A 57671-nucleotide genomic window follows, 5' to 3' on the forward strand; every position below is an offset into this window, starting at 1 on the left:
GCGGGTTCAAGCGCTAAAACAGGACTGCGGGTATAGCCCACGCCACCCAGTTTCTGAAACCACGCCATGCGCTGGAAATTGAAACCGCCCGGCTCAACCGGACCTGAGGGCGGTGAAAGATGGCCCGTTGTCAAAACACGCAGACCAGGTTCCGGCTCTATGAACCCCTGCTCGCCATGCATGCTGATCCGAACGCGTTCAGGGGTGCGCGCCGGACCGGTGCGTGCCAAAACAACCTGATCAAGCGTGAGCCGTGTGGCGTCCGAAGCAGAGCGATCCACAAAAACGATCCGCCCTTCGATGGGTCCGTAATAGCGATACGTCAGCACGGGCGCCGCCACCGAATGCGCGCGAATACCTGCAACAACCACCCCCGCAATAATCAGAAACAGCGCGGTCCAGATCGGCCGAAAGTTCTCTCCTGCACGCAAACCAACAGCGCCGATTGCCAGCAGGATCAACACCATAACGCCGTAGTGCAGCACATTCGGCTCGAATCGCAGAGCAAAGTAGCCGCCAATTCCCACCGCGAGAAACACAGCAGACCACGGAAACAGATGGCCGCGTTGCTGAGCTATGACATCAAGCTGAAGAAAACGGTGCATGAAAATCGCGGCCTCATCGCGTGGTGGCTTGTGATCGGCGCGGCTGCACCTTACAACACGGGCCTCAAGCCTACCCTCACCGTTAAACCTATCCTGATAATGGTTTCCAGAAAGTTAACGCCCATGCCACAAAACGCCAGCCAAGCCCCAGTTGTGACCCGAATTGCCCCATCGCCAACGGGCTATATGCATATCGGTACAGCCCGCACAGCGCTGTTCAACTGGCTCTATGCGCGTGGCCGTGGCGGCAAATTCCTGATGCGGATCGAAGATACCGACCGCGCGCGCTCGACACCCGAAGCGACCGAAGCAATCCTGCGCGGAATGGCGTGGCTGGGGCTTGATTTTGATGGCGAGGCCGTGAGCCAGTTCGCCCGTGTTGACCGCCACCGCGAAGTTGCGCTTGAGATGCTGGCCAAAGGCGCGGCCTATAAATGTTTCTCGACCCAAGAGGAAATAGCCGAGTTCCGCGAAAAGGCCCGTGCAGAAAAGCGATCGACTCTGTTTCAAAGCCCGTGGCGAGACGCCGATGAGGCAAGCCACCCCGACGCGCCCTATGTTATCCGTCTGAGGGCGCCGCGCGAAGGTGTAACCACGATCCATGATGAGGTTCAGGGCGACGTCACGTGGCAGAACAGCGAACTCGATGACATGATCTGTTTACGTTCCGATGGTACGCCCACCTATATGCTTGCCGTTGTTGTAGATGATTACGATATGGGCGTGACCCATGTTATTCGCGGGGATGACCACCTCGCCAATGCTGCGCGGCAATCGCATATCTATCACGCTATGGGCTGGCCGCTTCCGGCCTATGCACATATCCCGCTGATCCACGGCCCTGACGGCAAAAAGCTCTCGAAACGCCACGGCGCTACGGGTGTGGAAGAGTACCAACAGATGGGCTACCTCGCCGCTGGCATGCGCAACTATCTCGCCCGTCTTGGCTGGAGCCACGGAGACGACGAATTCTTTACAGACGAACAAGCCATGGCGTGGTTTGACACCGACGGTATCGGCAAATCGCCCTCACGGCTCGACTTCAAGAAGCTCGACAAGATTTGCTCCCAACATTTTGCAATCGCAGACGATGCTGCGCTGCTGCAAGAACTTACGGATTACCTCGCGGCAACCGGTGCGGACCCCCTGACATCCGAACAAAATGATGCAATTTTTTCTGCAATGTATTGCCTCAAGGAGCGCGCCAAGAAATTCGGCGATATCCTTGATAAAGCGCACTTTATTCTTGCCGACACACCTATCCAGCCTGACGAGAAAGCTGCAAAAAATCTCGATGATGTATCCCGTGGTATACTGAACGAATTGACGCCGCAGTTGCAAAATGCTAGCTGGGAGCGCGAAGCCCTTGAAGCCCTCGTGGCACAGGTGGCTGAAGCACATGATACAAAGCTTGGCAAGCTGGCCGCGCCTCTGCGTGCGGCGCTGGCGGGACGCACTGCAACCCCTAGTGTATTCGACATGATGTTGATCTTGGGCCGTGATGAGACCATCGCCCGCCTAAAGGTCGCAGCAGGCTGAGGAGAGCCCCTCTCCTTAGGCAAGAACAACAACAGCCGACGCCCGTTTTCCGCACGCGGCGCCTTTAGGAGAGGAACAGACCATGGTTGAGAGCACCAAGAACGCAACGCTGACGGTTGACGGTCAATCATTTGAATTGCCGATTTACAGCCCAACAGCGGGGCCGGATGTCATCGACATTCGCAAGCTATACGCAAGCACAGGCATGTTTACATTCGACCCGGGGTTCACTTCGACCGCGGCGTGTGAGTCCAACATCACCTTCATCGACGGTGGCAAAGGCGAGCTCCTGCACCGCGGTTACCCGATTGACCAGCTTGCAGCCGAGTCCCACTATCTCGAAGTGTGCTACCTGCTGCTTTACGGTGAGCTTCCATCTGCAACAGAGCTCGAAGATTTCGAAAGCCGCGTGACCAAGCACACCATGGTTCACGAACAGATGCACAACTTCTTCCGTGGCTTCCGCCGCGATGCGCACCCAATGGCCACTATGGTTGGCGTTGTGGGCGCGATGTCTGCGTTCTATCACGACTCCACAGACATCACCGACCCATGGCAACGCGAAGTGGCCGCGATCCGCATGATCGCCAAGCTGCCGACGATCGCTGCGATGGCCTATAAATACTCGATCGGTCAGCCGTTCGTGTACCCGCGCAACGATCTCGACTATGCAGCAAACTTCCTGCACATGTGTTTCGCTGTTCCGGCCGAAAACTACGAAGTGAACCCGATCCTTGCCCGCGCAATGGACCGTATCTTCACCCTGCACGCCGACCACGAGCAAAACGCCTCGACATCGACAGTGCGCCTTGCTGGTTCTTCGGGCGCGAACCCGTTTGCCTGTATCGCGGCTGGTATCGCTTGTCTCTGGGGCCCTGCTCACGGTGGTGCAAACCAAGCCTGCCTCGAGATGCTGCAGGAAATCGGCACTGTAGACCGCATTCCAGAGTTCATCGCCCGCGCCAAAGACAAGAACGATCCGTTCCGCCTGATGGGTTTTGGCCACCGCGTTTACAAGAACTTCGACCCGCGCGCGACAGTTATGAAACAGTCCGCCGACGAGGTGCTTGAACTTCTCGGTGTTGATGACAACCCGATCCTTCAGGTTGCCAAAGAGCTTGAGAAAGCCGCGCTCGACGATCCGTATTTCGCAGAGAAAAAACTCTTCCCGAACGTGGATTTCTATTCCGGCATCATCCTCGAAGCGATGGGCTTCCCAACTTCGATGTTCACACCGATCTTCGCGCTGTCGCGTACCGTCGGCTGGATTGCCCAGTGGAAAGAAATGATTGGCGACCCAGCTCTGAAAATCGGTCGCCCACGCCAGCTCTACACAGGCGAAACTTTCCGCGACTACGTAGACGTAGAAGACCGCTAAACACGGGTTACAAGAAAAACAAAAAGCGCCTCCATTCGGGGGCGCTTTTTTGTTGAGCGGTCAATAACCGCGCCGCACTTCCATAGTTTGGACATAAATAAAAAGGAAACTGTCCGCGAATGAACAACGGGATGGAACCTATGCCAAAACGGTCCAGTTTGAGAGGGCCCCTTCTCGCCGCGCTCCTCGCTGTTTGCAGCACTTCAACGACCGCCAACACTACGAGGTCCGAGCAACCAACCCCTCTTCCCAGTGAGCGCTTCCCTTGCGCCGCGTTCACGGATGATGCGACGTATATAGATTTTTCAATCCGTATGGAGCTTGAGGACAAGACCGTACCGCTCAGCGTTCCTATTCAGTTTTTTGAAGACTTCTGGGACCGCCGAAGCGGATACGAAACGCAAGCCCAGTTATTCCGCGTTGAGATTGGGAGTTTTGAGCCAGTTAGTAGGAATGAAACCTCCGAACGCACGCGCTCGGGAGTGAGGGACTGGATTCAATTTCTAATAGCTGATCACATCCCCCTTGAGGATATCGCTCACGTGCATATGAAGTTAAGCGGCCCGTTTGAATTTGGACAGCAATTAACAGGAGAGTATAAACGTCTTTCAGCTAAATACGGCCTTAAAGAACTTGATTTCCCAGGCGAAAAGCCAGAATACCGCCGTCCCGAAAACGTATTTATAGATGAGAATCCAGAAACTGGAATTACCTCTGTTATTAAATGCCGCCACCAAGGCTCCTCGCTTAATCCCGGTTGCCAGTTATATTTCAGAGCTTCCGCTTTGGACGTGAAACTCAGTTTTAGACGAACAGAGCTTCCCAACTGGCAAAAATTCCAAGCAGACATCACACAATTTCTAACCTGCGCTACATCGTCAGGGGCATAGAGGCGGATTCGACGGCCTCTGTAACTGTGATTGGTAGGTAAAGCGGCGCGCAGCCCCAACTACCGCCCCTCAAACTTCGCCGGTTTCTTCTTCAGGAATGACACAACGCCTTCCTTGAAGTCGCGAGTCTGGCCCATTTTGCCTTGATGCTTGGCTTCAAGCGCGAGCTGTTCGTCCAGGGTGTTATTATAGCTGGCACGGAGCGTGTCTTTGAGGCTTGTGTAAGCGCGGGTCGGGCCATTGGCGAGGTGGGTCGCGCGCGCCTTCCAGTGCTCTTCAAACTGCTCATCATCCACCGCTTCCCAGATCATGCCCCAATCCTGCGCCTGCTGCGCCGATACAGGTTCGGCAAAGAGTGCGGCCCCCATTGCACGGGCAAAGCCGATCTGTTTTGGAAGCCAGTAGGTACCACCAGCGTCAGGAATAAGACCGATGCGCGTAAACGCCTGTAGGAAAACAGCCGACTCCGTCGCAATCACCACATCGCACGCCAAGGCAAGGTTGGCCCCTGCTCCCGCAGCAGCGCCATTCACTGCGGCAATCGTCGGTACCGGACATTCGAAAATCGCGCGGAGCATCGGAACATACTCATCGCGCAAGATACGCTCCAGATCGGCGTTGCCAGCGCTAACGCCTTCGCCAAGGTCTTGCCCAGAGCAAAACGCATTGCCGGCCCCCGTCAGCACGATCACACGTGCCTCTTTGGCCAAATCGCGAAACGCATAAGTAATCTCGGCGCGCATTTGCGGATTGAGCGCATTGCGCACGTCAGGACGGTTCAGCGTGATCGTTCCAATACCGTCGCGCAGCGTAACATTGAGCGATTTGTAATCCATTGCGGCTCCTTCAAGGGCTCTGAAAATCGTTGCATCATAGATAGTGAACGAATGGGTTCAGAAAAAGAGGAACCTCACGTTACGATTTCAATATTTCGTCTAAACGGGCCTGTTCTTCGTCAGAGAGCGGTTTTTGCTGTGTTTCTGTGGCTTTACCATCACGGCCAGAGCGTCCGCGCACATAGGTAAAGCCGATCACAAGCGCACAAATCAGCGCCACAGGGCCGGCTAACCACAGCATCAGCGACGAGCCCGTGACCTTAGGGTTTAGCAGCACATACTCGCCATAACGCGAGACGATGGCCTCAATGGCCTCGTCGTCGCTATCTCCCGCGGTGAGCCGCTCCCGCAGGAAAATCCGCAAATCGCGGGCGAGGTCTGCGTTGCTTTCGTCGATATTTTCATTGCGGCAGACCAAACAACGAAGGTCTTTGGACAGTTCGCGCGCCCGCTCCTCGAGGGCTGGGTCAGCAAGGATTTCATCCGGCTCGACCGCCAATGTGGCCGTGGGTGCCGCGAGACCAAGACCAAGAACGAGAGCAAACAATGTAAGAAGATATTTCACGCGCTTACTCCGCCGGTCCAGGGGTGGCATTGGCTGGCGCACGGTGGCGACGGCCCGGAGCGGCCACACGATACCGCCGGTCAGACAGGCTCAAGCCCCCGCCGAGCGACATGATGATTGCCCCCGCCCAAATCCAGTTTGCGAATGGTTTGATATAGGTGCGGACCACCCAGCCATTGTTTTCCTGCGGATCACCAATCACAACGTAAACGTCGCGGGTAAACCCGTTATCAATAGCGGCTTCCGTGGTCGGCATGGCTTGCACAGGATAGATACGCTTCTCGGGATAGAGCGTTGCAACCGGTTTTCCGTTCTTGGCCACATCGATCTCGGCAAGGATGTTGCTATAGTTCGGCCCCTGCCCCTCACGGACCGAGGCAAGCGTGATGTCATAGCCGCCAACCTCAAAGCTCTCGCCAAGATGCGCCACGCGAATATCCTCAAGCTCCCACGCCATCAGGAAGGAAACACCAAGGATCGTGATACCAAAACCAGAGTGCGCAACCGCGCGGCCCCAATCGGCACGCGGCAAACGCAATAGACGCTTGCGTCGCGCCGCTGCGCCCTGTTTGGCGTTGCCTGTCCGTTGCCAGAGGTCAACTCCAGCCCCAAGGATCACCCAAGAGCCAAGGAACGCCCCGATGGGCGCAAGGGCTGTGCGCTCCGTCTGCATCGCCCAGACAAGCGCCATAATCGCCGCTGCCAGCAGGAACCAGCCCCGCAACGGCTTAAGCGCGCGCGCAACTTTCGCCCGTTTCCACGGCAGGAGCGTCCCAATCGGCAGCAAAAGCGCAATCAGGATAACAAATGGCGAGAAGGCAAGGTTGAAGAACGGCGGCCCAACAGAGAGCTTACGATCAAAGAACAGCTCCGCCACCAGCGGCCAGATCGTCCCGACAAACACAACAAAGCACGACACGGCGAGTAGGATATTGTTCAGCACGAGCGCGGATTCGCGGCTCACCATGCCAAACACGCCCTTGCTCACCATTACGTTCGCCCGCGCCGCAAACAACGTCAGTGCGCCGCCCATATAGAGTGCCAAGAGCATCAAGATAAACACGCCGCGCTCTGGGTCATTGGCGAATGCATGCACCGAGGTAATCACGCCTGAACGCACAATAAACGTCCCGATGAGCGAGAAGCCGAATGCCATAATCGCGAGCAATATGGTCCACGCTTTAAGGCTCTCGCGCTTCTCAACAACAATAGCGGAGTGCAACAGAGCGGCCGCAATCAGCCACGGCATAAAGCTCGCGTTTTCAACTGGATCCCAAAACCAGAACCCGCCCCAACCAAGCTCGTAATAGGCCCACCAAGAGCCAAGCGCGATGCCGATGGTCAGGAAAATCCACGCGGCCAACGTCCATGGGCGCACCCAACGGCCCCATGCTGCATCAACACGCCCCTCAATAAGCGCCGCAACCGCAAAGCTGAAGGCCATCGAAAGACCAACATATCCAAGGTAAAGAAACGGTGGATGAAACGCGAGACCGGGGTCTTGGAGCAGCGGATTAAGGTCATTACCGTCAAAAGGAGGTGCAGAAACGCGCTCGAACGGGTTCGAGGTAAACAGGATAAACGCATAGAACCCCGCGCCAATCGCCCCCTGAACCGCCAAAACCCGCGCCCGCAGCCGATCCGGCAAATTGTTGCCAAACCAAACAGCGCATGCGCCGAAACCAGCAAGAATCAAAACCCAAAGCAGCATCGAGCCTTCGTGGTTCCCCCAAACGCCCGAAACCTTATACAGCATCGGCTTGAGCGTATGAGAGTTTGCAACCACCAGCCGCACTGAAAAATCGGACGTGACAAAGGCATAGGTCAGAGCCGCAAAGGAAAAGAACACCAGCAAAAACTGTGTGGTCGCCGCAGCCGAACCAGCCGCCATCCATTGCGCCCAACCGCGATGCGCACCAACGAGCGGCACCACGGTTTGCAGAAGTGAAACCAGAAAAGCGAGGATCAGGGCAGCATGGCCGAGTTCAATAAACATGCGGCGAATATGCCGATTCCACACGCCGTGAGCAATGACGAAGCCAACCTTTGCCCTGCGACACGTTCACATTTTCGCGCTTACCCGGATTTTGCCCGTTGCCATTGAACCAAAGCGCCGTTTGGCTCTGGCATCTTTGCCGCTGGTCTGCGCGCCGCGACCTCGGCATCACGGCCAATTTCGCGCAAGCCGTCAAGGTTACCCATCACATCAGGAACGCGTTGCATTGTTTGGCTCAAAGAGCGTTGAAACTCCTGACTTTTTGCCTGATGGCGCGCCCCGAAATAAAACGAAACGACAATTCCCAGAAGCCACCACAGCGGCTCCGGCACCAGCAAAAGCCCCTGCATCCGGCTTGCAAACCAGACCGGATCAACCATCGCGCTAACAAAAAGCGCCAGAATTCCGAAAACAAGCGCCGGGCGCGGCAAGCGGTTTAGCCCGTCCATAAATCTGTCAAACCGCCCTTTTCGTGGCAAGGCAAACTCCGCTGCCAACTGCCCGAGCGCCTCTCCTCGCAGGGTAACAGCCCGTTTTGCAGCTTCTTCTGTGTTTTCACGAAACACTTCGCTTGTTTCGCGCAATACGTTGCGCCCCTCGCCAAACAACAAATACAACAGCCCGTGGATCAACCCCATGCCGCCACCCGTTCATGATGCTCACGCTCGCTTAGGTGAAACTCGCGTGTAATGAACTCCTCTGCCCGCTTTATCCAGCCGCCCTTGCCCCCGTCGCGGCGACGCGCAAATTTGCGGCTTGCGGGGCGCGCATCGGCCAAGGCGTAATAGTAATTGCGCCGCGCAATCCCATAGGCATCAACGAAAGCGCGCGGCGCGATGTCATGCGCCTCTTGCGTCGCAGCAGCGGTTTCCGGCCCGATCACCCCATCAACCCGCACTGAATAGCCCATGTCGTTCAACAGGCGCTGCAATATCCGCACCGCATTCGCACCCGCGTTGACATACATATCAAACACGCTCGCCTGAACCCCGCGCGGCAATGTGCCTATTCGCGGCGCATCATAGTAATGGCGCAAATAAATATCGACGGCCTGCTCGCGGGTGAGAGACGTAACATCCTGAATATCAACAGAATTGTCACCCGTGACATCAAACCCCAACCGCTTGAGCGTCTTAAGCGTCACGCCGTATTTGGTCGCGCCGCCTGGATCATCCGGATCATTCACAAAGCCGCCTTCGCGGGAAATGATGTCGGATGCGATCTCTCTTACCGTTTGCATATGGCCCCCATTTCTGTGGGGCGCATGCATCGGTCTGGCCCCATTAACGGGGATCATGGTGAGCGGAAAATCCTATCAGAACTCTAACCGCTGCGAACGTTGCATATTGTTTTCTCGCTGAAACACTAACTATCCGACTTACCGTGAGAAACATTTTCTGCACGAATTTTTTCAAGGACTTCGTCGCTTACAGTGTCCATTATTTCTTTCGGCATGTAAGTTTCATCATGTTTGGCAAGCAATTGGGTTGCGTAGAATGTTCCGTCTTTTAGTGACCCAGTTGCGATAGTTACCTGACCTTCTTCAAACAAATCGGGTTTAGGATCCTTACCGACATAGAGAACATCCATAGTATTGTTCCCGTCTGTAATCTCGAAATAGAACTGAACACCACCCTCAGACTTCATACTTCCTTCGACCACAAGCCCACCCGTTTTAAAAACTTCTTCCGGTTCAGGGTTGGCTTCAAAGACCTGTGTTGGAGAACGGTAAAGACTAATACCGCCCTTGAAACCGTAGCCAATCAATGCGCTGGACAAAACCAGCGACACAACGATGAGCACAATGACCTGAATACGGCGACGTTTCTTGAGGTTCTTCATGGTTCCTTACGGGAAGACCGGCGCGAGCATAAGGCCCGCTGTTTCTTCCTCTCCTAGCATGAGGTTCGCGTTTTGCAGCGCCTGACCGGACGAGCCTTTGGTCAGGTTATCAAGCGCTACCATAACAATCGCCCGCCCGTCGATGCGATCTCCCGTCACACCTATATGACAGAAGTTGCTGCCACGAATATGCCGTGTGCTTGGCGTTTCGCCAAAGGGCAGCATAACGATAAAGGGTTCGTTTTCATAAGCTTGCGCGAGGGAGTTATAAACCTCTTCAGGCGATCCCTTCACATAAACGGTGCCCAGTATTCCACGGTTGGCGGGGATGAGGTGTGGCGTAAACTGTACCCGTACTGGCTCTCCGGCGATGGCGGAAAACTCTTGATCAAACTCGCCAAGGTGCCGATGGGTTCCGCCCACGGCATAGCCATGTGCGCCTTCGGACAGTTCTGCGTGCAGCAAGTTTTCCTTTAGCGACCGCCCTGCGCCGGACACACCGGTGATCAGATTGATAATGATGTCATCAAGTGCAATGACCTTGTCCGCAATCAACGGCCGCAGCGCATACTGCCCCGTTGCCGCATTACAGCCTGTTCCGGCCACAAGCCGCGCTTGTTTGATCTCTTCGCGATAAAATTCGGTCAGCCCATAAACGGCTTCGTCCTGCTGTTCCAATGCGGCGTGGTCATTTCCGTACCACTTTTTGTACTCCGCAGGGTCACGCAGCCGGAAATCCGCCGACAAATCAACAACTTTCAGATCTTTTGGCAACTCGCGAATAACCGCTTGGCTTGTGGCATGTGGCAGCGCACAGAAGCACAGATCGACTTTGGAGAAATCGACTTCTTCGACCGTCACAAGATCAGGCAAATCCAGATGGCGCAGATGCGGGAACACCTCGGCCATGCTCTGCCCTGCTTTACGCGAGGCCGTCAGAGCGGTGATCTTCATCGAAGGATGGCTGGCAATCAGCCGGACAAGTTCTGCGCCCGTATAGCCGGACGCACCAAGAATGGCGATATTATGGGTCATTTTGACGGACCTTTTCGTGTTCAGGGCCTATGTAGGAAGTTTTGGCGGGTGCTGCAATCACGCAGCTTCAAACGTGATCTTTCGTCGCAAGAATTGCGTTGCTTTGCTTGAGACCCGCGCAGGATCGCCTGTTGTCAGGAACAGAGACTCCTCGCCTTCTCCGCGCATATCTGGATGACGCACAAGATAATCAGCAAGGCTCTCCGCAACCAAATCGGCTTGGGAATAAACTTTCACATTCGCGCCAAGGGCGTCCTGAAACTGCTGCTTCATAAGGGGATAATGCGTACAGCCAAGGATTGCGGCCTCAGGGCCAGGCATCCGCCGCAGCAGCGCATCAACGTGGCTGCGGACCAAGGCTTCGGCCAAAATCTCGTCACCATCTTCGATCGCATCCACAACACCGCCACAGGGCTGCGCTTCGACATCCACACCAATCGCGCGGAACGCAAGCTCGCGCTGAAACGCACGGCTCGACACAGTCGCGGGGGTCGCAAAAAGCGCCACATGCTTCACCGCAACTTCGCGTGGCGGAGAATTATCGCCCCAGTCCCGCTCGGTCAGTGCCTCAATGAGCGGAACGAAAACCCCAAGAACCCGCTTGTTCGACGGGATCCAGCTTTCCTGCATCCGGCGCAACGCCGCCGCAGAAGCCGTGTTACAGGCAAGGATCACAAGGTCACACCCCGCATCCCAGAGGCGCTCAACGCCTTGAGTTGTCAGATTATAAATGTCATCCGCGTCGCGCACGCCATAAGGCGCATGGGCGTTATCACCATAGTAAACCAACGCTTCGTCCGGCAGACGCTTGGACACGGCATCCAGTACGGTCAAACCGCCCAAACCAGAGTCAAAAATCCCTACTGCCATCGTTTCTGTCCTTATGTCTTGCCGACTCGCCGCCGTTAATTTTCAGCTTACTTAAATTATCCGCACATTACGCGCGATATTTTTCTTCAAACTCATACCCATACTCTAACGGCGAAACTGGGTTGGGAGAAAGCGCATATGTCGCTGCGCGCAAATAATCCATCATCGCGCTGGACTCGCCGCCGAAGCGGGCCAGCGTCTTTGGCGCTATCGGCGCACCAATAGAAAGCGCCACTTCGCTGTTGACCCGCGCGCCGAACTCCTTGATCAACAGGCCAAGCCTCAAGGTTTCATGCAGGTGGCTGGCCAATTGAAACAGCCGTGAATTTGCCCCGTGAAAATAGATCGGAACCACCTGCGCACCGGACTTCTGGATCATTTTTGCGGTGAAATTCCGCCAGCTTGGGTCAAGAGGCATTGAGAAGGCCTTTGCCGAGGTCGAGACCGTCCCGCCCGGAAACACGCCAATGGCGCCACCTTCTGCAAGATAGCGCAGCGCCGATTTGCGCGTGGTTATGTTTTGCTGAACAGCTTCGCGGGAGTCGTCAAAACTGATCGGAAGGATGATACGGTTAATATCGGGCGCTTTGTTAAAAACGCTATTGGCCAGAATTCGGAAATCACCGCGTGTTTCTGACAAAAACGCCCCCATCACCAGCCCATCAAGGATGCCATAGGGATGGTTTGACACAACAACCAACGGCCCCTCTTTCGGAAGGTCATATGCGGGGCCACAATGCTTAACCGAAATTCCATAGCGCCGCTTCATCACCGCCCAAAAATCCTGCCCGTTCGCCACCTCTTGCTCATAACCAGCAGCCTTACGAATAAGGCGGTTGCGCCCTGTAGCCCCCTCCAGAATACGGATCATCGCGCGCCCTGATCGGCTCTTGGCAGAACTCGCATAGGAGATATCGCGGGCGATATGGCGCGCCAACTTAGTAGGTATTTGGTCTGGCATAGAGTTTGGTATCGACGTTTTAAGTGCAGAGGATCACGAAAGGCGATTGAATGCCCCTTAAAGCGCGAAACTGTAACGAACCAGTAAAATCGCGGACACGGCTGGTGTTTCGACTTGGTTCATCGCGATCTGCGACAAAAAAAGCGCGCAGCGGAGAACCGTTGCGCGCTTGTGGTTTCATCGGAACCCTGTGCTCTGACCCTATTCCGCCGCCATCGGGGTAACGCCTCCTGCTCGGATGTCTGCAAGCAAGGCTTCACGCCGTTTCGCTGCCTTCTCTTCGTTCGCTTCTTTTACGGGGCCATAGCCGCGGATTGTCATAGGAAGTTCCATAAGCTCCTGAATCAAAGCCTTATTCCCCGCATCAACCAACGGCAAAACGGCGTCCAAATCAGCTTCAAACTGCGCAATCAAAGCGCGTTCCATTTTGCGCTCCTTCGTGCGGCCGAATGGATCAAACGCAGTTCCACGCAGGCCTTTCATCTTGGCCAACACTCGGAACACATTCAGCATCCAAGGGCCGTACTCCCGCTTTTTTGGGCGCCCATTGGCATCCTTACCGCCAAAGATCGGAGGCGCGAGATGGAATTTCATACGGAACGCGCCGTCAAACTCTTCTCGTGCCTTGGCCTCTGTCTCAAGGTGCATGCGTGCAACTTCGTATTCATCCTTATAGGCCAAGAGCTTAAAGTATGACTTCGCCACAGCTTCCTTGAGTGCAGGATCTGCGATTGTCTCCACCTTGGCTTTATACTTCGCGGCCAGTTTCTCGTCCTGAAACAGGGTCAACTGCTCGACCCGATAGGCGATTTTCTCCTCAAGTGTCTTTTCAGGAGCTTCCGGCGTATGCGCAGCCTTATTGGCCTCCTCTGGGTTAAGCTGCGCCCAACGTCCAATCTCAAACGCCCGTTTGTTGCCCTCAACCGCTGCTTTATTGAGTTCAATCGCTTCTTGGATCGCGTCATAAGATAGTGGCACAAGCCCAGCCTGCCACGCCGCACCCAGCATCATCATGTTGGAGAAAATACTGTCTCCCAAGAGATGCGCCGCCAGATCACTTGCGTTGAACATCTGGAGCCGATCCTGAAGCCGAGCTTCAAGCGCGAGCGAGAGCCGATCCATCGGCAGCTTGAAATGGGTGTCACGGGTAAAGTCGCCCGTGATAATCTCGTGGCTGTTAACCACCGCGCCGGTCTTTCCGGTTTTCATCAAGCCAAGTGTCTTCGCGCCTGCGGTCGTCACAAGATCACCGCCGATAACCGTATCCGCTTCACCTGTGGCAACACGTATCGCGCTGATATCGCTTGGCTTATTCGCAAGGCGGCAATGGATGTGCACGGCACCACCCTTTTGTGCGAGTCCAGCCATTTCCATCAGCCCTGCGCCCTTGCCATCAATATGCGCCGCCATCGCAAGGATCGCGCCAATCGTCACAACCCCAGTACCACCGACGCCAGTAATCACCACGTTATGGGTGCCGTTAATCTCGGGGAGAACGGGCGCTGGCATATCGGGTAAATCAAGGCTTCCGGTTGCTTCCTTGCGCACTTTGGCGCCCTCAAGCGTCACGAACGAGGGGCAGAACCCTTCAACACAGGAAAAATCCTTGTTGCAGCTTGATTGATCAATCGCACGCTTGCGGCCCAGTTCGGTTTCCGCAGGCACAATCGACACACAGTTGGATTGCACACCGCAATCGCCGCAGCCTTCGCAGACATCGGTGTTAATGAACACGCGTTTGTCGATATCGGGGAACGTTCCGCGCTTGCGACGACGGCGTTTTTCGGCCGCGCAGGTCTGTACATAAAGGATCACCGAGACGCCCTTTGTCCCTGCAAAGTCGCGCTGAACCGCCATCATCTTGTCGCGGGTGTAGATCTCTAACCCTTTCGGGAACTGCGCGAGGTCCACATCCTCTTTCGGGTCATACACCAGTGCAACCCGCTTCACCCCCATCGCCAACACTTCGCGCGCAATGCGTGGCGCATCAAGATCGCCTTCGTTGCTTTGCCCGCCTGTCATAGCAACCGCATCGTTATAGAGGATTTTGTAGGTGATGTTGGTATTCGTGGCCAAAGCAGCACGAATGGCGAGCGAGCCGGAATGGTTATAGGTTCCGTCGCCAAGGTTCTGGAACACATGCTCAGTATTGGAGAACGGCGCCTCGCCAACCCAGTTCGCACCCTCGCCACCCATCTGGGTAAAGCCCGTGGTTTCGCGGTCCATCCACTGCACCATGTAATGGCACCCAATCCCCGCATACGCGCGATGTCCATCAGGGACGCGGGTTGAGGTGTTGTGTGGGCAACCCGAGCAGTAATACGGAAGCCGAGCAGCTATTTCCTGTGCGTTATCAGCCTTTTGCGCCTCGTTCAGCATCTCAAGGCCTGCCTTGACGCTTTCTGTGCCACGGCCTTCCTCGATGAGGATATTGCCGATCTTCTCGGCGATCATGATGGGATCAATCGCAAAGCGGGTCGGGAATAGCTCTTCGCCGTCGCCGCCCTTGTGCCAGCCATAAACGCGGCGACCACGACGATCATCAAAGATGGCTTCCTTAACCTGCACTTCGATCAGTTTGCGCTTTTCTTCGACCACCACGATCAAGTCCAGCCCCTCGGCCCATTCGTGGAAGCTTTGCATATCCAGCGGCCAAACCTGCGCGACCTTATAGGTGGTGATGCCAAGGCGTTTGGCCTCGTCCTCATCCAGCCCCAAAAGCTGCAACGCATGGGTCAGATCAAGCCAGTTTTTACCTGCAGCGACAAAGCCGATCTTTGCGCCCTCTTCGCCCCAAACACGCTTGTCGATGCGGTTGGCGCGGGCAAAAGCCTCGGCGGCGTGGCGTTTATAATCAATCATCCGCGCTTCTTGCGCGACCGGCGTATCGCCAAGGCGGATGTTCAATCCACCCTGCGGCATATCAAAATCAGTCGGCTCGACAAATGTGGCGCGGTGCGGATCACCGTCAACAACGGCTGTGGCCTCGACGGTATCTTTCATCGTCTTCAGGCCAACCCAAACACCCGCATAACGGCTCAGCGCCCAGCCATAGAGCCCCAAATCAAGGATCTCCTGCACACCCGCTGGAGATACAATCGGCATATAAGCATCGACCATTGCCCAATCGCTTTGATGCAAAGTCGTGGAGCTTTCTCCCGTATGGTCATCGCCCATCGCCATCAACACGCCGCCAAGCGGGCTGGTGCCGGCCATATTGGCATGGCGCATCACGTCACCAGAGCGGTCAACACCCGGACCTTTACCGTACCAAAGGCCGAAAACGCCCTCATACTTCCCCTCGCCGCGCAGCTCTGCTTGCTGGCTGCCCCAAATGGCAGTGGCGGCGAGGTCTTCGTTCAGGCCAGGCTGGAACGTGATCTGGTTTTCGTTCAAAAGCTTTTCCGCACGCTGCATCTGCAAATCAACGGCGCCAAGCGGCGAACCACGATAACCCGTGCACATCCCCGCAGTATTCAACCCCGCTTTTGCGTCTCTCGCGCGCTGCATCAACATCAGCCGCACAAGCGCCTGTGTACCATTCAGCAGAACCGGCGATTTCTCCAAATCAAGCCGATCATTCAAACTAATTTTCTGCTTAGACATTGCGCATCTCCTCCACGAAAGCAGCATATCACGACAATAGGTCAAAAAAGCTGACCTACAAATGCTTTTTTTGATGAAAAGGCGAATTGAATTGAACTACACTTTCGCTGTAATTCTATGTACTTTCAAACGTAGCAAATGAAATGAATTGAACGCGATGGACTGGGACAAGCTAAGAATATTTCACGCAGTGGCCGATGCGGGCAGCCTAACAGCAGCCGGAGAGACACTGCATTTGTCGCAATCCGCCGTGAGTCGACAGATTCGGGCCCTTGAAGAGAGCCTCGATACCACCCTTTTCCACCGTCACGCCCGCGGACTGATTCTCACCGAACAGGGAGAATTGCTGTTTGACGCGACCGTCGCCATGAACAAGCGACTTGAAGCGGCGAGTGCGCGCATCCGCGACAGTGAAGACGAAGTCTTCGGCGAACTGCGCGTGACTACAACGATTGGTTTTGGCTCGCTCTGGCTCGCGCCACGACTTCCGCACCTCTATGACAAGTATCCAGACCTGAGAATCGACCTCATGCTCGAAGAAGGTGTTCTTGATCTTCCCATGCGCGAGGCCGACGTTGCCATCCGCATGAAAGAGCCAAGTCAGGCCGATTTGATCCGCAAGCGGCTGATGTCCGTTCGGATGCGCCTCTATGCAACACAGGAATACCTCGACAAGTTCGGCACCCCCCGCACGATGGAAGAGCTGGAGGGCCACAGGCTCATTTGCCAAAACACGTCCTCGGCGCAGGTTGCGGCAAGTTCTGGCTTCGTGCAGCACCTGCTGACCTACGGCATTAGCAACTCTTTGACGGTCAATAACTACTTCGGCGTGCTGCAAGCGGCGATCGCAGGATTGGGGATTGGCGTATTGCCGGATTACGTGACTGTGGACTTCCCAAACCTGATCCGTGTGCTCGATGATGTTGAGTCAAACGAGGTACCTGTCTACCTCGCCTACCCCGAAGAATTGCGTCAATCCAAGCGCATCAAGGCCTTCCGCGACTTCGTGACCGAAGAAATCTTTGAGCATCGTCAACGGATTAAGGACGAGAACGCTCAAAAAACAGGCAGCTAAGCCCATCCACTTTTGCAATTCTCTCAAATAGCTATGCACCAGATGCATAGCGGCTTTGCGCCCATCTGAAACATTTACTATTGAAATGTACTCACACCGCCCATAAATCACTCCTCGAAGGCGATGACGAGACTTCTCGCCGCCTTCAACCTCCCTGTTGGACTTAGGGCCGAGCTTTGTCTCGGCCTTTTTTTTCGCCAAAATTCCGGAATTGCTCTAAATTCGATCAGTTTTCAAACTGCGCGAAATTTCTACGCTTTCAGACTCCGTTGCGCAGGAATGGTGCAAACGGCCCCTTTTGCCTATTTATTTGCCCCTCCTGCATCGCCGCCAAAAGAGGTAAATCGGACCACCGTGGCCACCAGTGGCGCACCACACCCGCGAAATTCTTCGCGCGAAACCGCCAAAGCCGCGCGCGCCCTCTTCCCCTTTTCGCTTTATTTGCTTATGGAATGCCCAACTTCAAAATGGGGCCACGCCGATTTGGGCCACGCTGCACCGCAAACCTACTGGGGACTTACATGCAAGAGCCAACCATCACCGAAGAACTCATCGCCAGTCACGGGCTAAGCCCCGACGAGTACGAGCGTATCCTAGAGATCATCGGACGCACCCCGACCTTCACAGAGCTTGGCATCTTTTCGGCAATGTGGAACGAGCACTGCTCTTATAAATCCTCCAAGAAATGGCTCCGCACCCTGCCAACCGAAGGCCCGCAGGTCATCTGCGGCCCAGGCGAGAACGCTGGCGTGGTTGATATCGGCGATGGTCAGGCTGTTATTTTCAAAATGGAAAGCCACAACCACCCGTCGTATATCGAGCCTTACCAAGGTGCGGCCACAGGCGTCGGCGGCATTCTTCGCGATGTCTTTACAATGGGCGCACGCCCGATTGCGGCAATGAACGCGCTTTCCTTCGGCGAACCCGATCACCCGAAAACCAAGCAGCTTGTGAACGGTGTGGTTGAGGGCGTCGGCGGTTACGGCAACTGTTTCGGTGTTCCGACTGTGGGCGGCGAAGTGCGCTTCCACGCGGCTTACAACGGCAACTGTCTGGTCAACGCCTTTGCGGCTGGTCTGGCTGACAGCGACAAGATCTTCTACTCCGCAGCCTCCGGCGTTGGCATGCCGGTTGTGTACCTCGGCGCGAAAACAGGCCGCGACGGTGTTGGCGGCGCAACAATGGCTTCCGCCGAGTTTGACGACACCATCGAAGAGAAGCGCCCAACTGTTCAGGTTGGCGACCCCTTCACTGAAAAGCGCCTGATGGAAGCGACGCTTGAGTTGATGGCAACCGGTGCCGTGATCTCTATTCAGGACATGGGAGCCGCAGGCCTCACCTGCTCTGCCGTTGAAATGGGTGACAAGGGCGGCCTTGGCGTAAAACTCAACCTCGAAGACGTACCACAACGCGAAGAAAACATGACCGCCTACGAGATGATGCTCTCGGAAAGCCAAGAGCGCATGTTGATGGTGCTGAAACCCGAGCTTGAAGCCGAAGCCCGCGCCGTTTTCGAAAAGTGGGACCTTGATTTTGCCATCGTCGGCGAAACCATCGCAGAAGACCGCTTCCTTGTTCTGCACAACGGCGAGGTTAAAGCCGACCTGCCGCTCGCAACGCTCTCCGGCTCCGCGCCTGAATACGACCGCCCATGGGTTGAAACGCCCCCTGCCGAAGAGATGGAGCCCGTAACAGGTGTTGACCCAATCGACGGCCTGAAGGCCTTGATCTCCAGCCCGAACTACGCGGGCAAACAATGGGTATACGAGCAATACGACACAATGGTCATGGCCGACACCACCCGCAATCCGGGCAACGGCAGCGGCATCGTGCGTGTACATGGCACCGACAAACAGCTTGCTTTCACCTCTGATGTAACACCGCGTTACGTTAAGGCGAACCCTGTTGAGGGCGGCAAACAAGCCGTTGCCGAAGCCTATCGCAACCTGTCTGCCGTAGGCGCGTTGCCGCTGGCCACAACCGACAATATGAACTTCGGCAACCCCGAAAAACCCGAGATCATGGGCCAGTTTGTTGGTGCGATCAAAGGGATTGGCGAAGCTGTTGCCGCCCTTGATATGCCGATCGTGTCGGGCAACGTGAGCCTTTACAACGAAACCGACGGCAAAGGCATCCTTCCTACGCCAACCATTGGTGCTGTTGGCCTCATCCACGCAGGCGAAAACGCAATCACTGGCGCCGCCCAAGACGGCCATGTCGCACTGCTTATTGGCGAAACCACCGGCCACCTCGGCCAATCCGCGCTTCTGGCAGAAGTCTTTGGTCGCGAAGATGGCGACGCCCCTGCCGTTGACCTTGCCGCCGAAAAAGCAAATGGCGCGTTCATCCGTGACAACCGCGAGATGATCGAAGCCTGCACCGATTTGGCTGATGGCGGCCTCGCCCTCGCCGCCTTCGAGATGGCCGAAGCGGCTGGCGTTGGTGTTGCGATCGATAGTGACGACACTGCAACCCTCTTTGGCGAAGATCAGGCCCGCTACCTCGTGGCTTGCGGCTTCGATCAGGCAGAGGCGCTCTTTATCGCGGCGAACCAAGCTGGTGTACCAATCGCCACTGTCGGTAAATTTGGCGGCGATACAGTAAGCTTCGGCTCAACCTCCGCCCCGCTGACAGAGCTTGCCGACATCTTCCGCGGCAGCTTTGAAGCCAAGGTTGCCTGATCCGCACCCAGATCTGCGCCCAGATTGCGGGCGCTGCGCGGCCCTGTGCTGCGTGGCGCTCGACCTTATCAAATCCAATCGATTTGCCATAGATAAACCGGCCGGCACGCCTTGCCCGAACCTCGCGCGAAACGGGTTGTGCGCCATCCACGAAAGCCTTGATGACAAGGGATTTTCCGGCTGTTCTGCCTATGATTGCCTCGGCGCAGGGCAGCGCGTTGTGCAAGATATTTTCGACGGAAAATCATGGCGAGACCGGCCCGAACTGCTTCCGGATATGATGGAAGCCTTCGCGCTCATGCGCCCCATCCACCAAGCACTTGAACTCCTCGTCGCCGCCACAGCACTTCCAATGACACCCGAGCAGGCCTCCACCCGCCACGCGCTTCTCACGGCACTTGCCCCAGAGGATGAATGGAACATGGAAACCTTGCGCGCTGCTGCGCCTGATTTGCGTGCGGTGAAGCCCTTCTTGCGGTCCCTGCAAAACGTGGCGAAATCGCCGCAGGGTTAACGCGCCCTTTCCTGCTTTGCCCGCCTTGAACTTCGCAAACGTGCGGATTAGGTTTGGCCCAACAGGAGAACCAACAATGGCAATGCAAGCCCAAGAAATCGAAGACCTGATCCGCGCTGGCTTTCCCAACGCAAAGATCACAATCACCGACCTCGCCGGCGACGGCAACCACTGGGCGGCGGAAGTTACGGACGAAAGCTTCCGCGGCATGAACCGAGTGCAACAGCAACGCGCTGTCTATGCGAGCCTCAAAGGCGCAATGGACGGCAACAACGGCGCACTACACGCCTTGGCACTGACCACCAAGGTTCCGGAATAACGCGCCTCCCCGAAATACCCCTTCTTTGCAGAAGGTTTGACACAAAAAGGAAGCTCCGATGAGCGCAGAGACACAAATCAAAGAGACCGTAACCAACAATGATGTGGTCCTCTTTATGAAAGGCACCAAAGAGATGCCACAATGCGGATTTTCAAGCCGCGTGGCCGGTGTTTTGAACTTCATGGGCGTCGATTTCGCCGACGTGAATGTTCTGGCCGACGATGAACTTCGCCAAGGCATCAAAGACTACAGTGATTGGCCAACAATCCCGCAGCTCTATGTAAAAGGCGAGTTTGTGGGCGGATGTGACATCGTAACAGAGATGACGCTTTCCGGTGAGCTTGATACGCTGTTTGCTGAAAACGAAGTAGCGTTCAACAAAGAAGCTGCCGACAAAATCCGCGAAGCAAACGCCTAGTTCAGAATTCTAAATTCTGTAATAAACCAACAAAAAGGCCCGCCATTTTGGCGGGCTTTTCTATTTTATTCCAAAGACTTGGCCACGCATCTTAACGTTCAAGCATTTGCCTTTTCTTCGATCGTATCGGCCACGGATTCGGCACGTGCGGCGATTTCTGCAAGCGTATCTTTGATCTCTTGCGGGATCACTGCAACCTGATCCGGTACTGTGGGTCGCGCGCGCAATTCTTCGAGCAATTGCTCTTGCGTCGCGAGTTTGTCATTGGCCTGCGCCAGTCGCTCCTCAAGCCCTGCGGTTTTATCCGCAAGCATCAAGCCCGCCATCAAAAGCATCCGCGCTTCGGGCATGCGCCCGATCTGTTCCGCCAAAACCGAGGCTTCGCCATCCAGCAGTGCGGCAGCAGCCTGAAGGAAATGCTCTTCCCCCTCCTGACACCCAACTTCGAAATCGCGTCCGCCAATTGTGATTTTGATCTCAGGCATTATGCATTCTCCCCAATCAGCGTCTCCAGATCCTTGATGATACCATCAAGCTCGTTTCGGTCGCTGGCCTGCGCGCTTTTCACGCCTTCAAGCTCGGCCTGAAGCGAGGCGTCAACCAGTTCTTTGTCTGCAACCCCATCAGCAATCGCCTGCCTCAAGGCCGCGTTGTTCTTGCGCAATTCGGCATTCACCCCCTTGAGGCGACCAACATCGCCTTCGAGCGTGCCGATGCTGTCCTGAAGCGAAGCAACCTGCCGCTCGAGGCTGGCCAATGTTTGCTCCTGCTTGGTTTTGATAGCGCGGACGCGTTCCTCAAGCTGGGCATTGACCGAGCGCTCTGCTTCAAGCGCTTCCTTTAGGGCTGCACTCTCACCTTTTTCAAACCGCTCCACGCCCGAATTAATCCGCGCAAAAGCTGCCATAATTCTTTGTTCAAACTCTGTGATCTCGCTCATGTGCCTCTCTCCTCGGCCTGCCTGCGGGGCTGCGCCATTCGACGGTGATCCCATTTCCGCGCCTCTTTACGGCGCTTTTCGATGTGGCGCTTGCCAGCGTGCCGACCGTCCGAACCGCATTCTCTCGACTTGGTCCGGTAATGACGTCAACACGCCTGATTGTAGCAAACCCGCGCGGCAGTAAAACCACGAATCGTGCCAAAACACCGCTTGATGGTCAGTTTATCGCAGCGAATTTCGAATTGCGCCCCTTTTTGCCGCCTCTTTTCCCACTCAGGGAGCTTGCATCCTTGCACTTTACGAAACACTTGCTATCAAACCGCTAACAAAAGAGCCCAACCAGAGGAATACTCGTGGATATTGCAACTCTCCGCAAAGAGCACCCCGAACATTGGAATAAAGCCGCCGCAATCCGTGTCCTGACACTGGATGCTGTGGCCGCTGCAAACTCCGGTCACTCCGGTATGCCTATGGGCATGGCCGATGTGGCGACTGTTCTGTTTGAAAAGCATCTGAAGTTTGACCCAAAGAACCCGCTTTGGCCTGATCGGGACCGGTTTATCCTGTCTGCAGGTCACGGCTCCATGCTGGTCTATTCCCTGCTTCACCTCACAGGATACGAGCAAGTCACACTTGAGCAGCTCAAGAACTTCCGCCAGTCCGGCGCGCTCACAGCGGGTCACCCAGAGAATTTCCTTCTCGACGGCGTTGAAACAACCACTGGCCCTCTTGGTCAGGGGATCGCGAACTCGGTTGGCTTTGCAATGGCCGAAGAACTTCAGCGCGCGCAATTCGGCAAGAAGGTTGTCGATCACTATACATATGTGATTGCGGGCGACGGTTGCCTCATGGAGGGCGTAAGCCAAGAAGCCATCGGCATCGCAGGACGCCACGAGCTTTCCAAGCTGATCGTCTTCTGGGACAACAACAACATCACCATCGACGGCACCGTTGATCTGTCCGACCGTACCGATCAGGTCATGCGTTTCAAGGCATCTGGTTGGCACGTGCAAGAAATCGACGGCCACGATCCGATTGCGATTGATGCTGCGATCACCGCTGCGAAGAAGTCCGGCAAGCCTTCGATGATCGCCTGTGAAACCCACATCGCGCTCGGCTCCTCCGCTCAGGACACGTCCAAAGGCCACGGTGCCCTTACAGACGCAACACTGATTGCCAACACCCGTACGGCCTACGGCTGGGAGCATGGTCCTTTTGACATCCCTGCCGACATCAAATCCCAGTGGGAAGCCATGGGCGAAAAAGGCGCTGCGGCCTATGCAGAATGGCAAGAGCGCTTCGCCAGCCTCTCCAGCAACAAACAGAATGAGTTCAACCGCGCTTATGCGCTTGAAGCACCGAAAAAGATCTCGGCTGCGGTCAAAGCTCTCAAGAAAAAGGTTTCCGAGGAGCAGCCAAAGGTTGCCACCCGTAAATCCAGCGAATTGGCGCTTGAGGTCTTGAACCCGCTGATGTGGGAAACTGTTGGCGGCTCTGCCGACCTCACCGGCTCCAACAACACCAAGACTGCTGATCTGGGTGTGTTCTCACCAGAGGACCGCAAAGGGCGTTACGTCTATTGGGGTATCCGCGAGCACGGTATGGCCAGCGCAATGAATGGTATGGCGCTGCATGGTGGTATGCGCCCCTACGGCGGCACATTCATGTGTTTCACAGACTATGCCCGCCCGGCGATGCGCCTTGCTGCGTTGAGCAAGATCCCGACTGTATTCGTGATGACCCACGACAGCATCGGCCTTGGCGAAGACGGCCCGACACACCAGCCTGTCGAGCATCTCGCGATTTCGCGCGCAACGCCAAACACATATGTGTTCCGCCCTGCCGACACGGTTGAAACAGCCGAGGCATGGGAAGTTGCGTTTACGTCTAAATCCACTCCATCGGTTCTGGCGCTTTCCCGTCAGGGGCTACCGACCGTTCGGACAGAGCATAAGAACAAGAACATGACCGCGCTTGGTGGCTATGTTCTCAAGGATGCGGTTGCCAAACGTCAGGTTATCCTGATGGCAACAGGTTCCGAAGTGTCGGTTGCGCTTGAAGCGCAAGAGCTCCTTGAAGCAGAGGGCATCGGCACACGCGTTGTTTCCATGCCATGTATGGAACTCTTCGAAGCGCAGGACGAAGCCTATCGCAAGCGCGTGCTTCCAGGCGGCCCGGTTCGGGTTGCGATCGAAGCCGGCGTTCAAATGGGTTGGGACAAATGGCTCACAGGTGAGCGCGGCAAGGCCAACAAGGCTGGGTTCGTCGGCATGGAAGGCTTCGGCGCTTCTGCTCCTGCTGAAGAGCTCTTTGTGAAATACGGCATCACCGCCGAAAACACAGTTGCCAAGGTTAAGGCGCTGCTCGGGCTCTAGTCCTCGACCAGCCTCACAGAATAGTAAGCCCCGCCGGATGCGTTTCGGCGGGGCTTTTCGTTTCTACAGCGGCTAAGCACAAGCCATTCTGCCAAACTCAAACTCTGTTTACGTTGGTAGCATTGGGGTGATCATGCCCCCAGATTTTACGCGCGTCTTTGGAAACGATGTTCCGCTCGATGCGGTCCAGTTCCGCCAGCGCAGGTCCGACACCGCCAGTTCGCGACAGCGCTGCATCAAACGCGCGCCGCACAGAGCGCGGCCGCCATGGCAGCACCGCCCCAGAAAGCCAAATTCGCAATTCTCTTGGAAGGCGATCGTAATCCCGCATCGGGTCGGATGAACGGCGCTTGCACTTGAGGCTTGTGCGGCCAAGGTTTCCAGCCATCAGAGCGCATTCACCTTGATCTGCAACCCGAGCCCCGCCGCGCGATACTTCACTCTCTTCAACCAACTGCCCAAACCGCAAAGGTTAGGGACTGTTTGTGATTTCGCCTGCATACGCGCGGTGCCCTCTTCGTTGCTCAAATCTTGCGGCCCACTAGTTATGTTATAACGTAATACTTCGCAAGCCGATTTTCCGCTGTCGCTCACAACGCCCACGCCGAAGTGATTCCTTTGCCAGACTCTGGACCACAAATTGTTAACGCCAACATCGTATGCCCAAGATAGAACGCTACGTCCTGTTAGCGCCAACGGGCTATGTTTTGCGCTAACATATTGCGAATAAAGAGGTTTTACCCTCGGAATATGTTAGGTTTTCCCCTATATACCCCCGTAATCGCCAAGTCGTCAGAGGCCCCTGATGACCGCGAAAAAGAGGATACGCTATGACCGTCACAGTCGGGATTAACGGATTTGGCCGCATTGGCCGCTGTACATTGGCCCATATCGCAGAGAGCGGCCGCAACGACGTTCAGGTTGTCAAACTCAACGCAACCGGACCCATCGAAACAAACGCACATTTGCTAAAATATGACTCCGTGCATGGCCGCTTTGCGGGCGATATTCGGGTCAACGGCAACACGCTTGATTTGGGCCGTGGCCCGATGGACGTGATGAGCACCTATAACCCGGAAGAGCTTGACTGGTCCGGCTGTGACGTTGTTTTGGAATGTACCGGCAAATTCAACGATGGCGAAAAATCGGCGGTCCATCTTGAGCGTGGCGCAAAACGCGTTCTGATCTCCGCGCCTGCCACCAATGTGGCACGCACTGTCGTTTATGGCGTGAACCATCGTGATCTTCTGCCCCAAGACAAGATCGTGTCCAACGGCTCTTGCACCACCAACTGCCTCGCACCGCTGGCGAAGGTGCTGAACGATGCTGTCGGGATCGAGAGCGGCATCATGACCACGATCCACAGCTACACCGGCGATCAGCCGACGCTCGACCGCCGCCACAAAGACCTGTACCGCGCCCGCGCCGCCGCTATGGCGATGATCCCAACCTCGACGGGTGCAGCGAAGGCGCTTGGCCTCGTACTGCCAGAGCTAGACGGCAAACTTGACGGCACCTCGATGCGGGTGCCAACACCGAATGTCTCCGCGGTTGATCTGACGTTCCAAGCGGGCAAAGACGTAACCAAAGACGACATCAACGAGATCGTCGCCAATGCCGCCAACGGCCACATGGGCGCGGTCCTCGCCTATGATCCTGAACAAAAAGTCTCGATCGACTTCAATCACACCTCACATTCCTCTATCTTCGCCCCTGACCAAACCAAGGTCGTCGGCAAACGTATGGTGCGAGTGCTGGCATGGTACGATAACGAGTGGGGCTTTTCCTGCCGCATGGCTGATGTAGCTGCGGAAATGGGGCGCCTCACCTCCTAGGAAGTGGCGCGCGCGCATGACGACACGACTGGTTTTGATTATCTGCGGCGTGATCCTTCTGGTTTTCGTCGCAGATCACTTTTTCCTACACCTTGATCTCCCTGTCCGCGCCGCGCGCCGCCTCGGACAAGCGATCGAATACATCGCCTTCTGGCGCTAAGCCTGCGCATCGGCGCACGCGCCCTTCCCCTTCGTCAATTTCAACAGCCAAAATCCGCGCTCCTCCGTTAAGGCCCATTGCATCTTGGGCTTGTTAGCGATAACAAGCCCGTGGCCCCATACAACACTATTTGAAGTCCGAGGAGACTACGCATGTCTGTAAAAGTAGCGATCAACGGGTTTGGACGCATTGGCCGGAATGTTCTGCGCGCCATCGTTGAATCCGGCCGCACCGATATTGAAGTTGTGGCGATCAACGATCTTGGTCCGGTTGAAACCAACGCGCACCTCCTGCGCTATGACACCGTGCATGGCCGTTTCCCGCATGACGTGACCACAACCGACAACACAATCGACGTGGGCCGTGGCCCGATTGCTGTAACCGCAATCCGCAACCCTGCCGAACTTCCATGGGGTCACATCGACATCGTGCTTGAGTGTACCGGTATCTTTACCGCCCGTGACAAAGCCGCCATCCACCTTGAAAACGGCGCGAGCCGCGTTCTTGTCTCTGCGCCATCCGCAGGCGCTGACAAAACCATCGTATACGGTGTGAACGACAACACGCTCACATCCGATGACATCGTTGTATCGAACGCCTCTTGCACAACCAACTGCCTCTCGCCGGTTGCCAAGGTTCTGAACGATGTGATCGGCATCAAGCGCGGCTTCATGACCACGATCCACAGCTACACAGGCGACCAGCCAACGCTCGATACAATGCACAGCGACCTGTATCGCGCCCGCGCTGCGGCCTGCAACATGATCCCAACATCCACAGGCGCGGCCAAGGCCGTTGGCCTCGTGCTGCCAGAGCTTAACGGTAAGCTGGACGGCGTTGCGATCCGTGTTCCAACGCCAAACGTTTCGGTTGTCGACCTGACATTCGAAGCCAGCCGCGACACAACCGCCGAAGAGATCAACGCTGCGATCCACGCCGCCGCGTCCGAAGGCCCGCTCAAGGGTATTCTCGGCGTCACAGATCACAAGCTGGTATCGATGGACTTCAACCACGATCCCCACAGCTCGATCTTTGCCACTGACCAGACCAAAGTAATGGACGGCAACATGTGCCGTATCCTGACTTGGTATGACAACGAGTGGGGCTTCTCCAACCGCATGGCCGACACAGCGGTTGCGATGGCAAAACTTATCTAAGCTTAACGCTTACACACATTAGAAAAGCCGCCTCAATTCGGGGCGGCTTTTTTGTTTATCTAGGCTAATCTAGAAACCCGTAGTCGGATTTAGCGGAACCGAGACACCAGTGCTCCGTTTACCGCGGGTGTCACAAACTTGCTGACATCCCCGCCAAGCCTTGCGATCTCTTTCACCAGCTTACTGGCAATCGCCTGATGCTTGGCCTCGGCCATCAAAAACACCGTTTCAATGCTGTCATCGAGCGCACGGTTCATGCCGACCATCTGATATTCATATTCAAAATCCGCAACCGCCCGAAGGCCACGAAGGATAATCTGCGCCCCGACATCATGTGCACAATCAATTAGCAAATTCTCGAACGGATGCACGATAATCTCGGTTCCGGTCTCTTTAGACAGGCCCGCGATTTCCGCCTCGATCATCGAGACCCGCTCATCCAGATCAAACATCGGCCCTTTGTCACGGTTAATCGCAACGCCGATCACAAGCCGATCCACAAGAGCGGTACTGCGCCGGATGATATCAATATGCCCCAAGGTGATCGGGTCAAATGTACCCGGGTATAGTCCGATGCGCACGTTGGTTCCTCCTGTGGCAATGTTTGGTGCACGCAACATTATTGCGCCACGGATTGCAAGCCTTTCCCGACGCCGCCTGCCGGAATAATTGGCGCGGCGCGCATCAGCAAAGGCTCGCGCTGATTAGTGGCCCATGATCATGCCTTGAAGGGCGTCTTTCTCCATTGCGAGTTCGGCGAGCTTGGCTTTAACCACGTCACCGATAGAGATCAGCCCGACAAGCGTTCCGTCTTCAACAACGGGAACATGGCGGAACCGTCCGTCTGTCATCTTCTGAAGCACATCATCCACCTGATCGGCACGGCCGCAGGTTACAACACCGGTTGTCATCACCTCAGAGATTTGGTCCGTCATACAGGCCACCCCTTTTTGGGCAATCTCGCGTACGATATCGCGCTCCGAAAGGATGCCTTCTGCCTTCTTGCCATCATTTGAAATCACAATCGTACCGATCTTGCGTTCGGCCAGCATTTGCGCTGCCTCACTCACGCTCGCGCTTGCCGCCAAAGTGACAACCCCATCATCCGCCTTGGATTTCAAAATCTGTTGCACAAGCATGGGCACCTCCATGTAAAAATTAAAGAATACCCCAAGCGTCGCCCCAGAATGGGCTTGTGTCAAGAATTTGCCTCCAAACGCGCGATTTCGCCGCGTATTCCCTGCGCCAGAAGCTCCGCAAAACGGTTCAGCCGTTCTACGCGCCGGTCGTCCATATGTCGCACGAGGTAGAAATTGCGGGTGAGCGAGATTTCGTCGGTCAGGATTTTCGTAACATTCGGCGCGGCCGGAATAGCAAAATCATGCACCACACCAAGCCCCCCACCCGTGCGCACCCAGTTGAACTGCACCGATACGGAATTAGAGCCAAGCGTCACGTGATCCGCCCCCGCTTCCGAGAGGTAATCCAGCTCCTTGTCGAAAATCATATCGGGGATATAGCCGACAATCCGATGCCCCTTTACGTCTGCCAGCGTACGGATTGGTGGGTGTTCGGCCAAATATTCACGGCTCGCGGCAAGATGCAGGTGATAGGCGGAGAGCTTCTGCACCGTCAGCCGCCCCGCACTTGGCGGGCTTACGGTTATTGCCATATCCGCCTCCCGTTTAGAGAGGTTAAACACCCGTGGCAGCGCAATAATTTGCACCTCAAGCCCCGGATGCGCGGCGCATATCTCCGCACAGACCTGCGGCAAAAGATAGTTCGCACACCCATCAGGCGCACCAATACGGATCGCTCCGGTAAGCCCCCCTGCATCACCCGCAACATCAGAAAACGCCTCGCCGACCGCTTGCTCTGCGCGGATCGCGTGCTCCAAGAGCCGCTGCCCTGCCGTTGTGATCGCGTATCCCTGCGGTGATTTCGTGAACAGCGCGGCATCCACCTGCTGCTCCAACTGAGCAATTCGGCGCCCCACGGTGGCCGGATCAACGCGCAAGACCTTACCTGCGCCGGAAAGGCTCTCTGCCCGCGCAACAGCCAGAAACACCCTTAGATCATCCCAACGCGCCATGCTGCCTCGTACCTATAAAAATGCAAAACCCTTTTGAGAACTTGCCTCTTTTACATACAATTTTGCAAGCCTATTCTACGCCCGACGCATAGAAACCCTCTATGCACGCAGTTTTCACGGAGGAGAATATTCCATGACCGAACTCACCCATTTCATCAATGGCAAGCACGTCAAAGGCACATCCGGCCGCTTTGCAGACGTGTTCAACCCAGCGACAGGCGAAGTGCAGGCCAAAGTGCCGCTCGCGTCACAAGCCGAGCTTGATGCCGCCGTTGCCGCCGCAGCCGAAGCGCAACCTGCATGGGCCGCAACCAACCCACAGCGCCGCGCCCGCGTGATGATGAAAGCCGTACAGCTTATCAACCGCGATATGGACAAGCTTGCCGAAGCCCTGTCCCGCGAGCACGGCAAAACTTTCGTTGACGCCAAAGGTGACGTGCAGCGTGGCCTCGAAGTCATCGAATTCTGCATCGGCGCGCCGCACCTCCTCAAAGGCGAATTCACCGATTCCGCTGGCCCCGGCATTGATATGTATTCGATGAAACAGCCGCTCGGCGTTGTGGCAGGTATCACACCGTTCAACTTCCCTGCGATGATCCCACTCTGGAAAATGGGCCCTGCGCTTTCTTGCGGGAACGCCTTTATCCTCAAGCCAAGCGAGCGCGATCCTTCCGTGCCGCTGATGCTCGCCGAAATCTTCCAAGAGGCCGGCCTGCCTGATGGCGTTCTTCAGGTGGTCAACGGCGATAAAGAAGCCGTGGATGCGATCCTTGATAACGAAACCATTCAGGCCGTGGGCTTTGTTGGCTCCACCCCAATCGCTGCGTATATCTACGAGCGCGGCTGTGCGAACGGCAAACGCGTACAGTGTTTCGGTGGCGCGAAAAACCACATGATCATCATGCCAGACGCCGATCTTGACCAAGCCGCTGACGCCCTTGTTGGCGCGGGCTATGGCGCTGCGGGCGAACGTTGCATGGCGATCTCTGTTGCGGTTCCCGTGGGCGAAGAAACCGCCGACAAGCTCATCGAGAAGCTTATCCCGCGCGTTGAAGCGCTCAAGGTTGGCCCATACACAGCTGGCGATGACGTGGACTACGGCCCCGTCGTAACAGCGGCGGCCAAAGCCAACATCGAAGCATTGGTTGAATCCGGTGTTCAGCAAGGCGCAACGCTGGCCGTTGATGGCCGAGGCTTTAGCCTGCAAGGCTACGAAGACGGCTTCTTTGTTGGGCCGCACCTCTTTGACCACGTCACACCAGACATGGACATCTATAAGAAAGAGATCTTTGGCCCTGTCCTTTCGACCGTCCGCGCTGGCTCCTACGAAGAAGCCATCGGCCTCGCCCTCAGCCACGAATATGGCAACGGCACCGCGATCTATACCCGCGACGGCGACACCGCCCGCGATTTTGCCAACCGGATCAACATCGGCATGGTCGGCATCAACGTGCCAATCCCTGTGCCGCTGGCCTATCACACATTCGGCGGTTGGAAAAAATCCGGCTTTGGCGATCTGAACCAACACGGCACCGATGCGTTCAAATTCTACACACGCACCAAGACCGTAACCTCCCGCTGGCCTTCGGGCATCAAAGAAGGCGGCGAGTTCAACTTCAAAGCCATGGACTAAACATATCGGGCCGGAGCACACCTCCGGCCCTTTTTCTATCCAAAACTTTTCACCGCAATCTTGCGGCTTGCAATACTCTTGCAACATTGAAAAACTAAACAAGCGTTCAATTCACGAGGATCGGAGGAGCCCCCATGGATTTTGCACTTACAGACGAGCAATCCACAATCTACGACATGGCCTTTGCCTTCGGGCAGGAAGAGATCGCACCCAATGCCCAAGCATGGGAAGCAGCGGGCGAAATCCCGAAAGACCTCTGGCCCAAACTGGCCGAACTCGGCTTCGGCGGCCTTTACGTTAGCGAAGAAAACGGCGGCGCGGGCCTCACTCGGCTTGACGCAACGCTGGTGTTTGAGGCGCTTTCGGCAGCCTGCCCTTCGGTGGCGGCGATGCTCTCGATCCACAATATGTGCGCCGCGATGATCGACAAATTTGGCAGCGAAGACCTACGCGCAAAATATCTCGGTGATGCGATCACCATGGAACGGCTCTTTGCCTACTGCCTGACTGAACCTGGATCCGGCTCCGATGCCGCCGCTCTCAAGACCCGCGCTGAAGAAACAGAGAGTGGCTTTTCCCTCACGGGCACAAAGGCGTTCATCTCCGGCGGCGGCTACGCAGACGCCTATATCGTTATGGCCCGCACCGATGGAGACGGCCCGAAAGGCATTTCCGCTATGGTTGTGGAAGACGGAACCGAAGGATTGAGCTTTGGCGGGCTGGAACAGAAAATGGGCTGGAAAAGCCAGCCCACGCGCCAAGTGCAATTGGACAATTGCCACATTTCTGCCACAAACTTGCTCGGCGAACGCGGCAAAGGTTTCACATATGCAATGGCTGGGCTTGATGGCGGACGTTTGAACATCTCGGCCTGCTCTCTTGGCGCGGCACAGAACGCACTCAACCTAACGCTGCAATACATGGGCGAGCGCAAAGCCTTCGGTAGATCCATCGACCAGTTTCAGGCACTACAATTCCGCCTCGCGGACATGGAAATCGAAATGCAAGCCGCCCGAACGTTCCTGCGCCAAGCGGCATGGAAATTCGATACTGGTGCCCACGACGCAACCAAATTCTGCGCCATGGCGAAACGGTTTGTCACCGAAACCGGCAGCAAAACCGCCAACCAATGCCTGCAACTTCACGGCGGCTATGGTTATCTCGCCGACTATGGGATTGAAAAAATCGTACGTGACCTGCGCGTCCATGAAATCCTTGAAGGCACCAATGAAATCATGCGCATGATCACCGCGCGCACCCTACTGGCGGAGCGAAACCAATGAGCCTCATCCACGCCCGAAAACAAGGAAAAATCGGCCGCATTACCCTCACCCGCCCCAAGGCGATGAACGCGCTGTCGGCCGGTATGCTGGCCGAGTTAAGCCCCGTTCTGCGCGCATGGGCAGAGGACGATAGCGTCACGCTGGTTGTGATTGACGGCGAAGGCGAGAAAGCCTTTTGTGCAGGCGGCGACGTGGCCGAAATCCACGGTTGGGGCACGAGCGGTCAGGTTGAAAAAGCCCAGAAATTCTGGCGCGAAGAATACCGAATGAACGCCGAGCTGTTTGAATATCCAAAAGCTATCGTAAGCCTCATGCACGGCTATGTTATGGGCGGCGGCGTCGGGCTCGGATGCCATGCCTCACATCGCGTTGTCTGTGAAAATTCGCAAATCTCAATGCCAGAAACCGTGATCGGTCTCATCCCTGATGTAGGTGGAAGCTGGCTCCTTGGCCAAGCTCCTGGTCGCCTTGGGGAATACCTCGGGACTACGGCGGGACGCATGGGCCCTGCAGATGCGATTTTCGCCGGTTTCGCCGATACCTTTATCCCGCAATCTGAATGGCCCGCACTGATCGAAAAACTAGCTGAAACTGGTGATTTCAATGTTGTCGATACCTTCGGTCAAACGCCGCCCGCTGGCCGCTACGAGCCGATGATGGACGACATCAACGCGCATTTTGCGGGCGAATCCATGGGCGATATCGTCCGCAGCCTGCGCACACATGACACTGATTTTACGTCCAAATGTCTGGACTCCATCGCATCCAAATCCCCCATCTCCATGTGCGCAACAGTGGAACTCATCCACCGTCAGCGCGCCTCTAACCTGACAATCTGGAAAGTGCTGGAACAAGAGTACCGCTTCACCCATCGCGCCATCGAAGAGACCGACTTTATCGAAGGTGTCCGCGCGCGTCTGATCGACAAAGACAACGCGCCCGTATGGAAACACGAGAGCGTCGAAGATGTTCCGCCGGTACTGATTTCCCGCCTCCTGATGCCGCTTGGCAAGGATGGGTTCAGCAAAGAAGAGAAAGGCCAAACTATGAAAATCGGTTTTATCGGACTCGGCAATATGGGTGGCCCAATGGCAACCAATCTGGCCAATGCGGGCCATGACGTTAACGGTTTTGATCTCGTTGCGCCCTGCCCTGAAAAAGTTAACAAAGCCGCCAGTGCACAGGACGCCGCGCAAGATGCCGATATCGTCATCACCATGCTGCCGAACGGCGCAATCCTGAATTCCGTGGCCGAAGATATCCTCCCCGTTATGAAAGACGGCGCCTGCTTGCTTGATTGCTCCACTGTCGATGTAGAAAGCGCACGCGCAGTGAGCGAAGCCGCCAAAAAACGTGGCCTTCTCGCCGCTGATGCACCGGTTTCTGGTGGCATCACAGGCGCGGCAGCAGGCACCCTCACCTTTATGGTCGGCGGGAGCGAAGAGGCCTACAAGGCTGCACTTCCCCTGCTTGATATCATGGGCCAAAAATCTGTTCACTGCGGCGATGCAGGCGCAGGCCAAGCCGCCAAGATCTGCAACAACATGATCCTTGGCGTCACTATGATCGCCACCTGCGAAGCCTTTGCAATGGCTGACAAATTAGGACTGGACCGTCAAAAAATGTTCGACGTGGTCAGCACCTCCTCTGGCTATAGCTGGACCATGAACGCATACTGCCCCGCTCCCGGCGTCGGCCCGCAGAGTCCCGCGGACAACGATTATAAACCTGGGTTTGCGGCGGAACTCATGCTGAAGGATTTGGGCCTCTCGCAGCAAGCTGCGGAAAGCGTCGATGCCGATACGCCAATGGGAAAAATGGCACTGGCGCTATATGAGAAATTCGTTGAGGACGAAGACGGAAAAGGTATGGATTTCTCTGCCATGCTCCCGCGGTTCGAAAAGCGTGGTCGGGAATAGTTTAGACCCAGTTTTTCGGCGCACAGAAGTGCTGCGGTTTCCGCAACAACTTGGTTAACAGTGCATAAAGACGACCTAAGAACCATAAACGCCGCGGAGAGCACCCGCGGCGTTTATCTTAATTAATCCTAACAAAACCGGATTATTCGGCGGCCAATCGCTTCGCGCCAAGCATTTCCTTCAGATAATGCCCCGTATAACTACCTTCGGTTTTCGCAACCTGCTCTGGCGTGCCTTTGGCGACAATTCTACCGCCGCCATCGCCACCTTCAGGGCCAATATCAATGATGTGATCCGCCGTTTTAATAACGTCCAAATTGTGCTCGATGACGATCACTGTATTGCCCTGATCAACAAGCTCGTGCAGCACCTCCAGCAGCTTTTTCACATCCTCAAAATGAAGCCCAGTTGTCGGTTCATCCAGAATATAAAGTGTGCGCCCTGTCGAACGTTTTGCCAGCTCTTTCGAGAGCTTCACCCGCTGTGCTTCACCGCCGGAAAGTGTCGTCGCTTGCTGTCCGACTTTGATGTATCCAAGCCCGACACGCATAAGCGCATCCATCTTGTCACGAATGCTTGGAACCGCTTGGAAAAACTCCTGCGCGTCCTCAACCGTCATATCAAGAACGTCGGCTATGCTTTTGCCTTTAAAGCGAATTTCCAGCGTCTCACGATTATATCGCGCGCCGTTACAGGTCTCGCAAGTCACATAGACATCAGGCAGGAAATGCATCTCGATCTTGATGACACCGTCCCCCTGACAGGCCTCGCAACGCCCCCCCTTCACGTTGAATGAAAACCGGCCAGGCTTATACCCACGCGCCTTCGCTTCGGGCAGTCCGGCGAACCAGTCACGGATGGGCGTAAAGGCCCCTGTATAGGTCGCTGGGTTGGAGCGTGGTGTGCGGCCGATCGCACGCTGATCAATGTCGATCACCTTGTCCAGATGCTCCAACCCTTTGATGGTTTCACATGGCGCTGGTGTCTGCCGCGCACCGTTAAGGCGCATGCTTGCTGTCTTGAACAATGTCTCGATGGTCAGCGTCGATTTTCCGCCGCCAGACACCCCGGTTACACAAACGAATTTTCCAAGCGGGAAGTCCGCAGTAACGTTTTTGAGATTGTTCCCCGTCGCTTTACAAACCTTAACATGTTTACCATTTCCCTTGCGCCGTTCCGCAGGAACCGGAATCTCGCGCACACCGCTTAGGTATTGCCCCGTAATGGACGAGGCCTCCGAAACGATCTCTTCTGGTGTGCCTTTTGCAACGACCTTTCCGCCATGGACCCCCGCCCCAGGGCCGATGTCGAACACATAGTCCGCCTCACGGATCGCTTCTTCATCGTGCTCGACCACGATGACTGTATTGCCCTGATCTCGCAGGTTTTTCAAAGTCTTAAGCAAACGACCGTTGTCACGTTGATGCAGACCAATCGAAGGCTCATCCAACACATAGAGAACGCCTGTGAGGCCTGAACCAATCTGGCTTGCCAGTCGAATGCGTTGGCTTTCGCCGCCTGAAAGTGTGCCTGAATTTCGGCTTAGCGTTAGATAATCCAAACCGACGTTATTAAGGAATCCTAACCGTTCGCGGATTTCTTTCAGGATGGCACGGGCAATTTCGTTTTTCTGCTTGCTCAGCGCCTCGGGTACACTCTCGCACCATTCAAGCGCTTCACGGATCGACATCTGGACCACCTGCCCCACATGCAATCCGCCAATTTTAACCGCAAGCGCCTCTTCGCGAAGCCGGTAGCCACCACAAGCACCACAGGGGCGGTTGTTCTGGTAGCGCTCGAACTCTTCTCGAATCCAGTTGCTATCCGTCTCTCGATAGCGACGCTCCATGTTGGGAATGACACCTTCGAACGGGCGCGTCACTTCGTATACGCGGCCCCCTTCATCATACCGGAACGGGATTTCTTCTTTGCCGGAACCGTAAAGAAATACTTGCTGCGCAGCCTTGGGAAGGTCTTTCCACGCGATGTTCTTATCAAATTCGTAATGCTTTGCGATGGCTTCGATGGTCTGCAAGAAATACGGAGATTTGCCTTTTCGCCATGGCGCAAGCGCCCCGTCATAAACCTTTAGGGTGACATCCGGCACGACCAGCCGCTCATCGAAAAACAGCTCCATTCCAAGACCATCACACGTTGGGCAAGCGCCGAAAGGTGCGTTGAACGAGAACAACCGCGGTTCGATTTCAGGGATTGTGAAGCCGGACACAGGACACGCGAACTTCTCGCTGAAGGTGAAGCGTTCGGGCTCCTCCTCACCACGTGGCGCAGTCTCTAGAATCGCGATGCCATCGGCCAGATCAAGCGCGGTTCGGAAACTGTCTGCGAGACGGGTTTCCATACCTTCACGCACCACTATACGGTCGACCACAACGTCGATATCATGGCGGAATTTCTTGTCCAATGTGGGGGGCGCATCAAGCTCATAGAACTCGCCATCAACCTTGACACGCTGGAAGCCCTGCTTGCGTAAGTCTATGAATTCTTTACGGTACTCCCCTTTGCGGTCACGCACCATCGGCGCGAGAAGATAGCCGCGCGTGCCCTCTTCCATAGCCATGACGCGATCCACCATATCCTGCACCTGTTGTGCCTCGATTGGCTTGCCAGTTGCGGGGCTATAGGGCGTACCGGCGCGCGCAAAGAGCAAACGCAAATAGTCGTAGATTTCAGTGACCGTCCCGACCGTCGAGCGCGGGTTTTTACTGGTGGTTTTCTGCTCAATACTGATAGCTGGTGACAGGCCGGAGATATGATCAACGTCCGGCTTCTCCATCATATCGAGGAACTGGCGCGCATAGGCCGACAGAGATTCGACGTAGCGACGCTGCCCTTCGGCATAGATCGTATCAAACGCCAAACTGGATTTCCCGGAGCCAGAAAGACCAGTCACAACAACGAGTTGATCCCGTGGAATATCAACGTCAATCGACTTGAGATTATGCTCGCGCGCGCCGCGAACTTCGATGTTTTTCAACTCGGCCATGACCCACCTCTTAAGACTTCTTTAAGGGATAAGGCAAAGCGAAGGGGCTGCCAAGCAGAAATGGAACATAAAAGGAACATTTGCAGAATATATCGCCCAGAAGGCCAACACGAATGCGTGAGCCTACGCCGCCCTAGTCGAAAAACGCAAAAGGGCCGAAGCATCCCTGCTCCGGCCCTCGGAAACTTATTGCAAATCGATCAGATGTGCAGCGCGCGGCCGTAGGCGTCCAGCACACTTTCGTGCATCATTTCGCTCAAGGTCGGGTGCGGGAATACTGTATTCATCAGCTCTTCTTCAGTGGTTTCGAGCGTTCGGCCCACCACATAACCTTGGATCAATTCGGTAACTTCGGCACCAACCATATGCGCGCCAAGAAGCTCGCCTGTTTTCGCGTCAAACACCGTTTTCACCAAGCCTTCAGCTTCGCCCAGAGCAACGGCTTTCCCGTTGCCAATAAACGGAAATTTACCAACCTTAACGTCGTAACCCAGCTCTTTGGCCTTAGCTTCGGAATACCCGACAGAGGCAACCTGTGGCTGACAATAGGTACAGCCCGCGATGCTCTCTGGTTTGACCGGATGCGCATGTTTACCGGCAATGAGTTCGGCAACCATAACGCCTTCGTGGCTGGCTTTGTGAGCAAGCCAAGGAGCGCCCGCGATATCGCCGATCGCATAGAGACCATCAACACCAGTGCGGCAGAATTCGTCTGTTACAACGTGCGTGCGGTCGATCTTGACACCCAGCTCTTCGAGGCCGAGGTTCTCACAGTTGCCAACGATACCAACAGCAGAGATCACAGTATCAAAATCGTGCTTCTCGACCTTGCCGCCCACTTCGATATGTGCGGTGACTTTACCTTTGGCGCGGTCGAGTTTCTTGACCATAGCTTTTTCCATGATCTTCATTCCCTGCTTCACGAACTGCTTCTTCGCGAAGGCAGAAATGTCTTTATCTTCAACCGGAAGCACACGATCCATCACCTCAACGACGGTCGTATCCGCACCCAAGGTGTTGTAAAAGCTTGCAAATTCAATGCCAATCGCGCCGGAGCCGATGACCAGCAGCTTTTTCGGCATCCGAACAGGATCAAGCGCGTGCTTATATGTCCAAACCAGATCACCATCTGCCTCTAGCCCAGGAAGCTCGCGCGCGCGGGCGCCAGTGGCAAGGATGATGTTCTTGGCGGTCAGCTCTTCGGTACCTTTGTCGGACTTTACCGAAACCTTGCCCTTGAGCACTTTTGCTTCGCCCATGAACACCGTGACTTTGTTCTTTTTCATCAGGTGCTTGATGCCGCCAGCCATTTGTTTGGCCACGCCGCGCGAGCGGGCGATGATCTCTTTGAGGTCAAAGCCGATCTTCTCGGCAGAAAGGCCAAATTCCTTGGCGCGTTCCATCTGGTGGTAGATTTCGCTCGACCGCAGGAGCGCTTTCGTCGGGATACATCCCCAGTTCAGGCAGATACCGCCAAGGTGTTCGCGTTCGACAATCGCAACATTCATCCCGAGTTGTGCCGCACGGATCGCCGCAACATAACCGCCGGGGCCGGCCCCGATAACGACAACATCAAAAGATTTGGAAGACATGAAAAAGCACTCCGTTTCAAGAATTAGTTCAATACTAAACTATCTTGAAATACACATCAACAGCCCTGCACCCGCCGTAAGTGACGCAGGGACAGGCGCTTTGATTTTAAACGCCTTTTTCTATGCGCTTAGAGCCTCGACAGCTAATTTATAGCCGCCACCTTTAAGAAATTCGGCTTCCAATGGCATTTCTTCGCGATCCAGAGCCGTGTTCCGATAGGGGAATCGGCCAAAGCGACGGATCACATAACGATGCGCTTTTGCATGAAGAAGATTGTCATCGCCGCTCTCCGGCATCCGCTCTTTCATCAGGCGCACACAGCGTTCCTGATCCGAGAGGCATTCGGAGTGCATCAAAGGAAGATAGAAAAACTGCCGCGCAGGCTCGTCGATCTTCATATCCCATTTGCGATCAATCGCGCATTTCGCCGCCGCCAAGGCTTTGGCATCCGATGCAAAGGCTTTACCCTCGCCGCGGAACATATTGCGCGGGAACTGATCCATTAGAATGAGATAGGCAAGGACACCGCTTGGATGGGTTAGCCAAAGGCCAAGTTGCCCGGCCATCGCCGCCTCCCACGTCGGAAGCGCGAAGTCGCGAATACGCGCATCAAGCTCCTCGCCGCCCATGTACCAGCCCTTCGGCCCTACTTCATCCAGCCAAAAGGCAAGGACGTCTTCTGATTTCAGCATGGCAAACCTCCATTGCTGCGACCTGTCCCCCGTAAACGAATCGTCGCAAAACATTTACAATTTGGCAAGAAAAACCATGCTTTAGTGACGGTTTTGTGTGTCTTCTTCGTCAAGTGCGGCCTCAATGGCCACTTCTTGCGCGAATTCAACAGCTGCCGGAGAAGCTTGCGGGAAAACCGGAGCATAGGCGCCGGTTGCATCTGTCTGATGCGCTGGGCGCTGCGACATCCGCCAGAGCGCGTACCCTGCGACACCAAGCATCAAGAGCGCGAGCAACCCGAAATAGGCCCCCGCCCCCACGAAATCCATGCCCCAACCGAGCACCAACGGTCCGCCAATTGCGCCAACACCGGATGCAAAGATCATACCGCCAGAGGCCGCCGCCATCTGGTCGTGTTCCAAATAGTCATTGGTATAGGCGATGAGGAGCGCATAGAGCGGATTGGACGTACCACCGACCATAAAGCCCGCCAACACGAGCAGCGGGAAGTAATCCCCCGCCAACACACCAAGCAAAGCACCGCCGCCGCCCAAAACCGCAATCGCAAAAATCAAAACGCGGCGGTCCATTCGGTCAGATAGCCACCCCACCGGATATTGCAGCACCAGCGCGCCAACATAGATCATCGACACAAACACCGAAATTTCCCGAACGCTTAGACCAGCCTGCAGACCCCAAACCGCCGACATGCCGAATTGAACCGCGAAGACGCTGCCCAATAGGAAAATCCCGACAATCCCCAAAGGCGAAATCCGCCAGAGTTCCAAGAGGCTGAGTGGTTCGGTCCGTTCAAACGCTGGGATCGGTACAACCGACAGCAAAATCGGTGCAAAGGAAATCGAAACCAGCACGGAGGCGATGATAAACAGCGTGTAACCAGACGGATCCCCAAAAGCCAAAAGCGCTTGCGCAGAGACGATGCCGACCATTTGAACGATCATGTAAATCGACAGCGCCTTACCGCGGTTTTCGTTGTCTGCCGCATCATTAAGCCAGCTTTCGGCTGTTACATAAACGCCAGAGAAACAGAACCCGATGAGCACACGCCCGATGAACCAGCCACTCGGATAATCCACAACCACAGGATAGAGGATCATGATCGCCGAGATAAAAGAACCGAGTGCAGCAAACACACGCACATGCCCCACTCGCCGGATCATCGCCGGCGCAAGCCGCGAGCCGCCAAGAAACCCAATGAAATAGCCCGTCATAATGACCGACATCCAAAGGGTCGAATAACCCTCGATTCCGCCACGAATACCAAGGAGCGTACCCTGCAGGCCGTTGCCCACCATCAGGAACATCACTCCAAGAAGCAAAGCCCAACTGCTGCTCAAAACCTGAAACATCGCGCGTTTTCCTGTTAGATTCGGATGAAGCGGGCCATGTCGGCGGCTTTCACCCTTTATTTCAATTGCTTACACTATCATCTCGCGGGCGCACCCGCTTCTGGCATCTTGTCGAACCCCACCCTGCCTGAGTGGATTTGAAACGACAACCCGTTGTGATTTTACGGCGTGGATCACTTCCACCGGCGGCGAGATAATGCTTGCCTAACCGTTCCGCCAAAGGAGCGAACTGTCTCCATAAGAGAAGAACCGATAGCGGGTTTCTATGGCATGGCCATAGATTTCTTTGGTGTGCTCCGTTCCGATAAACGCAGAAACAAGCATCATCAATGTGGACTTCGGCAGGTGGAAATTGGTCATCAAACCATCAGCCACCTTAAACTCAAAGCCCGGCGTAATGAAAATATCTGTCGGCCCAACCCATGGTGTTATCTCGCCTTCGCGGGCTGCAGTTTCAATCAACCGTAGCGCCGTGGTTCCAACAGGGATCACCCGACCGCCTTTGGCCTTGGTGTCGCGAATGTCGGCGGCGGCCGCTTCGCTCACTTCGCCCCATTCAGCGTGCATTTTGTGTTCGGAAATATCATCAACCTTCACAGGCAGAAACGTCCCTGCGCCCACGTGTAGCGTTACATAGGTGATGTCTACGCCCTTGCTTTCTAGAGCTTCAAGCATCTCGCGCGTGAGATGAAGCGAAGCCGTCGGCGCGGCAACCGCCCCTTTGCGACGGGCAAAGACAGTTTGGTAATCCTCTTTGTCCTGCGCATCGGCGGGACGTTTGGCAGCGATATAGGGCGGCAACGGCATTGCTCCCGCTTCTGCCAAAGCTGCATCGAAATCGTCGCCCGTAAGGTTGAATTTGATCCGCCCTTGGCCCGCATCTTTCGCAACAAGCTCAGCAGTCAGGCCAGCGGAAAACTCCACTGTCTCACCCTCGCGCAGCTTTTTGAGCGGCTTGATCAACGCGCTCCAGCTTCCGTCTGCTTCGGGTGCAAGCAAGGTCACTTCGATCCGTGCTTCGGTCGGCCCCTGCGCGCTATCGCGGCGACGCACGCCAAAGAGTCGCGCAGGGATAACTTTGGTATCATTCAAGACAAGCCGATCACCTTCGCGAAACTGCTTCAAAAGATCTGCGACATGCAAATCCTCAATCTCTGTTCCGTCAGAGACCAAAAGCCGTGCCGCCTCGCGCGGAGAGACTGGCCGCGTTGCGATCAAGTCCTCTGGTAGGTCAAAATCGAAATCCGAAAGCTTCATACCGCATCCTTATGGCGTCATTTGGCAAAAATAACCGGTTACACCCAAACAACGGGCGTCGCGCGGTTTACGCGCTTTGTGGCGTAATGCAAGCCCAAATCCTGCGCTAGTTCGCCGGTTCGGTGCCAGAGGGTGGCGGCGGCGGGGCAACGCGGAAAATCTCACGGAACATCCCGGGCGTCAGGATCGAGAACGGATTCACCGCAATGCGTGGCGCGGCCGTGGTTCCCGTTAGATCATAGTTAAAGCCGAATAGCCCTTCGCCGCGGCGCGTCAGGAACGAGCCAATCCCGTTCAAGAGGTAGAACGGGCTGATAACGCCCGACATATTGAGCGTATTGGATTTCGTATCAAACTGCCCCGCCATTGAAACACCAAGGCTTGCGCCGACCGCGCTACTTCGGGTCAAAGTCACGCGATTTGGCTCAATAACAAAATCGGCGATCACATCGGTAAAGAGAAGCCCTGTATCGTCAAGCTGCTCTAATAGCCCGACAACAGAAATCGCGTTCAAAAGCCCTGCGAGCGCTGGCGCATCCTTTACCCGCACGCCATTGGCCGTCAGGCGGCCATTGTAGGTTCCGGGTTGGGGGCGCGGCGCAAGGATAAGGTCCATCGCGCCTTTGGTCGCGGATTTAAACAGCCCCGCTGCGCGGAAGGCTCCGCCCGCATCTTCTGAACGTACGCGAACGGCAGTTCCATGTTCGCTCGGCGCGACAGTACCGCTCACAGGAACCTCACCGTTGAGCCGCCCGTTAAACGTCCCTTTGAAGCCCGCTCCACCTGTAAAATTGCCGCGAAAACCGCTAAGGCTGATCTTGTCCGATACCACCAACCGATCAAGCGCCAGCGTTATCGGCGCACCACGTGTTGCCCCACCCGACGCGCCACCGCTGCCGCCAAGCTTCAATCCGCGCACATCAATTCGCCCGCCAAGCACCTGAATTTCTGGTGCAGCGCCTTTGCCCCGCCCCCGCAGTACCACAGGCGCATCAAGCCAATTGCCGACGCGCACGCGGGAAAATTTCGCCGCTTCAAAATCGCCATCCGCGCCAACTCCAACTTTACCGTTTGCCGTAAGTCCGCCGACTTCGATCTCAAGCGCGTCAATCTGTGGCGGTGTCCCCAAGAGGCCAGAAACATTAAGCCGCCCTGTCTGCTTCTCTGAACTTGACCATCCAAGCTCCGGTATTCGCAAACCCAACTGGTTAAGGTCAGAGCTAAACGTAAAGGCAGGCGGTTGATCCTTGATCATGCTGATATCGATATCGGCAGTTCCCGCACCGCGTAGCATCCCCTTTGGTAAGCCAAGGTTAAAAGCCGACACAAAGCGCTCCGAAAGCTCAACACTGCCAGAGACTTTGCTGTTCCCGATATGCTCCGGCCCGAATTGCTTTTGCCAGAACGCATTAAACGGCACCCCATTTTCCGCGGCAGTGCGCGCTTCATCGGCAGTGGTGAAAAGCCAGCCTTGGCCGGAAATCTCCATCCCTTCGGTGTTAACCGAAAGCGCAAGCTCAGGCGCAACAAGATGCTTTCCCGCAACGATTTTGTCAGAGGTCACACCCCGTAACGCACCCTCAACATTGTAATCGACATCCTTGAGCTGAACCTTCTTTACAATGTCAAACCCGAGCCGCGCGGAAAGGTCGGCTTGTCCGTTTGCGATATCCAATGGCTGTCCGTTTTTGCTCAGGAAGTTAAACGGCTCCATGTCGAGCAATGCGAGCGCCGCTGGAATTTCGCCGCGCACCTTCATATCCACCACCATCGGCGACGGGCGCAGCCGTACATCCGGCATTGAAATCACCGTTCCAGCCACATCAAGCCGCCCGCCGTTTGGCGCGGTTACGCCGCCATCCTCAACCACAATCGACATGGTTGGCCCGAACAGCGTCGCATATCCGCGCCCGTTCTCGACCGGCGGCAAAGATTTCATATAGCGCACCTGCGCATCGCTAAACTGATAGCCAAGCGACGTGCGCGGCTCGGTTCCAGGGCTGGTGCGGATTGCGGCATTCACATCATGAATGCGCCCGCCAGTGACATTCTTGTTGAGCCAGCCTCGGGTACGCGGCGCGACTTTCACAGGCCAAAGCGCAAGCAAGCTATCGTGGTCAATCGTGTTGATCTCAAGATCAAGTGCGGTCTGCCAACCTTCGGGCTCTGTGCTGATCCGCCCCTTTGCAAGTATGTGGCGCTCCGCCGTGGTGAGCGAAAGCTGCCCGATATCAAGGCTGAACGGATCAAGCCGAAGCCGCATATCCAACGCTCCACCGTCAAAAACAGCGGGCTCCGGCAGGGTTTCGGCGGGGTTCATGGCAAAGTTCTGAACCTGAAATTGGGTCACAAGGGCGTTGGGCCGCTGTCCTTCCCATTCTTGGAGATAAGAAAAGCCCGTTGCTGCAAATTCGCCCGTCTGGGTACGAACCTTCACCTCGTCGAAGGTGATTTTGGCGGTCTCGGGATCATAGCTGAAATAGGTTTTGGCGTCGCGAAAGACGATGGGGCGCGTGTTTGCCGTGGGCTGAAGCGCACCAGCACCGATTTCGAGCGTTCCGTCGAGATCTCCAAGCCGCCCATCCGGAAGAATTTCGCTCCGCAGCGCGCCGGAAATCGGCGCATCCAGCACCCCAAGCCATGATAACGCAGGCGATTGAACCGCGATATCACGCGCGTCCACATCACGCACGGTCATGCCGAAGGTCGCGGCAACACCCTCGCGCGGGGCGGAAAGCGCAAGCGCAATCGGCGCCGCCGCGCCATCATCCATCTGCACCGAAAACGCAACCGCCACGTCGATCTGACCGCCAAGCGTGTTCATAGCCAGCGCGCCGTTTCGCACGGTCCAGGACTTGCCGCTCTGCTCGTCTACCATGTCGAAATCAAGCTTCCGGATCGACACATCCTCAATCACGTTCAGCGTTGGCAAATCAAAGACCCGCTTAAACGACAGGATCACCTCGTTGATATCCCCCGTCGCCGCGAGGCCCGATCCAACATCAGGACCAAGCGACACGTTAAGTTGCCCGCCCCTGTCACGCCGCAGCGCGATCCGCGCGCCTTCCAGATTTACCCTTTTCGGATGCAGCTCCGCGCTAAACAACGGTGAGGTGGCAAAGACGGCCTGTACCCTGTCGAAATGCGCCAGCGGCTTGCCATCTCCGCCGAGATAAACAACATCGCGCAACACGAGATCGGGCGCGAGCCCATCTACAAGCTCCACGCGCGCGCTGCCAATCGCAACAGTCCCTGATGGAATCGTTTCGTTAAGCCTCTCTTCAACCTTCTGGATCACCCAAACTGGCGTATCGACCCCGCGCTTTAGCAACGCAAAGGCCACGCCAACAATGATCACAGCAACCGAAAACAAGCTGAATATCGTGAAAACGCCGATCTTGTGATGGGTTTTCATCTGACGCTTTGGCTGTTTGCGGTTTGGCGCGTCTGGTTCTGGTGTTGTGTCAGCTATGGTCAGGCCCTCGAAAACCGAGCCGCAATCTGCTGGCCCGTTCCTGTGGTTTTTATCTTGGCCCAAAGCAGGGTACAACAAAACCCGATTCTGCAATGAGGACAGACATGACACCACCAATTGATACAAACCAGCCAACCGACGCACTCATCGAAGGCGTACAAGCGCCGCGTTTTGCATTGGCCACGGCAAGCGGCCCGATTTCGAACGAAAGCTTTTCCGGCAAGTCAGTTGTTCTGTTCTTTTATCCGCGTGATAACACCCCTGGTTGTACGACCGAGGCGCTCGAATTCACCGCGCTAATCGAAGAGTTTGCGGCCGCCAACACCACCGTCGTTGGAATCTCCAAAGACACGCTCAAGAAACACGAGAATTTCGCCAACAAACACGACCTAAAAGTGCTGCTCGCCTCGGACGCGGATAGCACCACCTGCGAGGATTTTGGCGTGTGGCGGGAGAAGAAGATGTACGGCAAAACCTTCTATGGCATTGAGCGCAGCACATTTCTTCTTGATGGCGCGGGCCGTGTCCAACGGATCTGGCGCAAGGTCAAACCAGCAGGTCACGCTGCCGAAGTGCTTGAGGCCGCCAAGGCGATTACACAATGAGCAATGAGACAGCTTCCGAAGCAGTGACATTGCCCAAACCTTTGGCGGAAATGGCGGATGACGTCCTTCGGACTGCCGATGCGCGCGAAAAAACCGCGCTCTCGCGTCGCTACGCCGCGCTTTGGCAGGAGGCCCGCAAAAATGGGCAAACGCCCGACATCGGCACCGCCTCGCCGCCTGACTCGCCTGCGCGTCCCTCAGAGCCGCCGCTTCTTGATCCGCGCGATGTGCCGCGCCGCAAACCTGGCACACCGGAAGGTCGCATCGCGATTCTGCATGCTGTGGCGCATATCGAATTGAACGCGGTGGACCTTCACTGGGACATCATCGCGCGGTTTGGCCATATCAAAATGCCCATCGGATTCTATGACGACTGGGTCAAGTCTGCGGACGAAGAATCCAAACATTTCAACCTGATGGCAGATTGTCTTGAAGCGCAGGGAAGCCATTATGGCGCCCTTCCTGCACACGCGGGCATGTGGCGCGCCGCCGAAGATACCGCCGAAGATTTGATGGGGCGGCTTGCGGTTGTTCCTATGGTTCTGGAAGCGCGTGGGCTCGACGTGACACCCGGCATGATCAAGATTTTCAAGCAGGCAAAAGACACCAAAGCCATCGAAGCGCTTGAGGTGATCTATGCCGAAGAAGTCGGGCATGTGGCCTATGGAAGCAAGTGGTTCCATTTCCTTTGCGGGCGCCACGACCTTGATCCAAAAGACGTCTTTCACGATCTGGTTCGCAAATATTTCCACTCGACCCTGCGGCCACCCTTCAATGAGGAAAAACGTGCCGAAGCCGGAATTCCACCGGATTTCTACTGGCCGCTCGCCGATGAGATGCACAAAAATTAGGCAGTCAAATTAATTTTCCCTTAAATGCAGGACATGTGGTCGCAGAGTTCGGCGAGATTTCGCCAATTTTTCACCTATATGCACACTCTTTCCTAAAGAAACTTGATCGATTTAGCGCAAACGTCTAATCACCTTACTGCACGGTAGCCTTGGGGAAGGTACGTGCCACTGGGGAACTTTGGGGCAGCAAACGGGGCAGGATTTTGCGGGCACGACTATTAAACAGGCTTAACACAGCACTGGAAAAACGCTTACCGGAACGCAGGTTGTTTCTGCGTTCGGACAATGAAACCCGCTTTCTGCGTCTTAAGCCAACCACTCAAGCTTTTGCACTTCTAGGTTGTGCGAGCGTCGTTGGGTGGACAATCGTCGCCTCCTCGATCCTGTTCATGCAAAGCATCAGCTCTGGCTCTCTTCGGGATCAGGCCGAGCGCGAACAGTTCCTTTATGAAGCCCGCCTCAACACGCTGTCTGCCGAACGGGATTACCGCACCGAAGAAGCGATCTCCGCGCAGCAACGTTTCTCAAAGGCGTTGGACGAAATTTCCGAAATGCAGTCGGAGTTGCTCCGGTTGGAAGACCGCCGGTACGAGCTTGAAACCGGCATCGAGGTCATACAGGCAACTCTTCGCAAGACAATCAAGGAACGCGACGCCGCGCGCGCCGAAGCCGCTGAATACGCGCTTAAACTTGAGGGAAGCGAAGAGAACACAATCGCAGATGCCGGCTCAGTGGATGATGTTCTGAACACTGTCGATTTCCTGACCGCTGCTCTCGCAGGTGCTGCTGACGAGCGTGATCGCATTGCTCAAGACGCCTCCTCGGCTTTCGCAACGATTGCCGATCTGGAGTTCGAGGCCAAACTGATGCGTCAACGTAATGACCGCATCTTCAGCCAACTCGAAGAGGCCGTGTCTGTTTCACTGTCTCCAATGGATCAGATGTTCCGCAATGCTGGCCTCTCGCCTGACAGCATCCTCAAGCAGGTGCGCGCCGGTTACAACGGCCAAGGCGGACCACTTACGCCGCTGTCCTTCTCTACCAAAGGTGAGCGCCCTGACGCCGACAGCCTGCGCGCCAATGCGATTTTGCGCAGCATGGACAACGTGAACATCTATCGTATCGCCGCCGAAAAAGCGCCATTCGCCCTGCCCGTCAAATCCGCCTTCCGCTTCACATCAGGCTTTGGTCCACGTTGGGGCCGGATGCACAACGGTACCGACTTCGCCGCTTCGCACGGCACGCCCATCCACACCACAGGCGATGGCGTCGTGATTCACGCAGGCTGGCAGTCCGGTTATGGCAATCTAGTTAAAGTACAGCACGAGTTCGGGATCGTAACCTTCTATGCCCATATGTCAAAAATCCGCGTGAAAAAGGGCCAAAGAGTCTCGCGCGGGGATCGTATTGGTGATATGGGAAATACTGGTCGGTCCACTGGCACACACCTTCATTACGAAGTGCGTGTAGGTGGCAAACCCGTCAACCCGATGAAATTTATCAAGGCAGCACGCGATGTTTTCTAAAAGCAAAATCAATGAACCCGGCCCCAAGAAATCCGGCGAACCAGTGACCGCTAAACCTACGGAGGCCGCAGTGCCAACTACCCCTACTGAGATGAAACAAACGGCACCGAAAGCAAAACCACCGGCATCGGTACTGTCTTCTGATCTCGCAATCACAGGCAACCTCAAGACATCTGGCGACATCCAGATCGAAGGAACCGTGGATGGCGATATCCGCGCGCACCTGCTGACCGTTGGCGAAGGTGCAACTGTTCGCGGTGAAGTTATTGCAGATGACGTTGTTGTAAACGGCCGTGTCATTGGCCGCGTTCGTGGCCTCAAAGTTCGCCTGACATCGACAGCACGCGTTGAGGGTGACATCATCCACAAAACAATCGCGATCGAAAGCGGCGCACACTTCGAGGGCTCCGTCCAACGTCAGGACGATCCCCTGAACTCCGGCGCAAAGCCAGCTGCCAAACCAGTGGCTGCTGCTGCACCGAAATCCGCTTAAACAATACAGTTTCACAGCGTGAGAATTGACAAAGAGCTGCCAGATTTTGGCGGCTCTTTTTGTTTGGAGGAAAATCTCAGATTCAAACGCCCTATTCCATCGTACGCATCCACGCATGTCCGAATTGCAGCATCCAGATTGTTTCTTCCGGCCCGCGCGCGATATCAATTCCAACATCGATCCCGAGTTTGCGGGCAATCTTGTACCGCACGCCAACACCATATGTGTGCACCGGCCCTGAATCGTCAAAGATACGCGAATTCCCGGCAACGCTTGTCCCGTACCCCGCAAAGGCAACCCCTGCCCAACGGTCGTCAAAATCCTTACGGAGCTGAATTTCGGTACTGGACGCGCGCTCGCCAGCGTAACGCCCCCACGAGATTCCACGCAAACTGATCTGCGGAGCCATGTTGAACGGAGTATCGCCATTGCTCCAGTCATAGCGGGTCATTGCGCCGATACTCCAACCATTGTCGCCAAGCTTCTGAAAGCCGTGGAGCGCAACCATTCCGAGGTCAAAGTCGGCGTCACTTCCTATTGCGCCGTCAAACAAATCGTACCGCATAACCGCATCAATGCCCTGTAGCGGCGTTACGCTGTTATCGCGGGTGTCATAGGTTCCCATCAAACCAAGCGCGGAATACCGTTTCTCGACGGCGAACTCTTCGAGGATGCCCCCCAGCCTTCCTTCGGCATCAAGGCTGATCGTACTCGCCTGATAGCGGAAGCGAGGGCCGACGTACCACGGTGTCTCGCCTACTTGCATGCGCAGGTGCCCGAACACACCACCTGTAACATTGTTATACTCAATAGAGCGCGAGCTTCCGAACGGATACACTGGCAGATGAAGGTCCGCGCCTCCTATCCCAACCGTGTATTTTACCCGCCCGTCCCGAAAAGCGCCCGTCTGCATGGCACCGCCGCCAAACGAATTATTGCCCGTAATAAATGCGCCAACCATCGTACGTCGCACATTCTTGGTTGTTGGATCACCTTGAACAAACTGCCCAACAATACCGATCCCCTTATCTACGGCAGGTTCCGTAATGATGACCGGCATCGGAACGAAACCACCGCGCGCGAGAAAGGCGCTGACATCAAACATATTGTCTTCTGGATCGATGAATTGCTCGGTAAAGGAATTCGCATGTGCTGGAAAAATGGAAAGCGCGCACGATCCTGCCATGGCGAACGCCGCCGCCATTTTCCTCAATGAACAGGTCGAGGCATCGAAAATCATGCAAAACCTATGGCTGGTCTAAATAAGTCCAGCATAGGTTGGGACAAGCGTCAAAACTAGAGAAACTTCTAGTCTTCACCCTGCGCTTCGGAGCGGCTCTTACCGGCAACATCCATCGCAAGCGTAGCTGCCATAAAGCCGTCGAGGTCACCGTCGAGCACGCCTTTTGTGTCGGATGTCTCGTGATTGGTGCGCAGGTCTTTGACCATCTGATACGGCTGGAGAACATAGCTGCGGATCTGGTTGCCCCAGCCCGCATCGCCTTTGTTTTCGTGGGCCTCGTTGATGGCGGCGTTCCGTTTATCGAGCTCCATTTGATAGAGCCGCGATTTCAGTGCCTTCATCGCGATATCACGGTTCTGGTGCTGCGATTTCTCGGAGCTTGTGACCACAATGCCGGTGGGCGCGTGGGTGATCCGAACGGCGGAGTCGGTGGTGTTCACGTGCTGCCCGCCCGCGCCGGAACTGCGGTAGGTATCAATGCGGATATCGGCGGGGTTCACTTCGATCTCGATGTTGTCATCCACCACCGGATAGACCCAGACAGAACAGAATGACGTATGCCGCTTGGCTGCCGAGTCAAAGGGCGAAATCCGAACAAGGCGGTGTACGCCACTCTCGGACTTCAGCCAGCCATAGGCGTTCGGCCCGCTGATCTTGTAGGCGGCGGATTTGATGCCCGCCTCATCGCCAGCGCTCTCGCTCTGAAGCTCGACCGTATAGCCTTTTTTCTCTGCCCAACGCACATACATCCGCGCGAGCATTGAGGCCCAGTCACAGCTCTCTGTGCCGCCAGCACCGGAATTGATCTCAAGGAAAGTATCGTTGCCGTCGGCCTCTCCATCCAGCAGGGCTTCAAGCTCTTTTTCTGCGGCGGTTTTCTCGAGCGCGAGGATTGCCTCCTCCGCATCCGCAACAACCTCGGCGTCCTCTTCCATCTCGCCCAATTCGATCATCTCGATATTATCGGCAAGGTCCTGTTTGATGGACTTATAGGTGTCCATCGCATCCACGAGCATCTGGCGTTCGCGCATAAGTTTCTGCGCTTTGGCCGGATCATTCCAAAGTTCGGGGTCTTCGGTGCGGGCGTTGAATTCCTCAAGGCGGTGTTCCGCCGTTTCCCAGCCCAGTCGTTGCTTGAGAAGGTCGAGCGATTTCTCAATCGCAGTTACGGAATTTTGCACTTCGGCCCGCATCGGATGTCCTTTGGATCAGGGGTTCGCCGAGTGTGATAGCAAGCCCCAAACCCGCGAACAAGGGCAAAGCATCGCCCTCGTTCCTACTGCTCCATTGTTAAGGCTGGTCTAGTATTCGCCGCCGCTGGTGATCGTGCCGAAGGTGGCCTTGTCTCCAAAAGTTACGGTCTCGCCTGTTGAGGTTTTTTCAACGCGGGTATCTTCAACATCCCCAACCTCTTCGAACAGAGGAAGATCGCTCGCCATCGCAAAGCCACCATCATAGGTCACACCAAAGAGTGGCTCTTCGCCATTGCGGAAATACTCGGCCACAACATTCGGACCGGACGCATCATTTCCAAGACGCGCACCGGTGTAACGGTCGATCTTGATAAAGTGACCACCGGGCGGAATGTCAAAGCTGCCGCCCCCGAATTTCTTGGTCGCTTCCTTCATGAACTGGTTGAATACGGGGCCACAGAGCGTGCCGCCATAACCACCAGGCGCGAGGCTGCGCGGACGGTCGTGACCGATGTAGCACCCTGCCACGATGTTGCTGGTGAACCCAACAAACCACGCATCTTTACTGTCATTCGTCGTCCCTGTTTTACCCGCAACCGGCACGCCAAGGTCGATGCGCCCTGCGGCGGTCCCGCGCTGCACAACGCCCTGCATCATCGAGGTAAGCTGATAGGCTGTCACAGGGTCCATCACCCGTTCGCGTCCGGTATGGATTGCGGGCGCAACACCTGGCTCAAGGCTTGCCACCTGACATTCCAGACAATCGCGCTGATCGTGGCGGTAAACTGTTTTACCCCAACGGTCCTGCACGCGATCAACCAGCGTTGGCTCAACACGCTCGCCACCATTGGCAAACATCGCATAGGCCGCAACCATCTTGAACAGGGTTGTTTCCTCTGCACCAAGGGAGTTTGACAGGAAGGTGTTCATATTGTCGTAAACGCCAAACCGCTCGGCATAGCGCGCAATGGTGTCCATACCGACCTCTTGTGCAAGTCGGATGGTCATCAGGTTCCGCGATTGTTCGATCCCTGTCCGAAGCGGCGTTGGGCCGTAGAATTTGTTGCTGGAGTTTTTCGGACGCCAGACCCCTGCCCCCGTATCAATCTCGATCGGAGCGTCAATAATGATCGTTGCAGGGGAATATCCGCTGTCCAGCGCCGCCGCATACACGAAAGGCTTGAAGGACGAACCGGGCTGGCGCGTCGCTTGGGTTGCACGGTTAAACACCGAGTTCTGATAAGAGAACCCACCCTGCATCGCGATTACACGGCCCGTGTTAACATCCATCGCCATAAAGGCGCCCTGCACTTCTGGCACCTGTCGCAGCGTCCAGCGGATGAAACTGCCGTCATCATCACTGGTCATCGCGCGGACATAGACAACATCGCCCACATCAACCAAATCAGCAGCCTTGCGCGCCTTACCCGAAAGCGAACCGTCCTCGCGACGCTTGCGCGCCCATGTCACGTCTTTCGCGGGAATCCAGTGACCGTCTTCGTCATTTTCGACGCCTTCGATGCCAATGCGCGCGCTGGTGTCGCCAGTTTCCAGAACAACAGCAACATGCCAACCTTCGACATCCCGCGCGAGTTCTGTTTCGGCAAGAGCCGCGCGCCACGTGGCTTCATCGGCCATTTGCTCTTCGGTCAGTTTTATACCTGTGCCGCGCCAAACCCCGCGAGACCGGTCATAATCCTCAAGACCTTTTTGAAGCGCCTTCGCGGCCTCGACTTGAAGATCCTGATCCACAGTCGCCCGAACGGTCAGCCCGCCGGTAAAGAATTCGTCCTCGCCGAAATCGCGACTCAACTGGCGGCGGATCTCGTCAGAGAAATAATCCCGCGGTGGCAGGTTGGATTTGAAGCTGTCGTATTCACCGTTTTGAACAGTGCGCAGCGGCTCTGCCATGGCCTTTTCGTACTCAGCCTCGGTCAGATACCCGTTGTCATACATCTCGCTCAAAACATAAGCGCGCCGTGCCATGGCCCGATCAAGCTGGCGTACGGGGTGATAATCGCTCGGCGCCTTTGGCAAGACCGCAAGATAAGCCGCCTCTTCAACCGTCAACTCAGAGAGCGTCTTGTTGAAGTACGTCAGCGCGGCCGCAGCTACGCCATAAGAGTTCTGACCAAGGAAGATTTCGTTCAGATAAATCTCGAGAATGTGATCGCGCGAGAGCGTCGTGACCATACGGTTACTCAGGATAATCTCCTGAATCTTCCGTTCAATGGTTCGTCCGCCATGAAGGAAGCTGATCTTGGCAACCTGCTGTGGAATCGTTGAGGCCCCGCGAAGCCGCTCGCCCTTGGTTTGAATAGCCTCGACAATCACAGCAGCAATGCCGCGAACGTCGTAGCCTTTATGGGTGTAGAAATTCTTGTCTTCCGCCGAGATGAAAGCCTGTTTTACCACATCCGGAATCTCTTCAATCGGCGCGTAAATCCTGCGTTCCTTGGCGAATTCGTCCATAATCAGCCCTTCGCCCGAGTAAACGCGGCTGATTGTGTCGGGGCGATATTGCGTCAAAGTCTCTGTATTGGGCAGGTCTCGAGAGAACATCCAAAAGATGCCCCCGATCGTCAGACCGGCCATAACGATCCCAAGCACAAGGAAGCTAAAGATACCGCCGAAAAAGTTTAGAATAGCCCGTAGCACTGGTGGCCCCCAAAAGAATTACACTTCTCTATATATACCCAGTGCAGGAGGGTCAAAAGCCTTTCGGCAGATTGCCGCCACCTCAGATATTGGCGCTTGCACGGCCGGTGGAAACAGGTCACCTAGACCTATGCGACCAGAAGATATTCTAGATACCTATGAGACCCACGGCCCTGCCTATGCCGCACGGCGCAACAAAACCCTGTTTGAGCGCCGCTGGCTGGATCGTTTTCTGGCCCATGCGCCGGGACGCGACATCCTTGATGTTGGCTGCGGCGGCGGCTTGCCTATTGCCCGCTATATCCGTGAGCGGAACCGCGAGGTCACCGGTGTTGATGGCGCGGCGAGCATGGTGACGCTGTTTGCAGAGAATGTTCCGGGTGCGACCGTCCACCACGCCGATATGCGCGGGCTGGACCTTGGCAAAGAATTTGATGGGCTCATCGCGTGGAACAGCTTCTTTCATCTTAGCGTTGAAGACCAGCGCGCTATGTTCCCTGTCTTTGCCGCACATGCCGCGCCCGGCGCGCCTCTTTTGGTAACCACTGGCCCAAGTGCCGGCGAAGCAATCGGCGAAGTCGAAGGCGCACCAATTTATCATGCGTCCCTCAATCCCGAAGACTATCATAAGCTCTTTGACGAGGCTGGGTTTGACGTTGTTGATTTCGTTCCCGAAGACCCTGATTGCGCGGGGCATTCGGTATGGTTGGCACGGCGGCGCAAAGGTTAAGCGCCACCGCTCTATCTGGTTACTGGCGCAGCAGTTGCGCCTGCGCCGCATCTTTCACCCGCCATGCATTGAGCGCCGCGAGTATGCCGCGCTGCGCTTTTTCGCGCCACTTGGGGTTTTGAATGTCGGCAAGGTCGTTCGGGTTTGACAAAAAGCCAAGCTCGACCAGAACCGATGGAATATCCGGCGCCTTCAGAACTGAGAAACCCGCTTCAAGTCGCGGTTTCTTATACATTTTTCCGAGTTCGTCCTTCAACGAGATCACAAGTTCATCCGCAAGACTATCTGAACGCGGCGCTGTTTCCATTCTGGCAAGGTCCATCAAAACTGTGGCAATGTCATCGCCTTGATCCGACAGATCAACACCCGCCAAAAGGTCCGCGCGATCGTGGCGTTCGGCAAGCTTCTGCGAGGCCAAATCGCTGGCTTTCTCCGATAGGGTATAGATCGTCGCCCCCGTCGCCCGCCCCTCGGCGAGCGCGTCCGCGTGGATCGAAATGAATACATCCGCCTTGGCCGCCCGCGCAACAGTGACCCGCGTTTCCAAGGGCACAAACACATCGTCTTCACGCGTCAGTACAACCTGATAGCCGCCATCGCGCAGTAGCATCTCCTTAAGCTCGCGCGCAAAAAGCAACATCAGATCAGATTCCCGCACGGGCGCCTCTTTGGTTCCGGCCTCTGCCCCCGGATCAATACCGCCATGCCCCGGATCAAGCACGATAATCAGATCACGCTCGCCCGTTTGCCGCCGCACTGGCGCGTTCAGCCCCTCAACACCTTTGCGCGTGTAGGTCGCCCCTTCGGGCGCGCCAGAAGCCGCGCGAAACGCCTCCTCACTTGCGGGAACAAGCGCAACGGTAAATTGACTCTCGCGGTTGTCGCCGATGGTCATTCCAGCTTCATCCACTACAAAGGGTGCCGCCAAATCAACCACCATCCGTGACCAGCCAGCCTTGAACGCACCAAGCCGTACGGCCTCTGCGTTATTTCCTGTGATCACCGTATCCGCATCAATGCCGCGCCAATCCACCTCGTTGAAATCCACCACGAGGCGCATTGGGTCCGCCAGCGTGAACACCCGATAAGGCACCGGCTGGCTTAGGGTCAACGAAACCGAGAGTCCCGCGCCAGTGTCCGTCACTTTTGCGGTTTCGGGCTCGACCGTGGCCAGCGCGTTAAAATCCTGTGCACTGCCCGCTGTTGCGGCGAAAGACGCCCAAAGCGCAACGATAACCCCTGCAAATCGCCTCATGCGCCGACCTCGTGATCGGGGAAGCGTTTTGCCATATACGCCGCAAGCCGCTTGATCCCTTCGGCCATATCTGCCGTGGACCGCGCATAGGAAAAGCGAAGCCACTGCCCACCGCGCCCTGCATCAAAATCAAGGCCCGGTGTCACCGCAACGCCTGCGTCGTCAAGGATTTCAGAAGCGAATGCGAGGCTGTCGTCGGTATACTCAGATACATCCGCGTAAATATAAAATGCTCCATCAGGCGGCGCGATACGGGTAAATCCGGCCTTTGGCAGCTCTTCAAGCATCAGAGCGCGATTGGCCTTGTAAACTTCAAGATTTGCCTCTGTTTCTTCCTCGCAAGACAGTGCGCCAAGAGCCGCGACCTGTGCGGCATGCGGCGCACAGATGAACATGTTCTGCGCCAGTCGCTCGACTGTACGCACATGATCTTCGGGGACCACCATCCAGCCGATGCGCCATCCTGTCATCGAAAAATACTTGGAGAAGGAATTGATCACATAGACATCATCGGAAATCTCAAGCGCTGAAATCGCGCGGCCTTCGTATTGAATGCCGTGGTAAATCTCGTCGGAGATAAACTTGGTTCCATTGGCGTCGCAGGCTTGGATCAAATCGGCCAGCGCGTCACGCGAGAGCATTGTTCCGCTCGGGTTGGCGGGGCTGGCGACGATCAAACCATCAAGGTTCTGTCCTTCAAGATCGCTCGGCACCGGCTGGAACCGATGTGCGGCTGCGGTTTCGATCCCCACGTCTTGCAAGCTGAGCGCGCGCAAGATCTGGCGGTAAGACGGATAGCCCGGCAAGCCAAGGCCCACACGGTCCTTCGCATCAAACAGCGCCGTAAACGCCAAAAGAAAAGCCGCCGAAGACCCCGCAGTCACCACAATCCGCTCTGGCGAAATCGTCAGCCCGTACCAGCGTTGGTACAGGTCCGCGATGCCACGTCGCAATTCCGGCAGGCCAAGCGCGACCGTATAGCCAAGCGCCCCCTCTTCCATCGCGGACGCCAATGCCGCGCGCGCACCCACAGGCGCTGGCGTGCTGGGCTGGCCGACTTCCATATGGATGATATGCCGCCCGCTGGCCTCTGCCTTGGCGGCGGCTTCCATCACATCCATAACAATAAAGGGATCAACCTGTGAACGCCTTGAAACCTGCATCAAATCTTTCCTATGCTCCCAACCTAGGGCTTTGTCCCAGTAGAGAAAGAAAAGGTCAA

The 57671-nt window shown here is 55.9% G+C and carries 49 protein-coding genes (2 of these 49 running past the window's edge); 21 read left to right on the forward strand and 28 right to left on the reverse strand.

The window, feature by feature from the left end:
* Positions 1 to 605: the 5' portion of a ComEC/Rec2 family competence protein gene (locus tag OU789_RS07675; protein WP_274654771.1), read on the reverse strand. 1447 nt of this gene lie to the left of the window's left edge; only the first 605 of its 2052 coding nucleotides appear in the window; the start codon lies at positions 603 to 605; the stop codon falls past the left edge of the window.
* 123 nt (positions 606 to 728) lie between these two features.
* Here OU789_RS07675 and gltX point away from each other — a divergent pair, with 123 nt between their 5' ends.
* The 3 genes from gltX (at position 729) to OU789_RS07690 (ending at position 4412) form a co-directional block, all read left to right on the forward strand.
* Entirely contained in the window at positions 729 to 2144 is a 1416-nt protein-coding gene (gltX, locus tag OU789_RS07680; protein ID WP_274656020.1) for a glutamate--tRNA ligase, read from the forward strand.
* Positions 2145 to 2226: 82 nt separating this feature from the next.
* Positions 2227 to 3522 carry a citrate synthase gene (gene gltA / locus OU789_RS07685; protein ID WP_263952990.1) on the forward strand — a complete coding sequence of 432 codons (1296 nt, stop codon included), beginning with the start codon at positions 2227 to 2229 and terminating at the stop codon, positions 3520 to 3522.
* A 119-nt stretch (positions 3523 to 3641) separates the two neighbouring features.
* The gene (locus tag OU789_RS07690; protein ID WP_274654774.1) at positions 3642 to 4412 is read left to right on the forward strand and encodes a hypothetical protein; all 771 of its coding nucleotides are present in this window, start codon (positions 3642 to 3644) and stop codon (positions 4410 to 4412) included.
* A gap of 59 nt (positions 4413 to 4471) precedes the next feature.
* Here the strand turns inward: OU789_RS07690 and OU789_RS07695 are convergent, their stop codons facing one another.
* The 10 genes from OU789_RS07695 to OU789_RS07740 all read right to left on the reverse strand — a co-directional run bounded on the left by OU789_RS07695 (position 4472) and on the right by OU789_RS07740 (position 16123).
* On the reverse strand, positions 4472 to 5248 hold the full coding sequence (locus OU789_RS07695) for an enoyl-CoA hydratase-related protein (RefSeq protein WP_263952988.1): 777 nt from the start codon (positions 5246 to 5248) through the stop codon (positions 4472 to 4474).
* Between the two features lie 79 nt (positions 5249 to 5327).
* Positions 5328 to 5843 (reverse strand): cytochrome c-type biogenesis protein, encoded by a 516-nt coding sequence (locus tag OU789_RS07700; RefSeq protein WP_446719168.1) that lies wholly within the window; start codon positions 5841 to 5843, stop codon positions 5328 to 5330.
* Positions 5818 to 7809 (reverse strand): heme lyase CcmF/NrfE family subunit, encoded by a 1992-nt coding sequence (locus OU789_RS07705; RefSeq protein WP_263952987.1) that lies wholly within the window; start codon positions 7807 to 7809, stop codon positions 5818 to 5820. Before OU789_RS07705 ends, OU789_RS07700 begins: the two co-directional genes overlap by 26 nt.
* 80 nt (positions 7810 to 7889) lie before the next feature.
* Positions 7890 to 8447: a holin family protein gene (locus tag OU789_RS07710; RefSeq protein WP_263952986.1), complete on the reverse strand. Its 558-nt coding sequence runs from the start codon at positions 8445 to 8447 to the stop codon at positions 7890 to 7892.
* On the reverse strand, positions 8438 to 9049 hold the full coding sequence (locus tag OU789_RS07715; protein ID WP_274654780.1) for a holin-associated N-acetylmuramidase: 612 nt from the start codon (positions 9047 to 9049) through the stop codon (positions 8438 to 8440). The genes OU789_RS07710 and OU789_RS07715 overlap by 10 nt, the downstream gene beginning before the upstream one ends.
* A 125-nt stretch (positions 9050 to 9174) precedes the next feature.
* Entirely contained in the window at positions 9175 to 9651 is a 477-nt protein-coding gene (locus OU789_RS07720) for a cytochrome c maturation protein CcmE (RefSeq protein ID WP_274654782.1), read from the reverse strand.
* 6 nt (positions 9652 to 9657) lie between these two features.
* Positions 9658 to 10686: an N-acetyl-gamma-glutamyl-phosphate reductase gene (argC, locus tag OU789_RS07725; protein ID WP_274654784.1), complete on the reverse strand. Its 1029-nt coding sequence runs from the start codon at positions 10684 to 10686 to the stop codon at positions 9658 to 9660.
* A 57-nt stretch (positions 10687 to 10743) separates the two neighbouring features.
* Positions 10744 to 11556, reverse strand: coding sequence for a glutamate racemase (locus tag OU789_RS07730; protein ID WP_274654786.1), 813 nt, complete (start codon positions 11554 to 11556; stop codon positions 10744 to 10746).
* 67 nt (positions 11557 to 11623) lie between these two features.
* Positions 11624 to 12517, reverse strand: a complete 894-nt coding sequence (locus OU789_RS07735) for a lysophospholipid acyltransferase family protein (RefSeq protein ID WP_274654788.1) — start codon at positions 12515 to 12517, stop codon at positions 11624 to 11626.
* Positions 12518 to 12718: 201 nt separating this feature from the next.
* A complete protein-coding gene (locus OU789_RS07740; RefSeq protein ID WP_274654790.1) occupies positions 12719 to 16123 on the reverse strand; it encodes an indolepyruvate ferredoxin oxidoreductase family protein in 3405 nt (1134 codons plus the stop codon).
* A gap of 157 nt (positions 16124 to 16280) precedes the next feature.
* Here OU789_RS07740 and OU789_RS07745 point away from each other — a divergent pair, with 157 nt between their 5' ends.
* The 5 genes from OU789_RS07745 to grxD all read left to right on the forward strand — a co-directional run bounded on the left by OU789_RS07745 (position 16281) and on the right by grxD (position 21130).
* A complete protein-coding gene (locus OU789_RS07745; RefSeq protein WP_274654792.1) occupies positions 16281 to 17198 on the forward strand; it encodes a LysR family transcriptional regulator in 918 nt (305 codons plus the stop codon).
* Between the two features lie 521 nt (positions 17199 to 17719).
* Positions 17720 to 19879 carry a phosphoribosylformylglycinamidine synthase subunit PurL gene (purL, locus tag OU789_RS07750; protein WP_274654794.1) on the forward strand — a complete coding sequence of 720 codons (2160 nt, stop codon included), beginning with the start codon at positions 17720 to 17722 and terminating at the stop codon, positions 19877 to 19879.
* Positions 19872 to 20393: a hypothetical protein gene (locus OU789_RS07755; RefSeq protein ID WP_274654796.1), complete on the forward strand. Its 522-nt coding sequence runs from the start codon at positions 19872 to 19874 to the stop codon at positions 20391 to 20393. The genes purL and OU789_RS07755 overlap by 8 nt, the downstream gene beginning before the upstream one ends.
* A gap of 76 nt (positions 20394 to 20469) precedes the next feature.
* On the forward strand, positions 20470 to 20712 hold the full coding sequence (locus OU789_RS07760; protein ID WP_263952976.1) for a BolA family transcriptional regulator: 243 nt from the start codon (positions 20470 to 20472) through the stop codon (positions 20710 to 20712).
* Between the two features lie 58 nt (positions 20713 to 20770).
* On the forward strand, positions 20771 to 21130 hold the full coding sequence (gene grxD, locus OU789_RS07765) for a Grx4 family monothiol glutaredoxin (RefSeq protein ID WP_274654798.1): 360 nt from the start codon (positions 20771 to 20773) through the stop codon (positions 21128 to 21130).
* Positions 21131 to 21228: 98 nt separating this feature from the next.
* On the opposite strand, the gene OU789_RS07770 is transcribed toward grxD, so the two are convergent.
* Positions 21229 to 21615 carry a cell division protein ZapA gene (locus tag OU789_RS07770; protein ID WP_263952974.1) on the reverse strand — a complete coding sequence of 129 codons (387 nt, stop codon included), beginning with the start codon at positions 21613 to 21615 and terminating at the stop codon, positions 21229 to 21231.
* Positions 21615 to 22070, reverse strand: coding sequence for a hypothetical protein (locus OU789_RS07775; RefSeq protein ID WP_274654800.1), 456 nt, complete (start codon positions 22068 to 22070; stop codon positions 21615 to 21617). Before OU789_RS07775 ends, OU789_RS07770 begins: the two co-directional genes overlap by 1 nt.
* 353 nt (positions 22071 to 22423) lie before the next feature.
* Here OU789_RS07775 and tkt point away from each other — a divergent pair, with 353 nt between their 5' ends.
* Positions 22424 to 24445: a transketolase gene (tkt, locus tag OU789_RS07780; protein ID WP_274654802.1), complete on the forward strand. Its 2022-nt coding sequence runs from the start codon at positions 22424 to 22426 to the stop codon at positions 24443 to 24445.
* A gap of 97 nt (positions 24446 to 24542) precedes the next feature.
* Here the strand turns inward: tkt and OU789_RS07785 are convergent, their stop codons facing one another.
* Positions 24543 to 24833, reverse strand: coding sequence for a DUF6525 family protein (locus tag OU789_RS07785; protein ID WP_274654804.1), 291 nt, complete (start codon positions 24831 to 24833; stop codon positions 24543 to 24545).
* A gap of 442 nt (positions 24834 to 25275) precedes the next feature.
* On the opposite strand from OU789_RS07785, the gene gap (OU789_RS07790) reads away from it, so the two are divergent.
* From gap (OU789_RS07790) to gap (OU789_RS07800), 3 genes are all read left to right on the forward strand, one after another.
* Positions 25276 to 26280 (forward strand): type I glyceraldehyde-3-phosphate dehydrogenase, encoded by a 1005-nt coding sequence (gene gap, locus OU789_RS07790; protein ID WP_274654806.1) that lies wholly within the window; start codon positions 25276 to 25278, stop codon positions 26278 to 26280.
* Between the two features lie 16 nt (positions 26281 to 26296).
* Positions 26297 to 26440 (forward strand): hypothetical protein, encoded by a 144-nt coding sequence (locus OU789_RS07795; protein ID WP_274654808.1) that lies wholly within the window; start codon positions 26297 to 26299, stop codon positions 26438 to 26440.
* A 152-nt stretch (positions 26441 to 26592) separates the two neighbouring features.
* On the forward strand, positions 26593 to 27597 hold the full coding sequence (gene gap / locus OU789_RS07800) for a type I glyceraldehyde-3-phosphate dehydrogenase (protein WP_274654810.1): 1005 nt from the start codon (positions 26593 to 26595) through the stop codon (positions 27595 to 27597).
* A gap of 89 nt (positions 27598 to 27686) precedes the next feature.
* On the opposite strand, the gene coaD is transcribed toward gap (OU789_RS07800), so the two are convergent.
* The 3 genes from coaD to OU789_RS07815 form a co-directional block, all read right to left on the reverse strand.
* Positions 27687 to 28178, reverse strand: coding sequence for a pantetheine-phosphate adenylyltransferase (gene coaD / locus OU789_RS07805; RefSeq protein ID WP_274654812.1), 492 nt, complete (start codon positions 28176 to 28178; stop codon positions 27687 to 27689).
* Between the two features lie 123 nt (positions 28179 to 28301).
* Entirely contained in the window at positions 28302 to 28736 is a 435-nt protein-coding gene (locus OU789_RS07810) for a CBS domain-containing protein (RefSeq protein ID WP_274654814.1), read from the reverse strand.
* Positions 28737 to 28795: 59 nt separating this feature from the next.
* Positions 28796 to 29689: a LysR family transcriptional regulator gene (locus OU789_RS07815; protein WP_263952965.1), complete on the reverse strand. Its 894-nt coding sequence runs from the start codon at positions 29687 to 29689 to the stop codon at positions 28796 to 28798.
* A 133-nt stretch (positions 29690 to 29822) separates the two neighbouring features.
* Here OU789_RS07815 and OU789_RS07820 point away from each other — a divergent pair, with 133 nt between their 5' ends.
* From OU789_RS07820 to mmsB, 3 genes are all read left to right on the forward strand, one after another.
* Positions 29823 to 31322, forward strand: coding sequence for a CoA-acylating methylmalonate-semialdehyde dehydrogenase (locus tag OU789_RS07820; RefSeq protein ID WP_263952964.1), 1500 nt, complete (start codon positions 29823 to 29825; stop codon positions 31320 to 31322).
* Between the two features lie 134 nt (positions 31323 to 31456).
* On the forward strand, positions 31457 to 32605 hold the full coding sequence (locus OU789_RS07825) for an acyl-CoA dehydrogenase family protein (protein ID WP_274654817.1): 1149 nt from the start codon (positions 31457 to 31459) through the stop codon (positions 32603 to 32605).
* A complete protein-coding gene (gene mmsB / locus OU789_RS07830; RefSeq protein ID WP_274654819.1) occupies positions 32602 to 34524 on the forward strand; it encodes a 3-hydroxyisobutyrate dehydrogenase in 1923 nt (640 codons plus the stop codon). The genes OU789_RS07825 and mmsB overlap by 4 nt, the downstream gene beginning before the upstream one ends.
* Before the next feature lie 142 nt (positions 34525 to 34666).
* On the opposite strand, the gene uvrA is transcribed toward mmsB, so the two are convergent.
* From uvrA to OU789_RS07860, 6 genes are all read right to left on the reverse strand, one after another.
* A complete protein-coding gene (gene uvrA, locus OU789_RS07835; RefSeq protein ID WP_274654821.1) occupies positions 34667 to 37528 on the reverse strand; it encodes an excinuclease ABC subunit UvrA in 2862 nt (953 codons plus the stop codon).
* A gap of 200 nt (positions 37529 to 37728) precedes the next feature.
* Positions 37729 to 39120, reverse strand: a complete 1392-nt coding sequence (gene lpdA / locus OU789_RS07840) for a dihydrolipoyl dehydrogenase (RefSeq protein ID WP_263952960.1) — start codon at positions 39118 to 39120, stop codon at positions 37729 to 37731.
* Positions 39121 to 39240: 120 nt separating this feature from the next.
* Positions 39241 to 39813 carry a DUF924 family protein gene (locus tag OU789_RS07845; RefSeq protein WP_263952959.1) on the reverse strand — a complete coding sequence of 191 codons (573 nt, stop codon included), beginning with the start codon at positions 39811 to 39813 and terminating at the stop codon, positions 39241 to 39243.
* Positions 39814 to 39894: 81 nt separating this feature from the next.
* A complete protein-coding gene (locus OU789_RS07850; RefSeq protein WP_274654824.1) occupies positions 39895 to 41163 on the reverse strand; it encodes an MFS transporter in 1269 nt (422 codons plus the stop codon).
* A 204-nt stretch (positions 41164 to 41367) separates the two neighbouring features.
* The gene (gene queA, locus OU789_RS07855) at positions 41368 to 42420 is read right to left on the reverse strand and encodes a tRNA preQ1(34) S-adenosylmethionine ribosyltransferase-isomerase QueA (protein ID WP_274654826.1); all 1053 of its coding nucleotides are present in this window, start codon (positions 42418 to 42420) and stop codon (positions 41368 to 41370) included.
* Positions 42421 to 42526: 106 nt separating this feature from the next.
* Positions 42527 to 45973, reverse strand: coding sequence for a hypothetical protein (locus tag OU789_RS07860; RefSeq protein ID WP_274654828.1), 3447 nt, complete (start codon positions 45971 to 45973; stop codon positions 42527 to 42529).
* Between the two features lie 26 nt (positions 45974 to 45999).
* Between OU789_RS07860 and OU789_RS07865 the strand changes: the two genes are divergently transcribed.
* From OU789_RS07865 to OU789_RS07880, 4 genes are all read left to right on the forward strand, one after another.
* Complete coding sequence (locus OU789_RS07865) at positions 46000 to 46500, forward strand: peroxiredoxin (RefSeq protein WP_274654830.1); 501 nt, start codon at positions 46000 to 46002, stop codon at positions 46498 to 46500.
* Positions 46497 to 47351, forward strand: a complete 855-nt coding sequence (locus tag OU789_RS07870; RefSeq protein WP_274654832.1) for a ferritin-like domain-containing protein — start codon at positions 46497 to 46499, stop codon at positions 47349 to 47351. The genes OU789_RS07865 and OU789_RS07870 overlap by 4 nt, the downstream gene beginning before the upstream one ends.
* Before the next feature lie 203 nt (positions 47352 to 47554).
* Positions 47555 to 48877, forward strand: coding sequence for a M23 family metallopeptidase (locus OU789_RS07875; RefSeq protein WP_274654834.1), 1323 nt, complete (start codon positions 47555 to 47557; stop codon positions 48875 to 48877).
* Positions 48867 to 49370 carry a bactofilin family protein gene (locus OU789_RS07880; RefSeq protein WP_263952952.1) on the forward strand — a complete coding sequence of 168 codons (504 nt, stop codon included), beginning with the start codon at positions 48867 to 48869 and terminating at the stop codon, positions 49368 to 49370. The genes OU789_RS07875 and OU789_RS07880 overlap by 11 nt, the downstream gene beginning before the upstream one ends.
* A gap of 91 nt (positions 49371 to 49461) precedes the next feature.
* Here OU789_RS07880 and OU789_RS07885 read toward each other — a convergent pair whose 3' ends face one another.
* From OU789_RS07885 to OU789_RS07895, 3 genes are all read right to left on the reverse strand, one after another.
* Positions 49462 to 50556 carry a hypothetical protein gene (locus tag OU789_RS07885; RefSeq protein ID WP_274654837.1) on the reverse strand — a complete coding sequence of 365 codons (1095 nt, stop codon included), beginning with the start codon at positions 50554 to 50556 and terminating at the stop codon, positions 49462 to 49464.
* A gap of 122 nt (positions 50557 to 50678) precedes the next feature.
* Positions 50679 to 51806, reverse strand: coding sequence for a peptide chain release factor 2 (prfB, locus tag OU789_RS07890; RefSeq protein WP_263952950.1), 1128 nt, complete (start codon positions 51804 to 51806; stop codon positions 50679 to 50681).
* 108 nt (positions 51807 to 51914) lie between these two features.
* Positions 51915 to 54464, reverse strand: coding sequence for a penicillin-binding protein 1A (locus tag OU789_RS07895; protein WP_274654839.1), 2550 nt, complete (start codon positions 54462 to 54464; stop codon positions 51915 to 51917).
* Between the two features lie 130 nt (positions 54465 to 54594).
* Between OU789_RS07895 and OU789_RS07900 the strand changes: the two genes are divergently transcribed.
* Positions 54595 to 55194, forward strand: coding sequence for a class I SAM-dependent methyltransferase (locus OU789_RS07900; protein ID WP_274654841.1), 600 nt, complete (start codon positions 54595 to 54597; stop codon positions 55192 to 55194).
* A gap of 19 nt (positions 55195 to 55213) precedes the next feature.
* Here OU789_RS07900 and OU789_RS07905 read toward each other — a convergent pair whose 3' ends face one another.
* Both OU789_RS07905 and OU789_RS07910 read right to left on the reverse strand, forming a co-directional pair.
* Entirely contained in the window at positions 55214 to 56449 is a 1236-nt protein-coding gene (locus tag OU789_RS07905; protein ID WP_274654843.1) for an N-acetylmuramoyl-L-alanine amidase, read from the reverse strand.
* Positions 56446 to 57612, reverse strand: a complete 1167-nt coding sequence (locus OU789_RS07910; RefSeq protein WP_274654845.1) for a pyridoxal phosphate-dependent aminotransferase — start codon at positions 57610 to 57612, stop codon at positions 56446 to 56448. Before OU789_RS07910 ends, OU789_RS07905 begins: the two co-directional genes overlap by 4 nt.
* A gap of 58 nt (positions 57613 to 57670) precedes the next feature.
* Between OU789_RS07910 and OU789_RS07915 the strand changes: the two genes are divergently transcribed.
* Position 57671, forward strand: partial view of a M48 family metalloprotease gene (locus tag OU789_RS07915; RefSeq protein WP_274654847.1) — a 1-nt sliver only. It continues 1358 nt past the right edge of the window; a 1-nt sliver of its 1359-nt coding sequence is all that appears in the window; only part of the start codon is in view: it crosses the right edge, with 1 base visible at position 57671; its stop codon lies off the right edge, out of view.

The organism is Halocynthiibacter sp. C4, assembly GCF_028823805.1.
Classification (GTDB): domain Bacteria; phylum Pseudomonadota; class Alphaproteobacteria; order Rhodobacterales; family Rhodobacteraceae; genus Falsihalocynthiibacter; species Falsihalocynthiibacter halioticoli.

Bases quoted from the DNA above. Each gene is read 5' to 3' on its own strand.
- OU789_RS07865 (WP_274654830.1), top strand. From the start codon at position 46,000: ATGACACCACCAATTGATACAAACCAGCCAACCGACGCACTCATCGAA.
- lpdA (WP_263952960.1), bottom strand. From the start codon at position 39,120: ATGTCTTCCAAATCTTTTGATGTTGTCGTTATCGGGGCCGGCCCCGGC.
- OU789_RS07900 (WP_274654841.1), top strand. From the start codon at position 54,595: ATGCGACCAGAAGATATTCTAGATACCTATGAGACCCACGGCCCTGCC.
- uvrA (WP_274654821.1), bottom strand. From the start codon at position 37,528: ATGGCCGAGTTGAAAAACATCGAAGTTCGCGGCGCGCGCGAGCATAAT.
- gltA (WP_263952990.1), top strand. From the start codon at position 2,227: ATGGTTGAGAGCACCAAGAACGCAACGCTGACGGTTGACGGTCAATCA.
- purL (WP_274654794.1), top strand. From the start codon at position 17,720: ATGCAAGAGCCAACCATCACCGAAGAACTCATCGCCAGTCACGGGCTA.
- OU789_RS07845 (WP_263952959.1), bottom strand. From the start codon at position 39,813: ATGCTGAAATCAGAAGACGTCCTTGCCTTTTGGCTGGATGAAGTAGGG.
- OU789_RS07760 (WP_263952976.1), top strand. From the start codon at position 20,470: ATGGCAATGCAAGCCCAAGAAATCGAAGACCTGATCCGCGCTGGCTTT.
- OU789_RS07810 (WP_274654814.1), bottom strand. From the start codon at position 28,736: ATGCTTGTGCAACAGATTTTGAAATCCAAGGCGGATGATGGGGTTGTC.
- OU789_RS07690 (WP_274654774.1), top strand. From the start codon at position 3,642: ATGAACAACGGGATGGAACCTATGCCAAAACGGTCCAGTTTGAGAGGG.
- queA (WP_274654826.1), bottom strand. From the start codon at position 42,420: ATGAAGCTTTCGGATTTCGATTTTGACCTACCAGAGGACTTGATCGCA.
- OU789_RS07775 (WP_274654800.1), bottom strand. From the start codon at position 22,070: ATGAGCGAGATCACAGAGTTTGAACAAAGAATTATGGCAGCTTTTGCG.
- OU789_RS07815 (WP_263952965.1), bottom strand. From the start codon at position 29,689: ATGGCGCGTTGGGATGATCTAAGGGTGTTTCTGGCTGTTGCGCGGGCA.
- OU789_RS07785 (WP_274654804.1), bottom strand. From the start codon at position 24,833: ATGGCTGGAAACCTTGGCCGCACAAGCCTCAAGTGCAAGCGCCGTTCA.
- OU789_RS07825 (WP_274654817.1), top strand. From the start codon at position 31,457: ATGGATTTTGCACTTACAGACGAGCAATCCACAATCTACGACATGGCC.
- OU789_RS07705 (WP_263952987.1), bottom strand. From the start codon at position 7,809: ATGTTTATTGAACTCGGCCATGCTGCCCTGATCCTCGCTTTTCTGGTT.
- grxD (WP_274654798.1), top strand. From the start codon at position 20,771: ATGAGCGCAGAGACACAAATCAAAGAGACCGTAACCAACAATGATGTG.
- OU789_RS07715 (WP_274654780.1), bottom strand. From the start codon at position 9,049: ATGCAAACGGTAAGAGAGATCGCATCCGACATCATTTCCCGCGAAGGC.
- OU789_RS07770 (WP_263952974.1), bottom strand. From the start codon at position 21,615: ATGCCTGAGATCAAAATCACAATTGGCGGACGCGATTTCGAAGTTGGG.
- OU789_RS07910 (WP_274654845.1), bottom strand. From the start codon at position 57,612: ATGCAGGTTTCAAGGCGTTCACAGGTTGATCCCTTTATTGTTATGGAT.
- OU789_RS07795 (WP_274654808.1), top strand. From the start codon at position 26,297: ATGACGACACGACTGGTTTTGATTATCTGCGGCGTGATCCTTCTGGTT.
- OU789_RS07735 (WP_274654788.1), bottom strand. From the start codon at position 12,517: ATGCCAGACCAAATACCTACTAAGTTGGCGCGCCATATCGCCCGCGAT.
- gap (WP_274654806.1), top strand. From the start codon at position 25,276: ATGACCGTCACAGTCGGGATTAACGGATTTGGCCGCATTGGCCGCTGT.
- OU789_RS07745 (WP_274654792.1), top strand. From the start codon at position 16,281: ATGGACTGGGACAAGCTAAGAATATTTCACGCAGTGGCCGATGCGGGC.
- OU789_RS07905 (WP_274654843.1), bottom strand. From the start codon at position 56,449: ATGAGGCGATTTGCAGGGGTTATCGTTGCGCTTTGGGCGTCTTTCGCC.
- OU789_RS07730 (WP_274654786.1), bottom strand. From the start codon at position 11,556: ATGGCAGTAGGGATTTTTGACTCTGGTTTGGGCGGTTTGACCGTACTG.
- OU789_RS07710 (WP_263952986.1), bottom strand. From the start codon at position 8,447: ATGGGGTTGATCCACGGGCTGTTGTATTTGTTGTTTGGCGAGGGGCGC.
- OU789_RS07885 (WP_274654837.1), bottom strand. From the start codon at position 50,556: ATGGCAGGATCGTGCGCGCTTTCCATTTTTCCAGCACATGCGAATTCC.
- OU789_RS07870 (WP_274654832.1), top strand. From the start codon at position 46,497: ATGAGCAATGAGACAGCTTCCGAAGCAGTGACATTGCCCAAACCTTTG.
- OU789_RS07695 (WP_263952988.1), bottom strand. From the start codon at position 5,248: ATGGATTACAAATCGCTCAATGTTACGCTGCGCGACGGTATTGGAACG.
- prfB (WP_263952950.1), bottom strand. From the start codon at position 51,806: ATGCGGGCCGAAGTGCAAAATTCCGTAACTGCGATTGAGAAATCGCTC.
- argC (WP_274654784.1), bottom strand. From the start codon at position 10,686: ATGACCCATAATATCGCCATTCTTGGTGCGTCCGGCTATACGGGCGCA.
- OU789_RS07720 (WP_274654782.1), bottom strand. From the start codon at position 9,651: ATGAAGAACCTCAAGAAACGTCGCCGTATTCAGGTCATTGTGCTCATC.
- OU789_RS07880 (WP_263952952.1), top strand. From the start codon at position 48,867: ATGTTTTCTAAAAGCAAAATCAATGAACCCGGCCCCAAGAAATCCGGC.
- gap (WP_274654810.1), top strand. From the start codon at position 26,593: ATGTCTGTAAAAGTAGCGATCAACGGGTTTGGACGCATTGGCCGGAAT.
- OU789_RS07850 (WP_274654824.1), bottom strand. From the start codon at position 41,163: ATGTTTCAGGTTTTGAGCAGCAGTTGGGCTTTGCTTCTTGGAGTGATG.
- OU789_RS07820 (WP_263952964.1), top strand. From the start codon at position 29,823: ATGACCGAACTCACCCATTTCATCAATGGCAAGCACGTCAAAGGCACA.
- mmsB (WP_274654819.1), top strand. From the start codon at position 32,602: ATGAGCCTCATCCACGCCCGAAAACAAGGAAAAATCGGCCGCATTACC.
- gltX (WP_274656020.1), top strand. From the start codon at position 729: ATGCCACAAAACGCCAGCCAAGCCCCAGTTGTGACCCGAATTGCCCCA.
- OU789_RS07740 (WP_274654790.1), bottom strand. From the start codon at position 16,123: ATGTCTAAGCAGAAAATTAGTTTGAATGATCGGCTTGATTTGGAGAAA.
- OU789_RS07700 (WP_446719168.1), bottom strand. From the start codon at position 5,843: ATGCCACCCCTGGACCGGCGGAGTAAGCGCGTGAAATATCTTCTTACA.